General features: G+C 68.3%; 53 protein-coding genes and 1 pseudogene (2 of these 54 cut by a window edge). 11 read left to right on the plus strand and 43 right to left on the minus strand.

Features of this window, described 5'->3' with window-relative positions:
- Positions 1 to 159, plus strand: the final stretch of a protein-coding gene (locus IE302_RS41080) for a DUF5996 family protein (RefSeq protein ID WP_191259869.1). It extends 777 nt beyond the left edge of the window; only the last 159 of its 936 coding nucleotides appear in the window; its start codon lies beyond the left edge, outside the window; the stop codon is at positions 157 to 159.
- Positions 160 to 219: 60 nt separating this feature from the next.
- On the opposite strand, the gene ispG is transcribed toward IE302_RS41080, so the two are convergent.
- From ispG to IE302_RS41115, 7 genes are read right to left on the minus strand one after another with little or no spacing between them, the layout of a single operon-like run.
- Entirely contained in the window at positions 220 to 1,317 is a 1,098-nt protein-coding gene (ispG, locus tag IE302_RS41085; RefSeq protein WP_191259870.1) for a flavodoxin-dependent (E)-4-hydroxy-3-methylbut-2-enyl-diphosphate synthase, read from the minus strand.
- A complete protein-coding gene (locus IE302_RS41090) occupies positions 1,314 to 3,104 on the minus strand; it encodes a 1-deoxy-D-xylulose-5-phosphate synthase (protein WP_191259871.1) in 1,791 nt (596 codons plus the stop codon). Before IE302_RS41090 ends, ispG begins: the two co-directional genes overlap by 4 nt.
- Positions 3,101 to 4,351: a 4-hydroxy-3-methylbut-2-enyl diphosphate reductase gene (gene ispH, locus IE302_RS41095; protein ID WP_191259872.1), complete on the minus strand. Its 1,251-nt coding sequence runs from the start codon at positions 4,349 to 4,351 to the stop codon at positions 3,101 to 3,103. Before ispH ends, IE302_RS41090 begins: the two co-directional genes overlap by 4 nt.
- 16 nt (positions 4,352 to 4,367) lie before the next feature.
- Positions 4,368 to 5,426 (minus strand): polyprenyl synthetase family protein, encoded by a 1,059-nt coding sequence (locus tag IE302_RS41100; RefSeq protein WP_191259873.1) that lies wholly within the window; start codon positions 5,424 to 5,426, stop codon positions 4,368 to 4,370.
- 38 nt (positions 5,427 to 5,464) lie between these two features.
- Complete coding sequence (locus IE302_RS41105) at positions 5,465 to 6,709, minus strand: cytochrome P450 (RefSeq protein WP_191259874.1); 1,245 nt, start codon at positions 6,707 to 6,709, stop codon at positions 5,465 to 5,467.
- Positions 6,706 to 8,898: a terpene synthase family protein gene (locus IE302_RS41110; protein ID WP_191259875.1), complete on the minus strand. Its 2,193-nt coding sequence runs from the start codon at positions 8,896 to 8,898 to the stop codon at positions 6,706 to 6,708. The genes IE302_RS41105 and IE302_RS41110 overlap by 4 nt, the downstream gene beginning before the upstream one ends.
- A gap of 33 nt (positions 8,899 to 8,931) precedes the next feature.
- Complete coding sequence (locus IE302_RS41115; RefSeq protein ID WP_191259876.1) at positions 8,932 to 10,356, minus strand: family 2B encapsulin nanocompartment shell protein; 1,425 nt, start codon at positions 10,354 to 10,356, stop codon at positions 8,932 to 8,934.
- 562 nt (positions 10,357 to 10,918) lie between these two features.
- Between IE302_RS41115 and fxsT the strand changes: the two genes are divergently transcribed.
- Complete coding sequence (gene fxsT / locus IE302_RS41120; protein ID WP_229908302.1) at positions 10,919 to 13,450, plus strand: FxSxx-COOH system tetratricopeptide repeat protein; 2,532 nt, start codon at positions 10,919 to 10,921, stop codon at positions 13,448 to 13,450.
- Positions 13,451 to 13,876: 426 nt separating this feature from the next.
- On the opposite strand, the gene IE302_RS41125 is transcribed toward fxsT, so the two are convergent.
- Entirely contained in the window at positions 13,877 to 14,707 is an 831-nt protein-coding gene (locus tag IE302_RS41125; protein ID WP_229908304.1) for an ESX secretion-associated protein EspG, read from the minus strand.
- Between the two features lie 242 nt (positions 14,708 to 14,949).
- Here IE302_RS41125 and IE302_RS41130 point away from each other — a divergent pair, with 242 nt between their 5' ends.
- Positions 14,950 to 16,509 (plus strand): alpha/beta hydrolase, encoded by a 1,560-nt coding sequence (locus IE302_RS41130; RefSeq protein WP_191259877.1) that lies wholly within the window; start codon positions 14,950 to 14,952, stop codon positions 16,507 to 16,509.
- 59 nt (positions 16,510 to 16,568) lie between these two features.
- On the opposite strand, the gene IE302_RS41135 is transcribed toward IE302_RS41130, so the two are convergent.
- From IE302_RS41135 to IE302_RS41160, 6 genes are all read right to left on the minus strand, one after another.
- Positions 16,569 to 17,540 carry a quinone oxidoreductase family protein gene (locus IE302_RS41135; protein ID WP_191259878.1) on the minus strand — a complete coding sequence of 324 codons (972 nt, stop codon included), beginning with the start codon at positions 17,538 to 17,540 and terminating at the stop codon, positions 16,569 to 16,571.
- 252 nt (positions 17,541 to 17,792) lie between these two features.
- Entirely contained in the window at positions 17,793 to 19,589 is a 1,797-nt protein-coding gene (locus IE302_RS41140) for an APC family permease (protein WP_191259879.1), read from the minus strand.
- Between the two features lie 129 nt (positions 19,590 to 19,718).
- Positions 19,719 to 20,930 (minus strand): chromate efflux transporter, encoded by a 1,212-nt coding sequence (chrA, locus tag IE302_RS41145; RefSeq protein WP_229908306.1) that lies wholly within the window; start codon positions 20,928 to 20,930, stop codon positions 19,719 to 19,721.
- Complete coding sequence (locus IE302_RS41150) at positions 20,927 to 21,298, minus strand: VOC family protein (RefSeq protein ID WP_191259880.1); 372 nt, start codon at positions 21,296 to 21,298, stop codon at positions 20,927 to 20,929. The genes chrA and IE302_RS41150 overlap by 4 nt, the downstream gene beginning before the upstream one ends.
- A complete protein-coding gene (locus IE302_RS41155) occupies positions 21,295 to 22,065 on the minus strand; it encodes an arsenate reductase/protein-tyrosine-phosphatase family protein (RefSeq protein WP_191259881.1) in 771 nt (256 codons plus the stop codon). Before IE302_RS41155 ends, IE302_RS41150 begins: the two co-directional genes overlap by 4 nt.
- Positions 22,066 to 22,160: 95 nt before the next feature.
- Positions 22,161 to 23,081, minus strand: a complete 921-nt coding sequence (locus IE302_RS41160) for a LysR family transcriptional regulator (RefSeq protein WP_191259882.1) — start codon at positions 23,079 to 23,081, stop codon at positions 22,161 to 22,163.
- Between the two features lie 126 nt (positions 23,082 to 23,207).
- On the opposite strand from IE302_RS41160, the gene IE302_RS41165 reads away from it, so the two are divergent.
- Both IE302_RS41165 and IE302_RS41170 read left to right on the plus strand, forming a co-directional pair.
- Positions 23,208 to 24,017: an inositol monophosphatase family protein gene (locus IE302_RS41165; protein ID WP_191259883.1), complete on the plus strand. Its 810-nt coding sequence runs from the start codon at positions 23,208 to 23,210 to the stop codon at positions 24,015 to 24,017.
- A gap of 33 nt (positions 24,018 to 24,050) precedes the next feature.
- Complete coding sequence (locus tag IE302_RS41170) at positions 24,051 to 24,686, plus strand: NADPH-dependent F420 reductase (protein ID WP_191259884.1); 636 nt, start codon at positions 24,051 to 24,053, stop codon at positions 24,684 to 24,686.
- A 143-nt stretch (positions 24,687 to 24,829) separates the two neighbouring features.
- Here IE302_RS41170 and IE302_RS41175 read toward each other — a convergent pair whose 3' ends face one another.
- The 3 genes from IE302_RS41175 to IE302_RS41185 all read right to left on the minus strand — a co-directional run bounded on the left by IE302_RS41175 (position 24,830) and on the right by IE302_RS41185 (position 27,385).
- Positions 24,830 to 25,561, minus strand: coding sequence for a hypothetical protein (locus tag IE302_RS41175; RefSeq protein ID WP_191259885.1), 732 nt, complete (start codon positions 25,559 to 25,561; stop codon positions 24,830 to 24,832).
- Positions 25,562 to 25,593: 32 nt separating this feature from the next.
- Complete coding sequence (locus tag IE302_RS41180) at positions 25,594 to 25,731, minus strand: iron chelate uptake ABC transporter family permease subunit (RefSeq protein WP_229908333.1); 138 nt, start codon at positions 25,729 to 25,731, stop codon at positions 25,594 to 25,596.
- 163 nt (positions 25,732 to 25,894) lie between these two features.
- The gene (locus tag IE302_RS41185) at positions 25,895 to 27,385 is read right to left on the minus strand and encodes a carboxylesterase/lipase family protein (protein WP_191259886.1); all 1,491 of its coding nucleotides are present in this window, start codon (positions 27,383 to 27,385) and stop codon (positions 25,895 to 25,897) included.
- Between the two features lie 76 nt (positions 27,386 to 27,461).
- Between IE302_RS41185 and IE302_RS41190 the strand changes: the two genes are divergently transcribed.
- Entirely contained in the window at positions 27,462 to 28,079 is a 618-nt protein-coding gene (locus IE302_RS41190) for a TetR/AcrR family transcriptional regulator (protein ID WP_229908308.1), read from the plus strand.
- Positions 28,080 to 28,114: 35 nt separating this feature from the next.
- Here IE302_RS41190 and IE302_RS41195 read toward each other — a convergent pair whose 3' ends face one another.
- From IE302_RS41195 to ykgO, 3 genes are all read right to left on the minus strand, one after another.
- Complete coding sequence (locus IE302_RS41195) at positions 28,115 to 29,032, minus strand: hypothetical protein (RefSeq protein ID WP_191259887.1); 918 nt, start codon at positions 29,030 to 29,032, stop codon at positions 28,115 to 28,117.
- A gap of 386 nt (positions 29,033 to 29,418) precedes the next feature.
- A complete protein-coding gene (locus IE302_RS41200) occupies positions 29,419 to 30,273 on the minus strand; it encodes a class I SAM-dependent methyltransferase (RefSeq protein ID WP_191259888.1) in 855 nt (284 codons plus the stop codon).
- A 26-nt stretch (positions 30,274 to 30,299) separates the two neighbouring features.
- Positions 30,300 to 30,422 carry a type B 50S ribosomal protein L36 gene (gene ykgO / locus IE302_RS41205; protein ID WP_191259889.1) on the minus strand — a complete coding sequence of 41 codons (123 nt, stop codon included), beginning with the start codon at positions 30,420 to 30,422 and terminating at the stop codon, positions 30,300 to 30,302.
- Between the two features lie 175 nt (positions 30,423 to 30,597).
- Here ykgO and IE302_RS41210 point away from each other — a divergent pair, with 175 nt between their 5' ends.
- Positions 30,598 to 30,891 carry a hypothetical protein gene (locus IE302_RS41210; RefSeq protein ID WP_191259890.1) on the plus strand — a complete coding sequence of 98 codons (294 nt, stop codon included), beginning with the start codon at positions 30,598 to 30,600 and terminating at the stop codon, positions 30,889 to 30,891.
- Positions 30,892 to 30,968: 77 nt separating this feature from the next.
- Here the strand turns inward: IE302_RS41210 and IE302_RS41215 are convergent, their stop codons facing one another.
- From IE302_RS41215 to IE302_RS41245, 7 genes and pseudogenes are all read right to left on the minus strand, one after another.
- Positions 30,969 to 31,382 carry a Fur family transcriptional regulator gene (locus IE302_RS41215; protein ID WP_229908310.1) on the minus strand — a complete coding sequence of 138 codons (414 nt, stop codon included), beginning with the start codon at positions 31,380 to 31,382 and terminating at the stop codon, positions 30,969 to 30,971.
- Positions 31,383 to 31,447: 65 nt separating this feature from the next.
- The gene (locus IE302_RS41220; RefSeq protein WP_191259891.1) at positions 31,448 to 32,263 is read right to left on the minus strand and encodes an ABC transporter ATP-binding protein; all 816 of its coding nucleotides are present in this window, start codon (positions 32,261 to 32,263) and stop codon (positions 31,448 to 31,450) included.
- Entirely contained in the window at positions 32,263 to 33,357 is a 1,095-nt protein-coding gene (locus IE302_RS41225; protein WP_191259892.1) for a FecCD family ABC transporter permease, read from the minus strand. Before IE302_RS41225 ends, IE302_RS41220 begins: the two co-directional genes overlap by 1 nt.
- Before the next feature lie 13 nt (positions 33,358 to 33,370).
- Positions 33,371 to 34,366 (minus strand): ABC transporter substrate-binding protein, encoded by a 996-nt coding sequence (locus tag IE302_RS41230; RefSeq protein ID WP_229908312.1) that lies wholly within the window; start codon positions 34,364 to 34,366, stop codon positions 33,371 to 33,373.
- Positions 34,367 to 34,456: 90 nt separating this feature from the next.
- Positions 34,457 to 35,211, minus strand: a pseudogene (locus tag IE302_RS43295) (ABC transporter ATP-binding protein).
- Positions 35,208 to 36,236, minus strand: a complete 1,029-nt coding sequence (locus tag IE302_RS41240; protein ID WP_229908314.1) for a FecCD family ABC transporter permease — start codon at positions 36,234 to 36,236, stop codon at positions 35,208 to 35,210. The pseudogene IE302_RS43295 and the gene IE302_RS41240 overlap by 4 nt, the downstream one beginning before the upstream one ends.
- 35 nt (positions 36,237 to 36,271) lie before the next feature.
- Positions 36,272 to 37,225: an ABC transporter substrate-binding protein gene (locus tag IE302_RS41245; RefSeq protein ID WP_229908316.1), complete on the minus strand. Its 954-nt coding sequence runs from the start codon at positions 37,223 to 37,225 to the stop codon at positions 36,272 to 36,274.
- A gap of 170 nt (positions 37,226 to 37,395) precedes the next feature.
- On the opposite strand from IE302_RS41245, the gene IE302_RS41250 reads away from it, so the two are divergent.
- The 4 genes from IE302_RS41250 to IE302_RS41265 are packed head-to-tail and all read left to right on the plus strand — an operon-like array spanning position 37,396 to position 41,958.
- Positions 37,396 to 38,790 carry an alanine racemase gene (locus IE302_RS41250; protein ID WP_191259935.1) on the plus strand — a complete coding sequence of 465 codons (1,395 nt, stop codon included), beginning with the start codon at positions 37,396 to 37,398 and terminating at the stop codon, positions 38,788 to 38,790.
- Positions 38,791 to 38,819: 29 nt separating this feature from the next.
- Complete coding sequence (locus IE302_RS41255) at positions 38,820 to 39,797, plus strand: ornithine cyclodeaminase (RefSeq protein WP_191259895.1); 978 nt, start codon at positions 38,820 to 38,822, stop codon at positions 39,795 to 39,797.
- On the plus strand, positions 39,794 to 40,933 hold the full coding sequence (gene hisC, locus IE302_RS41260; protein WP_191259896.1) for a histidinol-phosphate transaminase: 1,140 nt from the start codon (positions 39,794 to 39,796) through the stop codon (positions 40,931 to 40,933). Before IE302_RS41255 ends, hisC begins: the two co-directional genes overlap by 4 nt.
- Entirely contained in the window at positions 40,930 to 41,958 is a 1,029-nt protein-coding gene (locus IE302_RS41265) for a PLP-dependent cysteine synthase family protein (protein WP_191259897.1), read from the plus strand. The genes hisC and IE302_RS41265 overlap by 4 nt, the downstream gene beginning before the upstream one ends.
- Positions 41,959 to 42,707: 749 nt before the next feature.
- Here the strand turns inward: IE302_RS41265 and IE302_RS41270 are convergent.
- The 16 genes from IE302_RS41270 to IE302_RS41345 form a co-directional block, all read right to left on the minus strand.
- A complete protein-coding gene (locus IE302_RS41270; protein ID WP_191259898.1) occupies positions 42,708 to 44,543 on the minus strand; it encodes an ABC transporter ATP-binding protein in 1,836 nt (611 codons plus the stop codon).
- The gene (locus IE302_RS41275; protein ID WP_191259899.1) at positions 44,540 to 46,276 is read right to left on the minus strand and encodes an ABC transporter ATP-binding protein; all 1,737 of its coding nucleotides are present in this window, start codon (positions 46,274 to 46,276) and stop codon (positions 44,540 to 44,542) included. The genes IE302_RS41270 and IE302_RS41275 overlap by 4 nt, the downstream gene beginning before the upstream one ends.
- A 77-nt stretch (positions 46,277 to 46,353) precedes the next feature.
- Positions 46,354 to 46,551: a hypothetical protein gene (locus IE302_RS41280; RefSeq protein ID WP_191259900.1), complete on the minus strand. Its 198-nt coding sequence runs from the start codon at positions 46,549 to 46,551 to the stop codon at positions 46,354 to 46,356.
- Between the two features lie 95 nt (positions 46,552 to 46,646).
- Positions 46,647 to 46,802 carry a hypothetical protein gene (locus IE302_RS41285; RefSeq protein WP_191259901.1) on the minus strand — a complete coding sequence of 52 codons (156 nt, stop codon included), beginning with the start codon at positions 46,800 to 46,802 and terminating at the stop codon, positions 46,647 to 46,649.
- Between the two features lie 99 nt (positions 46,803 to 46,901).
- Complete coding sequence (locus IE302_RS42985; RefSeq protein WP_229908323.1) at positions 46,902 to 47,399, minus strand: cytochrome P450; 498 nt, start codon at positions 47,397 to 47,399, stop codon at positions 46,902 to 46,904.
- Complete coding sequence (locus IE302_RS41295; protein ID WP_191259902.1) at positions 47,365 to 47,748, minus strand: VOC family protein; 384 nt, start codon at positions 47,746 to 47,748, stop codon at positions 47,365 to 47,367. Before IE302_RS41295 ends, IE302_RS42985 begins: the two co-directional genes overlap by 35 nt.
- A 67-nt stretch (positions 47,749 to 47,815) precedes the next feature.
- A complete protein-coding gene (locus tag IE302_RS41300; protein WP_229908325.1) occupies positions 47,816 to 48,610 on the minus strand; it encodes an ANTAR domain-containing protein in 795 nt (264 codons plus the stop codon).
- A gap of 166 nt (positions 48,611 to 48,776) precedes the next feature.
- Complete coding sequence (locus IE302_RS41305; protein WP_191259903.1) at positions 48,777 to 49,007, minus strand: STAS domain-containing protein; 231 nt, start codon at positions 49,005 to 49,007, stop codon at positions 48,777 to 48,779.
- A gap of 320 nt (positions 49,008 to 49,327) precedes the next feature.
- On the minus strand, positions 49,328 to 49,786 hold the full coding sequence (locus IE302_RS41310; protein WP_191259904.1) for a hypothetical protein: 459 nt from the start codon (positions 49,784 to 49,786) through the stop codon (positions 49,328 to 49,330).
- Between the two features lie 3 nt (positions 49,787 to 49,789).
- Positions 49,790 to 52,117: a molybdopterin oxidoreductase family protein gene (locus tag IE302_RS41315; protein ID WP_191259905.1), complete on the minus strand. Its 2,328-nt coding sequence runs from the start codon at positions 52,115 to 52,117 to the stop codon at positions 49,790 to 49,792.
- Positions 52,118 to 52,305: 188 nt separating this feature from the next.
- Positions 52,306 to 53,526: an Rv2629 family ribosome hibernation factor gene (locus IE302_RS41320; protein ID WP_191259906.1), complete on the minus strand. Its 1,221-nt coding sequence runs from the start codon at positions 53,524 to 53,526 to the stop codon at positions 52,306 to 52,308.
- 69 nt (positions 53,527 to 53,595) lie between these two features.
- Positions 53,596 to 54,033 carry an SRPBCC family protein gene (locus tag IE302_RS41325; protein WP_191259907.1) on the minus strand — a complete coding sequence of 146 codons (438 nt, stop codon included), beginning with the start codon at positions 54,031 to 54,033 and terminating at the stop codon, positions 53,596 to 53,598.
- 82 nt (positions 54,034 to 54,115) lie between these two features.
- The gene (locus IE302_RS41330) at positions 54,116 to 54,625 is read right to left on the minus strand and encodes a phosphatase PAP2 family protein (RefSeq protein ID WP_229908327.1); all 510 of its coding nucleotides are present in this window, start codon (positions 54,623 to 54,625) and stop codon (positions 54,116 to 54,118) included.
- A 55-nt stretch (positions 54,626 to 54,680) separates the two neighbouring features.
- The gene (locus tag IE302_RS41335) at positions 54,681 to 55,589 is read right to left on the minus strand and encodes an alpha/beta hydrolase fold domain-containing protein (protein WP_191259908.1); all 909 of its coding nucleotides are present in this window, start codon (positions 55,587 to 55,589) and stop codon (positions 54,681 to 54,683) included.
- A complete protein-coding gene (locus IE302_RS41340; RefSeq protein ID WP_191259909.1) occupies positions 55,576 to 57,600 on the minus strand; it encodes a CocE/NonD family hydrolase in 2,025 nt (674 codons plus the stop codon). The genes IE302_RS41335 and IE302_RS41340 overlap by 14 nt, the downstream gene beginning before the upstream one ends.
- A gap of 3 nt (positions 57,601 to 57,603) precedes the next feature.
- Positions 57,604 to 57,671: the final stretch of an ATP-grasp domain-containing protein gene (locus IE302_RS41345; RefSeq protein WP_191259910.1), read on the minus strand. Its footprint extends 1,228 nt past the window's final position; 68 of the gene's 1,296 nt are visible here — the last part of the coding sequence; the start codon falls outside the window, past its right edge — the gene reads right to left on this strand; it ends in the stop codon at positions 57,604 to 57,606.

A 57,671-nucleotide genomic window follows, 5' to 3' on the forward strand; every position in this document is an offset into this window, starting at 1 on the left:
CAGTTCCTCCTGCCCTACGAGGCCGCCCGCACCGCACCGGATCCCGACCGCGCCGTCGCCGAATTCCTCCACACCACCTACGAGGCCGCCGCGAACCTCGGGCGCTGGGACCGCTCCGCGCTGGAAGACGATCCCTTCCGGTGGCACGGAACCACGTAACGCGCGCTATGAAAGGTCCTTTCCTTGCAAATTTGGCAAGGAAAGGACCTTTCATAGCGTTCACGCGAGTGACGAACCCGGATCGCCGAGCCGGAGCCCCTCTTCGAGCAGCGCCTCGACGATCCCCGATTCCGGCACGGTCCGCACCACCTTGCCGCGGACGAAGATCTGCCCCTTGCCGTTGCCGGACGAGACGCCGAGATCGGCCTCCCGTGCCTCTCCGGGTCCGTTGACGACACAGCCCATGACGGCCACCCGCAGCGGATGGGGAAACCCTTCGAACGCGGCGGCGACTCGCTCCGTGAGCCGGTACACGTCCACCTGCGCCCGGCCGCACGACGGGCACGAGACGATCTCCAGCTGCCGGGGCCGGAGGCCGAGCGACGCCAGGATCTGATTGCCCACCTTCACTTCCTCGACCGGTGGCGCGGAGAGCGAAACCCTGATGGTGTCGCCGATCCCTTCGGCGAGCAGGATGGCGAACGCGGTCGCCGACTTGACCGTGCCCTGCAACGCCGGTCCCGCCTCGGTCACCCCGAGGTGCAGCGGGTAGTCGCATTGATCGGCGAGGAGACGGTAGGCGTCGACCGTGACGAGCGGGTCGTGGTGCTTGACCGAGATCTTGAGGTCGCGGAAGCCGTACTCCTCGAACAGCGAGCACTCCCACAGCGCCGACTCCACCAGCGCTTCCGGGGTCGCCTTGCCGTATTTCGCCAGGAGTCCCGGATGGAGTGAACCCGCGTTGACGCCGATACGGATCGGCACCCCGGCGGTACCGGCGGCGTCGGCGATCTCCCGTACCTTGTCGTCGAACCGTTTGATGTTGCCGGGATTCACCCGCACGGCACCGCAACCCGCGTCGATCGCGGCGAAGACGTAGCGGGGCTGGAAGTGGATGTCGGCGACGACCGGAATCGGCGACTTGGCCGCGATCACGGGCAGCGCGTCCGCGTCGTCCTGGCTGGGCACGGCGACCCGGACGATCTGACAGCCCGCCGCGGTCAGCTCCGCGATCTGCCGCAGCGTCGCCTCCGTGTCCGCGGTGGGTGTGGTCGTCATGGACTGCACGGAGACCGGCGCGTCTCCCCCGACGCGCACCGCCCTGGCGCCCCTGCCGATCGTGATCTGGCGGGCCGTCCGCCGGGGAACTCCGCTCACCGGGCCACCTCCTCGGACGCGAGGGCCCGCAGCACCGCGCCGGTGATGCCGTCCGCGTCGAGACCGTGTTCGCGCAGCAGGTCGGCGCGGGTCCCGTGGGCGAGAAACAGCGGTGGCATACCGAGACTTCGCACCGGCGGCGGCGCGGGGTAGACGTCCAGCGCCTGCCGCAGATGCGTGCCGACCCCGCCGGTCACCAGGTTGTCCTCGACGGTGACCACCAGCGGATGCCGTAAAGCGAGCTTCGTGAGCTCGGCGGGCACCGGCAACACCCAGCGGGGATCGACGACGGTGACCCCCACCCCTCGGCCGTCCAGCCGCTCGGCGGCTTCGAGACAAGGTGCCGCCAGCGGGCCGACGGCGACGACGAGCACATCGTCCGCCGAGCCGGACCGGAGCACGTCGATCGGTCCGATCCGTTGGCGCGCCTGGATGTCCTGGGACGCGGTCGTCTTGGGAAAGCGGACCGCGGTGGGACCGTCCGTCACCGAGACCGCGTCCCGTAGCAAGGCGCGCAAGGTGGCCGGATCCCTCGGTGCCGCCACCCGCAGGCCCGGCACCAGCCCCAGCACCGACAGATCCCAGACTCCGTGGTGGCTCGGACCGTCCGGGCCGGTGACGCCCGCCCTGTCGAGCACGAAGGTGACCGGAAGGCGATGCAGCGCGACGTCCATCAGCAACTGGTCGACAGCGCGATTGAGGAACGTCGAGTAGATGGCGACCACCGGATGCAGGCCACCCATGGCGAGGCCGGCGGCCCTGGTCACCGCGTGCTGCTCGGCGATGCCGACGTCGAACGCGCGGCCGGGGAACGCGCGCGCGAAGTCGGCCAGCCCGGTCGGCGTGATCATCGCGGCGCTGAGGCAGACGAGGTCCGGGCGCTCCGCGCCGAGCGTCCGGATCTCGTGCGCGAACACCGAGGTCCAGGTTCTGCCCTGGCCGGCGGCGGGCAGCCCGGTCCTCCGGTTCAGCGCCCCGACGGTGTGCATGTGGTCGACGTCGTCCGCCTCGGCGGGCGGATATCCCTTTCCCTTGACGGTCACCACATGCACCAGCGCCGGTCTGTCCATAGTGGACGCCTGCCGGAACGCGTGCTCGATCTCGGCGACATCGTGCCCGTCCACCGGCCCGAAATAGGCGAAACCCAGGTTCGTGAAGACGTTCGCGCCCGCCGCGTGTCCGCGCAGGTCCCGCAGGTGCGTGCTGATCGAGCCGACGGTCGGCGCGTAGGAACGGCCGTTGTCGTTCAGCACCACCACCATCGGGCGGGCCGCCGCGCCGATGGTGTTGATCGCCTCCCAGCTCATCCCGCCGGTGAGCGCCCCGTCGCCGATCACCACGACCACCCGCCGATCGGCCTGGCCGCGCAACGTGAACGCGGTGGTGAGGCCGTCCGCGTAGGACAACGCGGTGGACGCGTGCGAATTCTCCACGACGTCCGTCTCCGACTCGCCGCGTGCCGGATAGCCGGAGAGCCCGCCCGCCTTGCGGAGACGGCCGAAGCGCGACAGCCTGCCGGTGAGCAACTTGTGCGGGTAGCACTGATGGCCGACGTCGAACACGATCCGGTCCCGCCCGGGATCGAAGACCCGGTGCAGCGCGATGGTCAGCTCGACGACGCCGAGGTTGGACCCGAGGTGGCCGCCGGTCGCGCAGACCGTTTCCAGCAGTACTTCCCGGATTTCCCGGGCCAGCGCGTCGAGCTGCCCTTTGCCCATGCGGGCGAGCCCCTGCCGCCGGACGACCGAGTTCAGCAGCCGCGGCGTGCCGGACGCGGTGGCGGTCATGACTTGCTCTTCGGCAAGGCGAACCGGATGGTCTCCGTCGCGACGCGATGCTCGGTGACCGTCACGTGGCCGAGCCCGCGCAGCGCGTCGACGACCCCGTCGACGAGATGCGGCGGCGCCGAGGCGCCCGCCGTCAGCCCGACTCGGCCGGCGTCCGCGAGCCAGCCGAGTTCGAGGTCGGTCGCGTCGTCGATCAGGTGGGCCGGAGTGGCCGCGGCCTCGGCGAGTTCCACGAGCCGCAGCGAGTTCGACGAGTTCGGCGAGCCGACCACCAGCACCAGGTCGACGTCTCCGGCCAGACCACGCAACGCCTCCTGCCGGTTGGTCGACGCGTAGCAGATGTCGTCCGACGGCGGCGCCGCCAGCGCGGGAAAGCGTTGCCGCAGCGCGGTGACGACCCCGGCGGTCTCGTCGGAGGCGAGGGTGGTCTGCGTGAGATAAGAGACCCTGGCGGGGTCGGGGACGTCGAGTGTTTCTACCTCGGCGGCGTTCTCGACGAGCAGGATCTCACCGGGGGCCTCGCCGAGCGTGCCGTCGACCTCCTCGTGCCCGCCGTGGCCGATCAGCACCACCGTGTCGCCCCGCCGGACGAACCGCCGTGCCTCGGCGTGCACCTTGGCCACCAGCGGACAGGTCGCGTCGATCACGTCCAGTCCCCTCGCGGCGGCTTCGGCCCGCACCGCGGGGGAAACACCGTGCGCGGAGAACACCACGGTCGCCCCGTCCGGCACCTCGTCGAGTTCGTCGACGAAGACCGCGCCCAGCCGTTCCAGATCGGCGACCACGGTCGCGTTGTGCACGATCTGCTTGCGCACGTACAGCGGAGAGCCACGCTGTTCGAGGGCGCGTTCGACGATCTCGATCGCCCGTTCCACCCCGGCGCAGAACGACCGGGGCGCCGCGAGGCACACCACGCGTTCCCGCCTCGCACGGGCCAGCTCGATCGCCGTCCGGTCGCATATGTCGAGAGCGGCCCGGTCCCCGGGTGCCGCGGCCACCCCCGTCCAGCCGGTCCATCGGTTGGCCCGCAGCACGACGGGGACGCCGCCCGGATGCCTGCCCACCTTGACGGTCGCGCAGCGGACGGCGTTCCCCCGCCGTCGGAGCGTGCCCGCGATGACGGGTGCCGCGGCGCAATAAGTAGCCCTCCGCCCCGAGATGATCGCGTCGGGCACCACGATGTCCCCTGGCGCGAGCGAGTCCAGCAGCGCGGTGGCGTTCGGCGTGGGCCGGGATCGGTTGCTCACTGTGCCCTCCCGAGGTTCAGTGGTCGCGGACGGCGGCGAGCCGGGCCAGTGCCGCGAGGTTCGCCGCCGTGGCGGGTTCGAGGTGCGCCTCTTCGAGACAGGACAACGCGGACCCGACGTGCCGAGCGGCCTCGTCCCGCGCCCAGGCACGCCCGCCGGCCAGCTCGATCAGGGTGAGCGCCCGCAGCACCTCGGCCCCGCCCCAGCGCTCCGGTTTCCGGTACAGCTCGGCCAGTTCGGCCGCGGCCGCGGTACCGCTCGTCAGCGCGGCCACGACGGGCAGGCTCTTCTTCCGCGCCCACAGATCCGCCTGGTCCGGTTTGCCGGTCACGGTGGCTTCGCCCCAGATCCCCAGCAGGTCGTCGGCCAGCTGGAAGGCCAGGCCGAGATGGGTCCCGAAGATCCGCAGGCACCGCACCTGGTCCGGCTCGCCGTCGCCGAGCAGCGCGCCCAGCTCGCAAGCGCAGGCCGTCAGGGCGCCGGTCTTGCGGCTCGCCATCTCGACGCATTCGGCCAGCCCGACGTCGTCGCGGGTCTCGAAGGACAGGTCGGCGGCCTGCCCTTCGATGAGCTGCTGGACCGATTCGTGCAACACCGCGACCGCGCTCGTGGGGACGGGGAGCTCGGTCCGCGCGAGCACCTGTGCGGCGAGGGCGAGCAGCGCGTCCCCGGCGAGGATCGCGACGGGCACCCCGAAGACCTTCCAGACCGTCTTCCGGTGCCGTCGCAGGACATCCCGGTCGATCACGTCGTCGTGGATCAGCGAAAAGTTGTGCACCAGCTCCACCGCGACCGCCGCCCGCACGGTCGCCTGGTCGGCCATGACCACCGGTGTGGTCCCGTTGACCGCCGCCGACGCGAGGAACACCAGCGCCGGCCGCAGGGACTTGCCCATGGCCCGCGAGGTGGCCACGGGCCTGCCGTCCGGTTCACACCAGCCGAAGTGATATCCGCTGACCAGCCGCATCGCGCCGGGCAACGCGTCGACCGTGTCCCGCAGCGCGGGCCGGATGCGCTCGCTCGCGGCGTAGAGGACGGCCGTGGCCTCGCTTTCTCGCACCACCGAGGTGTTCATGAGGCTCCCATCGAGTGCTCAGGTGGCTTCGGGGCCGCTCAGGCCAGGACGGTGGGCAGCTTCGCCAGGCCGCGCAGGGAGAAGTTGCCGCGCCAGCGGGCCGGGCCCGCCGGTTCGAGTGAGCGGGTGCGGTCGATCAGCCGCCGGACCGCGACCGACATCTCCAGCCTGGCCAGTGCGGCGCCGAGGCAGAAATGGGTGCCCTGGCTGAAGCCGAGATGCCGGATCCCGCTCCGCGTCAGGTCGAACCGGTCGGGATCGGGGAAGACCGCCGGATCCCGGTTGGCTGCACCGAGCAGGGACATCAGCTTGGTGCCCGCCGGCACGGGCTCCTCACCGATCGTGGTGTCCGTCAACGCGGTGCGGACGACGGTCTGCCCCGGTGTGTCGTACCGCAGGAACTCTTCGACGGCGTTCGCCGTCAGCGACGGGTCCGAGTAGAGGAGGTCGAGCTGCCCGGGATGCGTCAGCAGCGCGTGGCTCCCGAGCGCGATGAGGCTCGCGGTCGATTCGTGCCCGGCGACCAGGAACATGATGCAGGTCGAGGACACCTCCGCCGACGAGAGCGCGCCGCCGTCGGCCTGGACGAGGACGGAGACGAGGTCCTCGCGCGGATGGCGCCGCCGTCGCTTCGCCAGCTCGTGGAAATAGGCCGCCGCGTCGAGCATCGCCCGCGCGCGGCGTGCGACCTCCTCCTGGGACAGCAGGAAGTCCGGGTCCATGCCGAGCGCGATCGCGTGCGACCACTCGGGGAACGGCGCGCGGTCCTCCGGCGGGACGCCGAGCAGCTCGCAGATGATCCGGAAAGGCAAGGGATAGGCGAAGGTCTCGACGAGATCCACCTCACCGGCGGCAACGATGTCATCGAGCAGGGCGTCGGCGTGCTCGACGACGCGACGCCGGAGCCGGGTCACCGCGCGGCCGGTGAAGGCCGGGGCGACGAGCCGCCGCAACCTCGTGTGCTGCGGCGGGTTCTGCGTCATGAAGGAACTGACCGACCGTCCGCTGGCACGGTCGGTCAGCAGGCCGTCGCGGTCCTGCTCGACGAGCAACGCGCGAGTGCGCAGCGCGCGTGGCTCGCGATACCCGAACCGCTGGTCGCACAGCACCGTGGAGATGTCCGCGTACCGGCTGAGAACCCAGGTCCCGTCCGGGCCGCGGAAGAACGGCGCCTCCTCGCGCAGCCGGTGGAACACGGGATACGGGTCGACGCGGGACGACGGATCGAACAGAGCGGCGCCGAGTTCGTCGGCAGGTGAGCGGGCCTCCTCGAGGCCGGTCATGTCCGATCACCTCCGGTGCCGGTCAGTGAACCGATGTGTGCCGCCGACGTGCCGAGACCGGTGGGCCAGGGCACCATCCGCCACGACACCGGCTCCGGTGCCGTCTCCGTGCCGCCGGTGGCGTACCTGCTCGGCACCACCAGGAGATGCGCCTCGAGTTCGGCGGCGATCACCGTCCGGAACGCGTCGACGACGCCTCGAACCTGCTGCCGGTCCTCGGGCAGGCCGTCGGCCACGGCGCGTTCGAAGTTCCCGAGCTGGGCGGTGGCCAGGCTGTTGGCGAGCTCGATGGCCTGGGCGACGTCGCCACCGAGGAACCGGCGCATGATCTGCACGCCGTTGTTGATGCCGCCGTCTTCCGTTTCCACCTCGCGGGAGAAGGAGACGATGTCGTTGAACAGCACGCGCCAATCCAGGATCGACTCGACCAGTGTCCGGATCAGTTCGCGGGCGGTCTTCCCGGCAGGCAGGGAAAGCCCTTGCGCGTAGAAGAGCAGGGCCATGACGATCTCGAGGCCGCACCCGCGGCGCATCTCGGTGTGGTCGACCGGATCGGGGAAACGCTTCTGAACGACGTTGAGGATCTTCCACAAGCTGCCGTCGCACGCTCTCGTGACGCTCGCGGAGAACCAGCGCCGCCAGTCCACCGTCATCGACGGCGCGATGCGTGGCCACAGGTCGGCGATGCCGCGCTCGAGCGGACTGGTCGGCGAGGGAAGGTCGCCCGGCCTGCCGACGGGCACGAACTTCGCCAGCCTGTCGGACATCGCCTTGGCCCCCGCGAGATCCCGGCGACGTTCGAAGACGTCCATCAGATCACCGAGGAAATAAACGGCCGTGATCCATTTCGCGGCCAGTTCGAACCGGTCTTCCGGTGCCTCCGGGAACATCAGCGCGGCGTACCGCACGGGATTGGCCGACTCGAAGCCCGCCTCGTCCCACTCCGGTACACCCGAGCCCAGCATCCCCATTTCGGCGGCCCAATCCCGCACGTGGGCGTACGCGGTGCCGAGGTGCGGGTTCCGGCCTCCGGTGTAGGGCATGAAGAAGTCGGGAAGCTCCACCTGCCCCGCCTCCGGATCCGGCAGTACCGTTCCCGGAGGCGGGGCGACCGCCGCCACCCTGCGGATGACCCCCAGCCGGGCCAGGGTGGCGGGGTCCCCAGTGGATGGCTCTGAGGCGTCGGCCGCGCCGGTTTCGTTGTAGCGGCCCGTGGTCTTCGCCCATTCGAAGTCACCCGCCATGCCCGCGGCCAGCCCCTGGAGATAGGCGAGGACGTCCAGGCACACGTCCGGTGTCAGGCCGAGGTCCGCGAACAGCAGCGGGAGCTCGACCAGGGCGGTGTTCTCGAACTGCTGCATCCGGGAGGTCGCCAGCTCGTTGACCAGGTCGGCCGCCCGCTGCGGGGTGCAGCCGAGGAACTCCTCGACGACCATGACCCCGTTCTTCTCTCCGGCGAGTTTTTCCTTCTCGTAGGAGAAGATGTCGTTCCGCAGGTGGATACCGTCGGCGAACGTGTCCTTCAGCACCCGCAGCGCACGGGAGCTTTCGACCGCGTGCGGCAGCTCGATACCCACCGCGTGTTCGGCCAGGATCGCGGTCCACAGCGCGCCACCGGTCTCGCGCCGGAGCTGGACGTAGCTGATCGGATCCGGCACGACGTCCACGCGCGCGTTGGCGACCTCGCGCAGCGGTTCTTCCAGCATGTTCCCGGTCAACCCGGCGAACCGGGCCGACCACTCCGGGGACATCGTCGAGATCGTCCGGGGCCAAAGGTCGGCGAGACCGGCCTCCACCGGGTTGCCGGGCGACGGTGGCGCCTCGCCCGGCGTGCTCGGCATGTAGCGCAGGAGCGCGTCGACGTGCTCCCGCGCGCCTGCCAGGTCGCCCGTGTGCTGGTAGGCCCGCAGGAACCGGTCGTCGTAGTAGAAGATCCAGGTGTGCCACTCGGTCAGCAGATCCAGCTCCGGCCCCGGGGCGTCGGGGTACTGCAACGCACCGAACAGGGCGAAGTCCATCTCGTCGAACTTCCGCTCGTCCCACACGTCCGCCGTGTCCGGCGCTTCCCGCGCGGGCAGGATCCCGACCTCGACCGCCCAGGCCTTCACGTTGGCCCGCGCGGAGTCCACGTGCGGATTGCACCGGGCCGGATAGGGCACGTACATTCCCGGCCGTTCGAAGGAAGCCATCGTCTGCCATCTCCCGGATCGCTGGAGGGGTTTTCAGCCGGCGGAAGGCGCCACACTCACGTTTTCCAGCATGCCGACCGCGTCGGGAACGAGAACGGCGACCGAGTAGTAGGCGGACACCAGGTACGAGATGATCGCCTGGTCGCTGATGCCCATGAACCGCACCGACACACTGGGCTGGTATTCGTCCGGGATTCCGGCTTGATGCAGTCCGACGACGCCCTGATTCTCCTCACCGGTGCGCAACGCGAGAATGTGTGAAGTCTCGTTCGCGCCGATTTTTATCTTGTTGCACGACAGGAGCGGAACGCCGCGCCAGGCGATCGTCCTGCCGTCGCCGACCTCGGCCGAGTCGGGATAGATGCCCACCCGGGTGCATTCGCGGCCGAACGCCGCGATGGTGCGCGGATGGGCGAGCAGGTATTGGGTGTTCCTTCGCCGGGAAAGCAACTCGTCGAGGTCGTCCGGAGTCGGCGGTCCGGTGCGTGCCTGAACACGTTGTTCGTAGGCGGTGTTGTGCAGCAGACCGAATTCCTTGTTGTTGATCATCTCGTTTTCCTGGCGCTCGCGGAGCGCCTCGACGGTCAACCGCAGTTGTTCCTCGGTCTGGTTCATCGGGTCGTTGAACAGGTCGGCCACCCTGGTGTGCACCCGGAGCACGGTCTGGGCGACGCTGAGCTGGTACTCGCGCGGGGCGAGTTCGTAGTCCACGAACGTCCCGGCCAGCTCGGGTTCGCCGTCATGCCCGGACGAGAGGGCGATGTCGGCCTCGCCACGCCTGTTCTGCGGCAGGGCGAGGTTGTCCCGGTACCGTTCGCTGTGCGCCCGCAGGGACTCGGACCGCTCGGCGACCTGCTCGAAATCCTGTCTGGTCGCGATGAGCGCCGTGGTCGCGGTGAGCGCCCGGACCGTGAACGGCCACTCGTCCTGGTCGGCGTCGAGCGTCTGATAGCTGATGTGGTCACCGTCGGCCAGGACGTCGAGCACGACGGGATCGCCGTATGGGCCGGTGGCGGTCTGCTGGAGTTTCCCGTGTGCGATCAGGATGATCCGGTCGGCCGGTTGCCCCTGCTCGAACAGGGTGTCGCCCGCGGCGAACTCCTGCTGACCGAACCGGCCCGCCAGCTCGTCGAGAGCCTCGGCGTCGTCGAAACCGCGCAGTGCGGCCATCTCCCCCAGTTCCGCGGGGACGACCCGGACGTCGGCGCCGGATTGGACGAAGGCGATCTTCCCGTCGCCCGCCGTATAGGTCAGCCGGCGGTTCACCCGGTACGTGCCGCCGCCGACCTGCACCCAGGGCAGGATCTTGAGCAGCCAGCGCGACGAAATCGCCTGCATCTGCGGCGGTGTCTTGGTGGTTGTGGCCAGGTTCCGCGCGGCAGCCGTGCTCAAGCTCAACTGCCCATTCGGGGACTGCCCGCTCTCCGCGGCACTCGGCTCGGCAATCTCAGTTGACATGAATAGCTTCTTTTCTGTCGCCGGTTCTGGAAAGGGGAACTGAAAGCACATTTCGACGGCGCGCAATTTTTTGGGCGCGCGATCACACAGGAGACCATGCGATTTGACGCACGACATCGACCATCTCGATGCGCGTCGATTTGTGACGTTTCAACACCGTAGTCGGACGCCTCGAACGCTGTCAACGACGGTCCCCACATTCTGCGATCACACAAATTGATCACTCTATCGGAGTAGGAGGATCACAATTCGTCCATTTGGCGGGAACAGGCGATAATTGGTTGAAACAAGTTTCGATCTAGAACTAATACGAATTCCGTTCCCGCGACCGGAACGCGGATTCGACCGGCCCCCGGCGAAATTGGTCAGGGAGATGACTTTGGACCCTATGCCGGAAGCGCGGCCGGTCCGCACTAGGAGTCCCTTGTGGACTCTTTTTCCCGGACCGCGCCGTAACGATCCCGGCTCGCCGCCCGACTCAACCAGGGATCGGTCCGGAACCCGATCGGCGAGGCGGACGACGAGTGGCTCGAATGGTTTTCCACCGTCCGGTGGGTGGACGGTGAGGGACGGCCCGCCGCCGGTGTGGAACGCGGTGCCGCCGAGGAATCCGCGGTTCGTCGGGCGTGACCCCGTGCTGGCGGGGATGCGAGACCACCTCTCCAAGGGACGGCCTGGACTCGCGCTGACCGGTATGGGCGGGATCGGGAAGACCCAGATCGCCCTCGAATACCTCTACCGCCACGTGGACGATTACGACGCCGTCTGGTGGATCTCGGCCGCCGACATCAAGTCGGTACGCGAGTCGTTCGCCGAACTCGGTCAACGGCTCGCGGTCGGCCATGACGCCCGCGCGGCGCTGCGGGCTCTTGCCGAAGGCGTGCCGTCCGGACGATGGCTCGTGGTCCTCGACGGGGCATCCGGGCCCGTCGAGATCGAGCCGTATCTGCCCGACGGCCCTCATGGGCATTTCATCGTCACGTCCCGGAATCCGGAGTGGCCCTTCCCCACGTTCGGCATCGAAGTCTTCAGCCGCCGGGAAAGTCTGCGGCTGCTGACCCTCCGGGACACCGGGATGACCGCCGAGGACGCGGACAGGATCGCCGAGGCGGTGGGCGACCTGCCCTTGGCGATCGAGCAAGCGTCGGCCTGGATCGCCGTCACCGGCGACACACCCGAGACCTACCTGCGCATGTTCGACAGCGCGCTGAAGGAACTGACGTCCTCCGGAGAGTCGCCCCAGGCCGATCTGTCCGCGATCTGGACGGTTTCCCTGCGGACGCTGTCCGAGAAACACCCCGGCGCGGAGGCACTTCTCGGCCTGCTGACCTTCTTCGAGGCCACCCGGATCAGCCGAGCAGACCTCAAGACGGTGCCGACCGTCGAGATACCGGCCGCGCTCGAACGAGTCCTCACCGACCCCGTCGAGCAGAGCAAAGCGCTCCGGGAGCTGAACCGCTACGCGATCGTCAAGATCGATCACCGCCAAGGAACCCTGCAGGTGCACCGGCTGGTCCGCGACGCCGTGCAGCGACGGCTCGACGAAGACACCGCCGACCAGCTGGGCAGGCTGGCGAACGTGCTCGAAGACCGGGTCGCCGTCGACGTCGAGTGGTCCACCGACACCCCCGCCGAAGTCGACCTGCTCAAACGCGACGCGCTGGCCGCGGTGCTGACCCGGCGGCTCACCGAGACACGGGAACGCGACCCGAGGTCGTCACTGCTCATCCATCTGGACGGGGCCTGGGGCTCCGGCAAGAGCACGCTGCTCAACTTCCTGGGAAGACGGCTCACCGGAAGCGGATATCTCGTGGTCCGCTACGACGCCTGGCAGCAGTCACGGCTGTCACCGCCGTGGTGGTCCTTGCTTTCGGCGTTGCGGCGGAAGGTCGTCACCGACCGGAAGCGGTGGGAGCGGGGCCGGCTTCGGCTGCGGGAGACCGCGGAACGCGCGCGCCGGTCGGGTGCGCAGTACCTGCTGGCGCTGGTCCTGCTTTCGGTGACCGCGGGCGGCCTGGCCCTCGCGGTCAGGGCCGCGATCGGCGGCGCGGGCCCGTTCGCGGAGGTCCTCAAAATCACCGCCCCGGCCGTGACCGCGCTCGGGATCCTGTGGACCGGATCCAGGGTCGCGGCCCGGATGCTGTTGTGGGGTTCGGCGCGCGGCGCGCGGCTGTTCGAGCAATCGGACACCAACCCGATGGGCAGGGTGGCCGAACACTTCGACTGGCTCCTGCGCCATTCGCGCAAACCCGTCGTCTTCCTGATCGACGACCTCGACCGCTGCAAGGACGTCCAAGTGGTCGAATCGATGGAAGCGATCCAGACACTGGTGCGGGACGCGCCACGACGGCACGATCCGGCCGCCCCGCTGCCTCCGGCCGCGTACTTCGTCGTCGCCGCCGACGGGGCCTGGCTGCGCAAGGCTTACGCCGCCGAGTACGGTGCGACGGATTCCCTCGGCTACCAGTTCCTGGACAAGCTCTTCCAGCTCACCGTGCCGATGCCCGCCCTGAGCGCCACGGCACAGCAACGATTCCTCGGCAGGCTCCTGCGGCCCGGTAGCGCCGAAACCGTTCCCTGGCAAGAAGTCGAGCAGGCCAAGGAACGCATCGGGGACGCGGACGGCAACGAACAGGCCGTCGTCGGCACCCTCGCGGCGATGAGCCCCGAACTGCGGGACGCGGTCGCCGTCGACGCCACCCATGCCCTGCTGGGGACTTCGGCGCGCACTCAGCGAGAGCACATCCTCCGCAAATTCGCGCCGCTTCTGCCGCCGAACCCACGAAGTATCAAGCTGTTCCTCAACAACTACACGATCCTGCGTGCCGTGCGGACCCTGGAAGGCGTCGCGGTCGACATCGACTCCCTCGCACTGTGGACGATCCTCCGGCATCGCTGGCCCGCCGTCGCCGACGCCCTGCAACGAGAACCCGACGCCGTCCGGGGAATCATCGAACCGCTGTGGTGCTCGGAAACCTTTCCCGACGAGCTACAGGCCATGGCGCGCTCGCCCGAACTCAGGGCGGTGGTCATGCACCGGCCCGGCGGCCCCCTGACCCCCGACGTCATCCGCCAGTGCTGCGGTACCGCCTGAACCGCCGGTCGGTGGCCGGTGACGGAAACCGTCGTCAACCCTGGTCGTCGAACCAGAGCTGGTCTTCGGCGTTGTCGAGGCAGTCGTACTGGAAAGCACGCGCGCCGTTGACGTTGTTGGCGCCCTGCACCGCCAATCCATACCCTGGCGTTTCCGGCAGCTTCCGCCCGGCCGAGTGCCGGCTGGGTGACGTTGTGAAGGCCACTTTCGCAACCTTGAAGGTTGTGAAAGTGGCCTTCACAACACCCGAAGGCGGTGCGTCAGGCCAGTGGCGTCCACGAATTCCTCGTGGACGCCGATCTACCCAAAGAAGCCCCGATGCATCGTCTTCGTCCTGTCCTGGACGCGGGACCTCGACTGCATCGCGATCGACCCGGGCCGCATCCTCTCCGTCACCTGGCGCTGCGAGACTCCAGCGCCGCCGCGTCACCAGAGGTGACTGAGCGCACCTTTATCGCGTGCGGGCCGGCTCTCGATGAAGTCGTCGTCCGCGAGCCCTTTGATCAGAGCCGCCAGCGTAGCGCCGTCGGCGGGCATGAGCGTGACCGATCCGTAGCTCCGCACGACGACGTACCGGCCATCATTACTATCCACAAAGGACAGTGAGCGGCTGGTCGTCAGTTCTTTCCCGGAGACTCCCGACCGCGCCGCACTCGCCTGTCCGGTCGCCTTCGCCCTCGACAGGACACGCAGGAACCACTCGGCGCCACCAGGGTCCACCCCGTGCTCGATCAACGAGCGCTTCCCGGCGCCGAGCAGTCCCGATCGCCGCCACGCCCGGCCCGACCGGATGAGTGCGAGTTCGTTCACCCGGAGAGGCCGTCCGGTGCCCGGCGGGGGGTCGGGCAGCACCTCCAGCATGCCTTCCGCCATCCTCGTCGCGTTCATCCATCCCAGTTGCACGGTCTCGTCCCGCATCATCACGCGCAGCGCCCGGCCGGTGGGCTGAGGAAAACAGCCGATCGCCGTCCGTCCGGTGGAGTCGTTGTAGCGCAGGGAAAGCGCGAGGTCGCGGTCGTCCATCGCCCGGAAGGCCTGCACCAGATCGCCGTCGAGGTTGCCCGCGTCTCCGAGGCTGTTGGACGTCAGCCATCGATGTGCGCGAGCCTGACACTCTCGTCGCTCCGCGTCATCGCGGCCGTGGCGGCGCACCGCGAGAGGGGACGGCATGGGCCCGAGACCGAGCCTTTCCCACACCACTTCGTAGACCAGCACGGGAAGGGCAGGCAGCGCCATCGTCACCGAACTGCGGATCACCTCGACACTCCCGCCTGCCTGCTCGCCGGAGCGGGTCCAGCCCGGTTCGCAGCACGTTTTCCGGCCACGGTCACCGGCGACCGCCAGGACCCGCCGGCCGGTTCGGCCGACACCTTGATCGTATACGTTGCGAGGGTGTCAGCGGAACTTTCGCCGAAGTCCTTGAGTGTGCCCTGAGGGCATGGTTTCCACTGGTCCCTTCGACCTCAGCCAATCAGGCTGTTCGATCAAAGGGGCGGAACATGCACAGGAGATTGCGGCTCGCCGTGGTGATCCCCGCGGTCGCGGGTGGCCTGCTCGCGGGAATGACCCCCGCGGTGGCGGACCCCGGCACGCTGAACACCACCGGTATCCCGGCGCGCTACGCCGAACAGGCCCTGACCTGGCGCCAGTGCACCGCCGAGGACGTGCCGGATCAACCCGAGGCGGCGAAGATCCTGGAATGCGCGACGTTCGCCTCCCCGCGCGACTGGGAGCGCCCGGGCGACCGGCAGGACGTGACGATCGCGATCAGCAGGCTGAAATCCACCGGCGCGACGACGGCGTCCGTACTCACCAACCCCGGTGGCCCGGGAGCGCCGGGCCGCTCGTTTCCCGCCTCGCTGAGCAAGCAGGCCAAGCTGCGTGAGCACCAGGAGATCATCGGCATCGACACCCGCGGCACCGGCAGGAGCACGAACATCTCGTGCGGCGGGGCGGGCGCCGCCAATGAGACCCACGACCCGCGCGACCGCGACCCGCGCAATCTGAACCTGCTCCTGGACGCGCTGGAATACACCACGAAATCCTGCGAGCGGACGTCCGGCGAACTCGTCAGGTTCGTCGACACTTTCCACAACACCAAGGACCTGGACCTGCTGAGGGTCCTGCTCGGCCGGAAGAAGATCAACTGGATCGGTTACTCGGCGGGCACCTGGCTCGGCGCGCACTACGCCCAGCGGTTCCCCGACCGCGTCGGCCGGTTCGTGCTGGACTCGTCGGTCGACTTCACCTCGACCTGGTCGACGTCGTTCGACCTGCAGCCCATGGGTTACGAACGCCGCTGGCGGCAGGACTTCCTGCCGTGGGCCGCGGCCCACGACGACCGCTACGGACTCGGTACCTCCGGCGAGCAGGTCCGACAGACCTTCGAGAAGATCCGGTACGCGCTGACCCGTGCTCCGGTGGAGGTCGGCGGCACGAAGATCGGCCCGGTCGACCTGGACGGCCGTTTCGTCGGCCTGCTCAAGACCAAGCACGCCTTTCCCGGCCTGGCCGGTTTCCTGTCCCAGCTCAAGACGCTGACCGGGAACGACGAGCCGGAGCAGGTCAAGGCGCGGGCCAGGGCCGCGATCGCCGCCGCACCGGCCGAGCCGGACCCCACCGACACCATGCTCGCCGTCCTGACCGCCGTCCGATGCAACGACAACCCCGAGCCCGGCGATCGGCGGTCGGTGATCCGCAGGTCGCAGAAGTTCCTCGACCAAGGCGAACTGCTCGCCGGCGGGTACTGGATGTTCATCCAGAACTGCATCTTCTGGGAAGGCACGCCCCGTCCGCAGCCCACGATGAACGGCAAGGGTGTCCCACCGGTGGTGATCGTCCACTCGGTGAACGACCCGGCCACGCCCATCGAGGGCGCCAGGAAGGCACACACCGCGTTCGAGAACTCCCGGCTGCTGACCGTCACCGGCGAGGGTGACCACGGCATCTACGGATTCGGCAACCTGGCCGTGGACAAGGTCGTCGACGCCTACCTGGTCGACGGCGTGGTCCCGAAGGACCAGAGCGTGCCGGGCACTCCGCTGCCCGCCCCCTCCTGAGGCGGCCGGTTCTCCCGCCCAGGGACGATCTCCGGCCTGACAGCTGATCGACAGGTCGGTCAGTTCCGCGGGTCCAGCAGCAGCTTCCCGGAAGTACGGCGCGACTCGATGTCCACGTGCGCTCGTTCGGCCTCGTCCAGCGAATAACGCCTGGTGACCTCGATCGTCAGCTTTCCCTCGCCGATCTTGTCGAACAGGTCGCGGGCGTGTTCTCGCAGCAGTTCCGGGGTGTGGACGTGGTCCGCGAAAACGGCGTAAGAGACCTTGATGCTCTTGGGCAGGTCCGTCAGCCGCACCTGGGGGATGTCGCCGATCAGCGGGCCGTAGTAGACGAGCGTGCCCGCACGTCGCAGCACCTCGATCGAGAACTCGAAGGTGGAGGCCCCGCCGCCGTCGAAAACCGCGTGTACTCCCTCACCGCCGGTGAGTTCCTTGACCCGTTCGACGAAGGCGCCGCCGGTCGAGACGAGCACGTCGTCCGCGCCCGCCGCTCGCGCGACCGGCACCTTCTCTTCCCTGGACACCAGCCCGATCACGTGCGTTCCGCGTAGTTTCAGCAGCTGGGTGACCATCCGGCCGACCCCGCCGGCGGCGGAATGGACCAGCGCCACCTGCCCCTTCCCGAGCGGGGCGATCTCCGTCACGAAATGATGCGCGGTCAGCCCCTGCATCATCGTCGCGGCGGCGATGTCACTGGGCACGTTGCCCGGAACCGGGACGACCTGATCCGCCGGGATCACCACCCGCTCCGCGTAGCTGCCATAGGCATAGACCCAGGCGACGCGATCGCCGACGGCGAAATCGGTGACGCCTGCTCCCACTGCCGCGACCCTTCCCGCCCCTTCCACCCCGGGGACGAACGGAAGCCCTTGGGGCAGCCCGTATCCGACCCGGGATCCGGTATCCATGAAGTTGACGCCCGCGAACTCGATGTCCACGAGCAGCTGACCGGGACCTGGCACCGGATCCGGCCGGTCGCGCACCTTCAGCACCTCGGGACCACCGAACTCTTCCACCACTACAGCACGCATCGAAATTCCTCGTATCCCTTTCACATCAAGAACAACGGCGGAGATTCCGGTTGATCACCGCGCGCTGGACCGAGCTTAAGAGCGATTTTTTGTACCGGCAAGTACAGAAATGGGGATCGCGCCGCCGATTCCTTGTGGGGCTCCGGCAGAATGCCTGCTGATTCGGGCAGGACAGATCAAATATGGGTGATCTACCGAATGATCTGATGAAACGGGCCGACGACAACGCACGAGCCGAGCTTGGCCGAATCCTCAACCCCGGCCGAGCCGGAACCTCATCCGGCAGATCACGGCGTCCGAGCGCCGCCGCAACGCCCTGGCGAGCACGGCGCCACGCTGGTTCTGCAGGATCCGCTGCCACCAGTGCTCCGGTTCGACTTCGGCGATCAGCACGAACACATGCTGATCCCGTACCGAGGCGAGGTGCTCGACCAAAGGCACGCCGAGGCGGCGGCGTTCGTCGTGGAGCTGGACCAGCTGGACCTCGGGATGCCACTCTTCCCATGCCGCGACGAACTCCTGGGCCGAACGCTCCTCGTCTGGATGGGTGACGTGCACGGCTTCGACCCGGTCGCCGAGGGACAGCGCCGCGGCCAGCGCGTCCCGGGTCAGGCGCGACACCGTGTGGACCGGCACCACGACGAGCGATCGCGACGGCCGGGGCGGCGCGGGGGTCTTGCCGAGTCCGAGCCGGCGGCCGATGCGGTCGTAGCTGCGGTTCACCCATTCCATGATCAGCACCAGAAGCGGGAGCGTGACGACGATCAGCCAGCCGCCTTCGCCGAATTTCGTCACCGTGACCACGATCGCGGCGCTTGCGGTGAGGAGCGCGCCGAAGCCGTTGAGCGTGGCTTTTCCCGCCCAGCCGTCGGGACGATGCGTGCGCCAGTGCCGGATCATGCCGAACTGCGACAAGGTGAACCCGACGAACACACCGATCGCGAACAACGGCACCAGGGTGTTCATGTCGCCGTCGGAGACGATCAGCAAGATCGCGGAGGTGATCGTGAGGAAGCCGACGCCGTAACGGAACACCTGGCGTTCGGCGCGCAGCGCGAACACGTGCGGGAGGTTGTTGTGCTTGGCCAGCAGTTGCGCGAGCACCGGCAGCCCGCCGAACGAGGTGTTGGCGGCCAAGGCGAGCAGCACGACCGTGGAGAACTGGACGACGTAGAACCCGAAACCGTCGCCCAAGGCCGCGGTGGTGACCTGCGAAAGCACGGTCACGCCGTCGACCGGGTGGATCGAGAACTTTTCGATCAGGGCCGCGATCCCCAGCAGCATCACCGCGAGCAGCGCGCCGAGCGCGATCTCGGCCCGCTGCGCGCGCCGCACCCTCGGTTTGCGGAACGACGGCACGGCGTTGGCGATGGCCTCCACCCCGGTCAGTGCGGCACACCCATTGGCGAAAGCCTTGAGCAGCAGCAGTACTCCGACGGTCTGCAGGCTCTGCGCCTGTTCCGGAGCGGCGATCGCGGCCGCGGGTTCGTCCCGGATCAGCCCGGCCACCACGACGAGCAGGATCGCGCCGACGTAGACGATGGTCGGCGCGATGAACACGCGGGCGCTTTCCGCGATACCGCGCAGGTTCACGGCGGTGACCAACGCCAGGACGGCGAGACAGAGCCAGAGCGTGTACGGCAGCAGCCCGGGGAACGCCGACGTCAGCGCGGCCACCCCGGCGGCCACCGAGACGGCGACGTTGAGCACGTAGTCGACGATCAACGACGCCGCGGCGACCAGGGAAGCCCGCCTGCCGAGGTAGGCACGGCTGACCCCGTACGCACCGCCACCGTCCGGGAACGCCGCGATCACCTGCCGGTAGGACAGGGTCAGCACGCCGAGCAGCAACGCGATGGCGAGGGTGACCGGCATGGTCAGGCCGAGGCCGGCGCCGCCCGCGACGGCCAGCACGATCACGATGGCTTCCGGGCCGTAGGCCACCGACGCCATCGCGTCGAGGGACAAGGCGGCCAGACCACCGACCACCGAAAGCCGATGCCGCTCCGTCCGGTCGACGGGCTTGCTGCGCGAAAGAGTGATACTCACGCCGCTCAGGCTGCGGTTCCCGTCGCGAGAACTTGAGGGCGTTGACGCGATCTTCACGCGAGGCCCGGCGTTTCAGACAGGCGCCTGACACCGCGATGAAGCCGGCCAGGTCGCGGCGGGAAACCCGCGTCAGCTCGGCAGGAGCGCCCCGGTGAGCGCGATCACGGTTCCGGCACCGGCCGCGGCGAGGATCGTGGTCACGACGCCGCGCCGGAACACGAGCAGCAGGATCGCGGCACCGGCGAGGACGGCGTATTGCCATGCCTGGGTCAGGCTGAGCGCGAGCGGGATCGCGGAGCCGAGGATCGCGCCGACCGCGGCCGGACCGGCGCCGTCGAGGAAGGCCCGCACGTTCGGGTTTCCGCGGAACCGGTCGAAGTGCTTGGCGCCGAAGAGGATGAACAGGAACGACGGCGTGAAGGCGACCAGGGAGGCCAGGATCCCGCCGGTGAGACCGGCCGCGGCATAACCGACGACCGCGACGGTCTGCACCACCGGACCCGGGGTGACCTGCCCGAGCGCGACCGCGTTGAGGAATTGCCCGGCGGTCATCCAGTGGTAGGTGTTCACCGCGTCGTCCTGCATCAACGGGATGATCACGAAGCCGCCGCCGTAGGACAGCATCCCGACTTTGAGCGCCACCCACGCCACCGAAGCGAACACCCCGGCGCCCGCGGCCGCGGCGGCCAAGGACTGTGCGGGAACGGCCAGCAGGGCGGTGCCCGGCTCGCCGCGGCGTGCGCGGTTCACGGTCAGTTCGATCATGCCGCAGCCCAGCAGAACGAGCACCAGCCACGGGCCGAGCAGAGCGGCCGACGCGACACCCGCGAGGACGTACAGGACCCAGCGTACGCGGCCGGTGGTGGCGGCACGCCGCCATCCTGCCGGGACGAGGCCTGCTCCCGCGTGCACCGCCACGGCCGCGACAGCCGCGCCCGCACCCGCTCCCGCGCCGCGAACCCAGGCGGGCGGGGACCCGGCGAGGAACAGCGCGGCCAGCGCCAGGATCACGACGAGACCGGGCAGGATGAACGCCGCACCTCCGGCCAGGGCTCCGGCGCGGCCACGCACCCGCCACGCGGTGAAGATCGCCAGCTGGGTCGACGCGGGGCCGGGCAGCAGGTTGCAGGCGGCGATCGCGTCCTCGAACTCCTGGTCCGACAGCCAGCCCCGGCGCTGCACGCACAGCTTGCGGAGCAGGGCGATGTGGGTGGGCGGGCCACCGAAGCCGATGCAGCCGATCCGGCCCCATTCCCGCAGCACGGTCCCCAGGCTCGCCGCGTATTCGTCCTTTGTGGACTTTCCTGGCGTCGTGTCCTCCCGATCGGGCTGTGCCGTCATCGGGCGGCGGGCTGGAACAGCTCGACCGGATTGCCGGCGGGATCGTCGAAAACGATCTGGCGGCCGCCGGGGCCGGTGACGACGTCGCTGCGGAACTCGACGCCCGCGGCGCGCAGTCCGGAGACTTCGGCGTCGATGTCGTCGACGATGAGGTGGATGCGGTTCCAGCCGCCCGGTCCCGGTTTCGTCCCGTCCGGCATCGGACGGCCCGCCGAGCTGGCCGGGCCGCTGAGGAGCAGCCGGAGATTCCCGCGTACCACATCGGCGAACGCCGGCAGCGCGCTGGTGCGCACGGCGAAGTCCAGGTTCCGGGTGTAGAACTCGACGTCGTCGACCAGGTAACGCACACTCACCAATTCCTGGGTCATCGGGTTTTCACCTCATCGATCCGGGCGGTCAGGAACCCGATCCGGCGGTCCAATTCGCCGGCGAGGCGACGGAACGCCGGATAGGCTCCACCCGCGTCATCGGTTTCCTTGGCCGGGTCGGGCAGGCTCCAATGGACGAGGCGCGGGTGCCCGGGAAACTCCGGGCAGACCTCGCGGACGCGGTCGCACAAGCTGATCACCCAATGGAATCGCCGACGCCGAAGACCGTCCACATGGGACGGTTCGTGCTCCAGTGCGATACCGCGCTCGGCGAGGGCGCGCACCGCGCCGGGATGCAACGGCTTCGGATGACTGCCCGCGCTGGACACCTCGACCGTCGAACCTGCTCGGTGCCGCAGCAGCGCCTCGGCCATCGGCGACCGGCCACTGTTTCCGGTGCACACGAACAGCACCTTGATCCGGGACGCGGCTCTCGTCGCGTTCGCGGCGTCCGGTGCGAGAGCGGGATGCAGCGAACTCCCCGCCTCGGCGAGCGCGACGGCGCACCGCCCCAGATCGAGGTGGTAGTAGGTGTCACGACCGTCGAAACTGCTCCGCCGCGCCGTGACCAGCTCCGCCGCCCGCAGCTTGCGCAAGTGATAGGACACCAGGTTCTGCGGCTGCCCGACCGCTTCCACCAGCTCCCGCACCCGGCGGTCGCCGTGCGACAACTCGCGCAGCAGCCGCCAGCGCAGAGGATCACTCGCCAGCCGTACGAACGGCGGCGGTTCGTGCATCTCGACGGTCACCACGCGCCGAAGATACATCAACCCAGGTTGATATATCCAGACCCCGGCGTCAGGTGAGCACGACGGACCCTCGGCTGTCCCCTGTGGACACCGGAAACACGTCCGCCATTCGGCTACTGGTCGGAGGCGGGAGACGGAGCGAAGAGGGTTCGCAGGGTTTCAGTGGCTGTGTCGCGTAGCCAGCGGTGGGCGGGGTCGTCGTGGTGCCGCTGGTGCCAGAGCAGGTGCAGGGGTACGTCGGGAAGTTCGAGTGGCAGCGGCAGGGTGACCAGGCCGAGGTGGTGGCGGGCGGCACGGGTGGCCGCCTCGGGCAGGGTGACCACGAGGTCGGTGTCCCGGGCGAGCTGCAGGGCGGTGGCCGTGGTGGGGGCGGAGGCGATGACGTGTCGCTCGTGCCCGAGCGCGGCGAGAGCGTCGTCGATCCGGTCGCGCAGGCGTCCGCGCCGGGAGACGGTGAGGTGTTCGGCCGCCGCGTACCGCTCGGCGGTCGCGGGCAGCTCGGTGAGCGGGTGGCCAGGGCGGACGGCGACGGCGAGCCGGTCATGACCGACGAGGTGGTGCCGGAGGTCGGGCAGGGACGGCGGGCCGGCACTGGAAGCGAGGTCGACCTCGCCTCGACGCAGCTCGGGGGTGTCGTCGCCGGGTTCGGCGGTGAGACGCAGCCGCACGCCAGGAGCCTGGCGGTGCACCGCGGCGATCAGGGCGGTTCCGCAGGCGGTGGTGAGAGCGTCGTGCCAGCGGACGGTGAACACCCGATCCAACGTCGCCAGGTCGAGTTCCGCCTGAGCCGACAGCAAGTGGTGTGCCTGCCGCACCAGGGCGTGGACTTCGGTGCGCATGGCCACCGCACGGGTCGTGGGTGTCATGTGGCGTCCGGTGCGGACGAGGATCTCGTCGCCGGTGGCTTTGCGGATGCGGCCCAGTGAACGGCTCATCGCCGGTGCGGTGACATGCAGGCGAGCCGCGGCCCCGGCCACGCTGCCCTCTTCCAGCAAGGCGTCGAGAGCGGTGAGCAGGTTCAAATCCAGTTGCATGTCGGTAATTGTATAAGTGCGATACATGCACTTGTTGTTAATGGCCGAGGTCTCTAAGTTCGAAGTGCGGGGCCGAGGAAAGCACTCACTGCCGCCCCGTTTCCCCTGAAACCAAGGAGTACGGCCATGAGCACAGCCATGCCTTTCGACCTCGACGCGACGCTGTTGCCCGCGGTGACCGCCGTGGTGAAGGACGCCGGAGTCACCCTGCGGGAGCGCTACACGACCCATGCCCGAGGCGTGAGCCTGAAGGAGGTCGTCGGCGAGATCTACGCGAATGACGAGGCGGTCCTCGCCGTCATGCGGGAACCGCTGCTCCAGGCGAGGCCGGGCTCGCAGTGGGCCGAGGACGAACTGGCGGGAGGGGCACTCCCGCCGGGCGAGTGGTGGATCGTCGACCCGGCCGAGGGCAACGTCAATCACGTCCACGGCATGCCGGACTGGGCCGTCACCGCCACTTTGGTGCGCGACGACCAGCCCATCCTCACGGTCGTTCACCTCCCGCTGACCGGCGAAACGTACACCGCCACCGCCGGTGGTGGCGCCCACCTCGACGGCCGTGCCCTGAGCGTCTCGGCCAAGAGCGACCTGGGTGCCGCGCTGATCGGCACCGGCCAGGCCAGGCCGGGCGAGAGCACCGAGACCTTCCGCCGGATCGGCGAATCGGTCACCGCCATGCTCACCGCCGGCCTCGTCGTGCGCGTGTCCGTCCCGGCCACGCTGCAGCTCATCCAGGTCGCCGCCGGACGCATGGACGCCTTCTGGCAGTTCTCCGACGTCCGCTCCGGCCTCGTCGCCGGCGCCCTGCTGGTCACCGAGGCCGGCGGCACCGTCACCGACCTGGACGGCAAGCCCTGGAACGCGGCAGGCCGCGACTTCCTCGCCGCCGGCCCCGGCGTGCACGCCGCCGCGCTCGATGTCCTTTCCGCGATCTGACCAGTTCGTCCCAGTCACAAAGGAGAACCCACCATGACCGACATCGGCGTCCTCGGCTCAGGTCGCGTCGGCACGAACCTCGCCCGCGCCCTGGCCGCGGCGGGCCACCACGTCACCCTCGGCCGCCGCGAGGCCGGCGACGAGACAGCCGCGGCACCCGCAGGGATCCGCCACGCCGATCACGCGACCACCGCCCGCACCGCGGACATCGTGATCAACGCGACCCCCGGCGACAGCACGCTGGAGCGGCTCACCGCACTGCGCGCCGAACTCGCGGGCAAGATCCTCATCGACGTCTCCAACGCGACCCACGACGCGGCCGACGGTCTGCCCGGCGCTCTGTGTTATCCCGGCGGCAGTCTCGCCGAACAGCTCCAAACCGCCCTGCCCGGCACCCAGGTCGTCAAAACCCTCAACACCATGCTGTTCATGGTCATGACCGCACCGGACGCGCTGACCTCCCCGCCCACCGCCTATCTCTCCGGAAACGACGAAAAGGCCAAGAAAACCGTCGCCGGGCTGCTCGCGGAGCTGGGCTGGGATCCCGCCTGGATCGAGGACCTCGGCGACATCACCACCGCCCGCGCCACCGAAGCCATGATCCTCGTCGTCCCGCACATCTTGCGCCGCAACGGCTTCACCCCCTTCGCCGTCTCCCTCGCCCGCTGAATCCAAGGGCAGGAACGCGATGGCGCGATCGGCAGAAGAGCGGTCCATCGGAACGTCGAAGGTGCCGTGCAGAACCCGTGATGCCGCGGGGTGGGAGGGGCCGGTGTCATCCCCTCCCACGCCGGAACTCGGCCGGTCTCACCTCACCCGATGAAGTAGCACTGGAAGACCAGGTCGTCGAGGCGGATGGTGCCGCCCTGCCCGGTGGTGCCGTAGTCGACGATCCGGACGAACACGGAGGTCCGGCTTCCCAGCGTCCAGCGGTCGGTGTAGATCTGCTGGTAGTTCTCACTGCCGGCGTGCTCGGAGAGCCTGCGGTAGAGCTGGTTGCCGTTGCGGTCCCAGATTTCGATGGCCACTTCCTGCCGTATCACCATGGGCTTGATCCAGATCGCGGCGGCGCATTCGGTGTCCGGGCGGCCCGAAACCGATCCGGTGGGTATCTCGATCTGCTGGTAGGCCCACCCTCCCGGCTGCACGCCGAGCCAGCCAGAGTTGTTGCCGGTGCGAGCGCTGCTGGGAATGTTGATATTGAACCCGCCGCCGGAGGAGTGACTGCCGGCGATGGACCATTTCGCCGAGGGATTGAATTCGTAACCGTCCTGGTAGGACATGAGGCCGGCCTGTGCCGTCCCGATACCCAGCGGCGCCAGCAGTGCCAGGATCGCAGCGGTGGCGAGCAGTCTCCCGCGGGTGCGGGTGGACTTTCGGATTTTCCCCATTTTCCCCGGTCTTTCTCGTGTGGAATGACGGTGGTGCGCCACAAAGGTAGCGAGCTCGCGGCGTTCGCCGACCGGTCCGAACGGCGGGTTAGAGGGCAGGAGTCGATGCCCGATCGGGCTATTAAGCGTTGAACAGAACAGCTTCGACGCCAAGTTAAGTCCACAGTGGACATAAACTCTTCGCGTCACGGTGGCGGGTTTCGCGTCAGCGCGCCCGCCAGGCCGAGCGCCACCCCGACACACACTCCCAGCATCGTGCGCGGCATCCGCAGGTCGTGCACAATCACCACGACGAACGCCAGCGCCAGATCCGAACGGATCATCGGACCACTTCCCTTCGGTGCGCTTGGCCACACGCCACTCCAGCTCGATGCGCTGGAGGACGACACAGGGCGGAAGAACTGCCGTCCGGCGCGGATCCGCGATCGGCGGAGACTCGCTCGACAGGCAACCGGCGTCCGCGCAAGGTCGACCGGCCCCGGACGATTACGAGAGATCGAAGGGAGCGGGGAAGTGGCCTTCCCAGATCTGGCGGGATGCCTGTTCGGGGTAGGGCAGAGTCTTCGACTCGGTGTCCAGGACGCGAGTGAGGTGCCCGCCGGGCCGGTGAGCGGACCAGCCCGCGTCGCCGGTGGTGACGAAGCGGACCCACGCCTCCTGGAGTTCGCGGGAGAGCGCGACGGCCTCAGGGGTGGGCTCCTCGCCGATGAGCTGGGTGCCGACGGGGCTGTCCAGCGTGCCGAACGCCAGGGGCACGTCGAGGCTGTGACAGGCACCCAGGATGCCGCCGAGGGCGGGGGCGACCCAGCACAGTTCGAACAGGTACGAGGTGCCGCCGGCTGCGGCGTTCGCCTCGGCCAGCTTCTGTGACGGCATGCGGAAAAGAGCGTCGGAGTACACCGTTTCCACCAGTTCCTCCGGACCCGCCTGCGGGAACGCGGCACGGTAGGCGCGCGCGCCGTCCGGCTGCGGGGCTTGCAGTTCCAGGGCCGCGTGGGCGTCCTCCTCGGTGAAGGTGCCATACCGTCCGCTGACGACGCTGAAGTACCGGAATTCGTCCCGGGCATGACCGACGAGCAGTTCGGTCCCGCTCGCTCGCGCGCCGGTCAGCGCGGGCCAAGGCGTTTCCGGGAGGACCTCCCCGTCGACGACGGGACACAGCGCGGTGCCGGCCTCCGTCAGGCGTCCCCAGTTCTCCCGGTGCGCGTGGAGGCCGGCGTTGAAGGAGGTGAGCTCGGCGGCCAGGCGCCACGGGTCGATGTCGCGCAGGACCTCGGCGGTGGGGGCCGCCGAGCCGAGCCGGTCCGCGAACGCGGCGGTGACCTGCCGTCCCAGCGCGGGGGTGCTGTGCAGTCCCGGCACCGAATGGGCGATGGCCCGCCGGAACAGGCCGCGCGCGGACTTCATCGTCAGCAGGGCGGCGACCGAGCCCGCCCCGGCGGACACCCCGCCCACGGTGACCCGGCCGGGGTCGCCCCCGAAGCCCGCGATGTTGCGCTGCACCCACTCCAGCGCCGCGATCTGGTCGAGGAATCCGCGGTTGGGCGGCACGTCGTCGAGGAACGCGAATCCCTCCGCGCCCACGCGACAGTTGATGGTCACGACGACGACTCCCGCTTCGGCCAGCGCCGCCGGGTCGTACATCGGGTCGCTCGACGCCGCCGAGAGGTAGCCGCCCACGGGGATCCACACCAGCACCGGCAGTCCCGCCGCGCCGGGATCCGGAGTGCCGACGTTGAGCGTCAGCCAGTCGGTGCCCTGCGGGGGCACGTCGATCGGCAGGGACAGCGGCACCACGGGGCCGAACTCGACCGCCTGCCTCGTCCCCTCCCAGCGGTGCGGCGGCGCGGGCGCGGCGAAGCGGAGCGCTCCCACCGGGGGCTGGGCGTAGGGGATACCGCGGAACACCGCGTGCCCCTGTCGTCGGCGCCCCTGCACAACGCCTTCCGTGGTCCGCACCTTCGGCTGTTCGGACATGACGATTCCTTCCCTCGGGCGGCCCAGGATTATGGGTCAGGTGTATTATGTCAACTGTATTGGAACAGTCCCGGGCATGAGGAAAGGGCCGGCGATGCCGAAACAGGTGGATCACCGCGGACGCCGCGAAGCGATCGCCCGCGCGCTTTGGCGGGTGGTGGAGCAGCGCGGCGTAACACACCTGACGATGCGCGTGGTGGCGCAGGAGGCGGGCATGTCACTCGGGCAGCTGCAGCACTACTTCGCCTCCCGGACCGCCATGCTCTCCTTCGCCATGGATTTCGCGTCCGAGCAGACCTCGGCGCGCGTACACCAGGGGCTCGAAAAACTCGGCGACCGTCCGCACCCCCGTGACGTGCTGCGGCTGACGCTCGCGGAAATGCTCCCCCTGCATGCCGACGCCCGCGCGACCAGCCGGATGAGCGCCGCCTACGTCCTGGAGGCGCTGCACGACGAGGCCGTGCACGAGCAGGCGCGCCGCGGCCTCGTCCGAGGGCGGGCCCTCGTCGAGCAGTCGGTCCGCCAGGCGATCGCCGACGGGCACATCGACTCCGGCCGCGACCCGGCGACCGAAGCCAACCTGCTCCTCGCCCTCACCGGCTTCACCTCCCTGATCGAACTCGACGTGATCGAGCCTCAGGACGCGCTCGCCGCGATCGACGTGCATCTGGACCGGCTGTTCAGGAACACGTGACCCGCCCCAGACAGGGGCCAACCGAACAGGATCGGCTACGCCGACTCCAGCCACCATGCTTTGAGCTCCGCATAGGGGGATCGAATCCGGGCCAGAGTATCCATTTCCTTTTTGGCGACACGACAGGCTTCCAATCGAATACTCGCGCTTGTCGCCCGATCGACATTCAGCTGTGGCGGCGGCATGAAATGCCGACCCTTCGCCAGCAGCAAAGTTGCAACCGAGATCCCCACCTTGCCCATATCGGCGATAACTTTTCCCGGTGTCATCCTGGTCGCTTCGAATTCTCGCTCCGCGGCCGGAAGTGAATCACGGTCCTTCCCGTACAGATGCGCGGTGAAGTCGCCGAAAGCCGCAAGGTGCCTATCTGCGTTATCAGCCCATCTCACCACATTGCGAGACCCTTGCTCCCTGAGAATCGAGGCAGTGGTCGCCGCGGCGGCCATGGCGTTGACATACAGTGCACGGAGCGCATCAGCTCTCTTGCCCGGACTGGAAGGCGTCTTCTTACCAACGTTCTTCTCTATGTCACGGACAAGCATCGCATACGCGCCGGTAAGATGGCCTTCGGCCACCAGCAGGCGGTCGTGACGCTGCTGTTCACCGGTTTCATTTTGCGCATCGGAAAGCGCTTGTTTCGCCGCGTCGATTTGCCCGTCCGCGAACAGGGAAAGCGTGTTCGAAATCCCGGCTTCAAAGACGGCGCCTCGGGCGATCCTCTTGGCCACCACGCCGATACCGATGAAAAGCACACTTCCCCCGCCGGTAGCGGCGGCCGCACTGAAGGCTTTCGATGCCTTTGCAAGTTCGAGGCAAGCATCGACGGTAAATGATGCCATGTCCCCCGGCCTGCCGTCTGGCGGCCTGGGCATCGTGAACTCGAGAAGATCCGCGGATAAACCGATCTTCCCGCGGTCACGTTCGGGATTGCTGACTGCGTCATCGGCTCCCATCGAAACAGGCTACCACCCTGACAACGACGTGAGCAGGCGTTGAATTGACAACTGTGTGACCCGACTTATGGCAGGTAAACTAATTCTGATCTTGAAGCCTTGCTCGACTCGACCGTGACCACCGGAGCACGCCGCACACAACAGGACATGGTTGCCTGAAAGACACCTACAGGTGGTGAATGTCGTCATCAATGTGCATGCCTACCCGCCACTCGGATGTCGGACCGACGCCCGGCGGGGACGAGCGAGGTGAAGGGGACTCGTCCGCCGACAGGCACATCCTTTGAGACGTCGGTGTGGGTGGTCGTGAGTGTTTCGGGTCGTTCTAACGACACTTGCCACTCACGACCCCCTGTACCGAACACGCCACGGTTGCCTTGACCGTCCTAAATCCGGCTGCCCAGATGCCAGGTGGTGGCCTGGAGCACGAAGAGGTCGGGCCGGTTGACGAGGGCGACCGGGTCGGCGGGGTCGAGCAGCCGTGCCAACGCCGCACTGTCCTCTTCGGACAGTGCGGGGCCGACGAGCCGCTGGATCCGGGTGAACCGATCGACCACGTGACCGCGAACTTCGGGACTGGCGGGGGCGGGCAGGTCGAGAAGGAAGGTCCGTGTCACACGATGGCGGAGACCGGCGTCCGCGAGCAGCAGTGGCCAGTCCCGGCCGCCACCCACTGCGGCACCGGTGAGCGACCACGAACCGACGAAGTGGTCGCTCAGCGCCGCCTCCAGCCTGCTCACGAAGCCGGGATTCCCGACGCCGTAACCGCCGGGCAGGAACCGCGCGGACAACCCGCCTTCCGCCACGGCCAGCACACCCGACCCCGGCACGAGCAGTGACGACAGTTCGCGCAGCGCCGCGACCGGATCGGGAAGGTGATGCACGACGTGCGCGCACCACACCAGATCGGCCGGGCCCAGCGCGGACAGCGAAGAAGTGCCGATCTCGCCATATCCGGCCCGCACCCGCCGCCCCAGCCCGTGTTCGGCGAACCGCGCGGTCGCCCGGGCGGTGAACCCCACGGTGGGGTCGACCGCGATCACCTCACTGTCCGGGAACTCCTCGGCCAGGATCACCGTGGCACTTCCCGGGCCGGAACCCACGTCCAGCACCAGGGAGCCGTCTCCCAGCGGATGCGTTCGCGCCAGCCAGCGGACCGCCTGGCGCACCATCGGCTCACTCACCGCCGCGTCACGTTCGACCGTGGCCAGTTCGTCTTCCCAGGTCGCGGCTTCGGTCATCGAGCACCCTCCCACCGATCCGGAATTCAGCCCTGACGAGCCTTGTACTTCGGATTCTTCTTGTTGATCACATACGTCTTCCCGTGGCGTCGCACCACCTGCGATCCCGGCTTGTTCTTGAGTGAACGCAACGACTTCCGCACCTTCATCCGAGCTCCCTCCGCGATCTCCCGGTTTCTCGACACACCGGGCCGACACCCCCACCCTAACACATAACGATTATCATTTTCACTAAAGCACTGGTGGGTTACACCGGGTTGCCGAGGACATATCGCCATGTTCCTATGAATTGGCTCGCGAACCGACCACAAAGGAGACGGCGGGATGACCGTCCACACCGAACACCAGGCACACACCCATACCCACGGTGACAGCTGCGGCCACGTCGCGGTTCCACACGGAGACCACGTCGACTACGTCCACGATGGACACCTGCACCGTGAGCACGACGGCCACTGGGACGAATGCGACCCCACCGACCACGTACCGCACGAACACGCCGAGCACACCCACGGCGACGGCTGCGGCCACGTCGCGGTCCCGCACGGAGACCACGTCGACTACATCCACGACGGGCACCGCCACGCCGCCCACAACGGCCACTACGACGAACACTGACCCGCACCGGAGAAACCGGGCTTCGCCGCGCGGGATACACGCCGCGTCCTGCGAATTCAGCGGAGAAAAGGACGCTTTCAGCCCGCGCAAGCGGCACAACGGCCGATGATCTCCAGCGAGTGGCTGACGTCGACGAAGCCGTGCTCGGCGGCGATCCTGCTCGCCCACCGCTCCACCGCGGGGCCGGTGACCTCGACGGTGCGGCCGCAGTCGCGGCACACGAGATGGTGGTGATGACCGCGCGAACAGCGGCGGTAGTAGGCCTCGCCGCTTTCGAAACGCAGCGTGTCGATCTCGCCGGCGTCGGCGAGCGACTGCAGTGTCCGGTAGACCGTGGTCAGGCCGACCTCCTCGCCCCGGTCACGCAGGTGCTCGAACAGGTCCTGAGCGGAGCGGAACTCGTCGATCTCGTCGAGCAAGGCCGCGACCGCGGCCCGCTGCCGGGTCGATCGCCTGCCGGGAACGACCGGGACGGAACGATTGGTGCTCACGGGGACTCCATGGATCAGCCAGGTGGTTCCGGCCAAGAGTAGAGCGTCCGGTCCGGGACCAGCCGTCAGCTCGCGGGAAGACGGGGCCGGTACCGATCGGCGGTTGTTCCATTCCCTGCGGCCAGGTAGGTGATCCGAAGCGTGCCGGTGACGGGTTCATGGTCGATGAGCACGTCGACGCCGTAGACGGATTCGATCAGCTCGGCGGTCAGTACGGCCTCGGGTGCACCGGCGGCGACCACCCGTCCGTGTTCCAGGATGACGACGTGGTCGCAGTAGCGGGCGGCGAGGTTGAGGTCGTGCAGGGCGACGACGCAGGTGGCGTCCAGGGTGCCCAACAGGCCGAGAAGTTCGAGCTGGTGGCGGATGTCGAGGTGATTGGTCGGCTCGTCGAGCAGGATCTCTTTCGGCTCCTGGGCGAGCGCGCGGGCCAGCTGGACGCGTTGTTTCTCCCCGCCGGACAAGGTGTGCCAGCTCCGGTGCTGCTTGTCGGCGATGTCGACACGCGCGAGCGCCGCGTCGATGATCCGCAGATCGTCTTCGGTCAAGGCGTCGAAGCGGCCGCGAAAAGGGGTGCGGCCGAGCTCCACCACCTGACGGACGCTGACGTGGTTGTGCGCGGTCACGTCCTGCTCGACGACGGCGAGCCGCCGGGCGAGCACCCGGCGGCCGAGGTCGCTCAGGCCGGTGTCGTCGTAGCGCACCGACCCGCTGTCGGGGCGGCGCAGCCCGGCGAGCAACCGCAGCAGGGTGGACTTCCCCGACCCGTTGGGACCGAGCAACCCGACGATCTTCCCGTCGGGCGCCGCCAGGTCGATGCCGTCCAGCAGCCGGTGGCCCTTGACCGACCAGGAGAGTTCGGTGGCGGTGATGCGGCCCATCAGGTCTCCAGACGCTTCAGGATCAGCGCGAACACGGGCGCGCCGAGCAGCGCGGTGACGACGCCGGCGGGCAGTTCCTGCGGTGAGAACGCGGTCCGCGCGAACGTGTCCACCCAGATGAGGAAGATCGCGCCGACGATCGCGGACAGCGGGAGCAGGCAGCGGTGCATCGGGCCCGCCAGGATGCGGACGGCGTGCGGGATGAGCAGCCCGATGAAGCCGATCGCACCGGAGGCCGACACGGCGGCCGCCGTGATGATCGAAGTCAGCACCATCAGCCAGACGCGGACCGCGGTGACGTTGACGCCCAGCGCGGCGGCGGAATCCCAGCCGAAGGTGAAGGCGTCCAGGGCCGGCGCGAAGAACAGGATGGCCAGCACCCCGATCAGGATGATCACGACGGTGACGGTCACCCCCTCCCACCGGGCACCCGCGAGAGTGCCGAGCAGCCAGTAGGTGAAGCCCCGGGTCGAGTTCGCGTCCCCGCTGACCATGAGGACGAGCGAGGTGACGGCGGAGAAGAACCAGTACACGAGCATGCCGGTGAGCACCACGCGGGAGGGACTGGAGACCCGTCCCCCGCCGAGCAGGAGCAGCAGCAGGCCGAAGGCGGCCATTCCGCCGACGAACGCCCCTGTCGACAGGGAGACACCGCTGACGATGCCCAGCAAGAGAACGACCACCGCGCCGGTCGAGGCACCGGAGGAGACCCCCAGCAGGTAGGGGTCGGCCAGCGGGTTCCGGGTGATCGCTTGCAGGACCGCGCCCGAGACGGCCAGGGCCGCGCCGACGCCGGCGGCGAGCAGTACCCGCGGGAACCGTGACTCCCAGATCAGGGCGTCCAGCAGTTTCGGCAGTGGCGGCGCCGGAGCGATCCCGCCGAGGCCGACGTGCCGCATGATCGTGGAGACGACATCGAGCGGGCCGACGTTCGCGCTCCCGAACAGGGACGTCACGATGATCGACACGAACAGCCCGGCGGCTGCCACGAAGAAGACGACCGCCATCGAGGTGCGCCGCGGGCGCGCCGGAACGGTCTTCCGGTTCGTGATCGGATTCCCGGCGCTCCCGGCGGTGCTGGGTGAGCTCGTCATAGCGGCCGTCCGCTCACTGGACTTTGTTCAGGCCGTCGACGAGCGACGGAACCATCCGCACACTGCCGTAGCTCGGATCCATGTACGAGCCGGGGATGGTGATGAACCGGTTGCCCGCCACGGCGCCGAGCTTGCTCGTGAGCGGGTCCTTCTTGAGCAGGTCGATCTTCTCCTGCGCGGTGTCGTTGGGCTCGCCCCGGCTCAGGTCGGCCAGGATGATCACGTCGGGATTCCGGGCCGCGACCTCGTCCCAGCTCACCTCGGCCCATTTGGTCGGCGCGTCGTCGAAGATGTTCTTGACCCCGGCGAGTTCGGAGACGCGCTGAGGCAGCCCACCGGGACCGGCCGCCCACGGCGTTCCCGCGTAGGTGGAGTAGAACCACATCACCTTGAGCGGGGTGTCCCGCTTCTTGACCTCGCCCAGCGCCTTGTCCACCACGGCCTGCTGTTCGGTCGCCAGCTTCTCCCCCGCCGCGGGGACGCCGAAGATCTTGGCCAGCCGGCGGTATTCCTCGAACAGCATCGGGAAATCCGCGTTCGCCACGCTGGCGTGATAGGTGCAGTCGAACTCGGTCACGTAGGTCGGCACGCCCAGCTTGTGCAGCTGGTCCCGTTCACCGCCCTGCGCCGCCGTGAGGAAACTCGAGAAGGAGCTGTAGACGAAGTCCGGCTGCGCCTCCAGCAGTTTCTCGTGCTTGATCGTCTCCTTCTTCGCCGACAGGATCGGGATCTTCTCGTACTGCTCGGCGATGTCGTCCGGCGCCTTCGAGACCTCGTAGCCCGATCCGACGACGCGGTCCCCCACGCCCAGGTGGATGAGGATCTCTGCCGCGGTCTGGTTCATCGTGACCGCCCGCTTCGGCGCCGCCTCGTAGGTCACGTCGACGCCGCAGTTCTTGATGCTGAACGGATAAGCCGTCGCACCCTGTCCCGCCGCCGCTTCTTGTCCGCTCGCGTCGGTGGAGCCGCCTCCGCAGCCTGCGAGCGCGACCAGCAGAGCAGCGCTCATGACACTGATACCCGATTTCATTTTCATTAAGCGCACGATAGCAGGCCTCCCGCGGTCAGCGAAGAGCCTTGGGGCGGAACAGAACGGTGGTCACCGATAGTAGATACGTGCGTCACCGAAACGATCGGATTCGACTTCCGCCTTGACGTCGAACACCTCCGCGATGCGGGCAGGCGTCAGGACGTCGAGCGCGGGCCCCGAGGTCACCACCCTGCCCTCGCTCATCAGCGCGAGCCGGTCGCAGAACCGCGCCGCCAGCGACAGGTCGTGCAGGACGACGACCGCGGTCCGCCCGGCGCCGGCGAGCAGGCGCATGAGGTCGAGCTGGTGGGCGATGTCGAGGTGGTTCGTGGGTTCGTCGAGCAGGATGGCCGAAGGCTCCTGCGCGAGGGCGCGCGCGATGTGCGTGCGCTGACGTTCCCCGCCGGAGAGGTTTTCCACGGCCTGGCGCGCAATTCGGCCAAGCCCATCCGCCGCAGCGCGGCGTTCACGACGGCGTCGTCACGATGGTCGTGCCCCCGCCAGTTCGAGTGGAACGGGGTCCGGCCGAGCGCGACGACGTCGGCGACGAGGAGGTCGCTCTCGGTGTCGGTGTACTGATCGACGAAGGCCACGCGGCGAGCGATCCGTTTGCTGTCCCAGTCCGCTATGTCCGAGCCGCCGTAGCGGACGGTCCCGCTTTGGGGTTTGCGCAGGCCCGCCAGGCAGCGCAGCAGTGACGACTTGCCGGAACCGTTCGGCCCCACCAGGCCCAGCACTTCGCCGGTATCGACGCTCAACGCGACATCGTCGACGATGACCCTCGCGGGCACACCCCAGCGCAGGGATTCCGCGTCGATTCTCACAGCTCTCCCCGTTTGCGCAGGATGAACAGGAACAGCGGAACCCCGATCAGGGCGGTGACGACGCCGACCGGGACCTCCCTGGGGGCCAGCGCGACCCGGGCGAGCGCGTCGGCCCACACCAGGAACACCGCCCCCGTGAGGGCGGCGAACGGCATGAGGACCCGGTGCCGGGGGCCGACGATGAACCGGGCGGCGTGCGGGACGATGAGGCCGACGAAGCCGACCGCCCCGACCGAGGCCACCGCGACCGAGGTCAGCAGCGCGGTCAGGACGAGCGTGGTGATCCTGGTCGTGCGCACGCTGATCCCGAGTGACTCGGCGGTGTCCTCCCCGAAGGAGAAGGCGTCCAGCGCCTGGGACCGGGTCCAGCAGCCCACGAGTCCGGCCGCACAGGCGATCGCGCAGAGCACGACGGAGTCCCAGCGTGCCGAGGTCATCGAACCCAGCAGCCAATAAGTGATCGCGCGGGTGGTCTCCGCGTCCGCGGACGCCATGATCAGCAACGAGGTCAGCGCGGCGAAGAGCTGACCTACGACGACGCCGGTCAGCACGATCCGGACCGTCCGCATCCCGCCGCGCAACAACAGCATCATCAACCCGAAGGACAGCAACGCGCCCAGCAGCGCCCCGCCGGACAACCCGAGCGCGCCGGCACCGAGCCCGAACAGGGTCACCGCGACGGCTCCGACCGAAGCGCCGTTGGAGACACCGAGCAGGTAGGGATCGGCCAACGCGTTGCCGGTCAGGCCCTGCAACACGGTCCCGGACACGGCCAGCATCGCGCCGACGAGGGCAGCCAGCAGCACCCTGGGCACCCTGAGCTGCCAGATCAGCGAATCGAGCAAGCGGGACAACGGCTCCACGGGCAAGCCGAGCCTGCTCCCGACCGCCCTGGCGATCTCCGGCAGGCCTACGTCGTTGGCGCCGACGCAGGCGGCGAGCCCGACCGAAAGCACCAGCGCCACCAGACCGATGGTGAACAGCACCCAGGTGGGCATCGCGGTGCGCCGGGTCCCGGCCGTCACCGCCGGAGTGTCCAGGACCTGTTTCCCTGACGCGGTCACCCCAGCTTCGCCAGACCGTCGCTGATCAGTTTGAGGGCGTGCACACTGCGGACCGTGGCGTCTAGTTCGAGACCGGGAACGACGATGAACCGGCCTGCCCGGACGGCATCCAGCTGCGACAGCACCGGATGCGCCCGCATAATCCGGATCTTCTCCTCGGCGGCATCGCCCTCTTCACCGCGGTCCGGCAGATCACCGAGCACGATGACGGACGGGTTCCGCGCGGCGATCTGTTCCCAGCCGACCTCGGGCCAGTCACTGTCGACGTCGGCGAAAACGTTGGTGGCGCCCAGCATGCGGCTCAAGTCGGCGGGAAGCCCACTGCCTCCCGCCACGTATGGCGCACCGTTGTACACGGAGTAGAGGTAGGCCACGGTCGGCTTGACCGCCCGGGCCGCACCCGCCTTCTCCGCCTCGGCGACGACCTCGCGCTGCTTGGCGATCAAGGCGGCGGCACGGTCGGGAACCCCGAAGATCTTGCCGAAGTTCTCATAGTCGGTGAACAGCCGCTCGAACGGGGTCTTGCCGGGCAGGAACTTCGGACAGTCCACGGAACTCACGTAGGTCGGCACCCCGAGTGTGGCGAACTCCTCACGTGGACCGACGCGCTCGCGGGTGAAGTCGCTGACGAACGCGGTCACCGCGAAGTCCGGGTCGGCCGCCCGGAGTTGCTCTCCCGTCAGTTCTTTCGGGTTGAGCATCGGGATCGCCGCGTAGTCGGCGCGGTATTCCTCCGCGACCGGCCCGGATCGCAGAGCGGTACCGGCGATGCGATCGCGAAGGCCGAGTGCCAGCAACGTCTCGGTGACTTCCTGATCCAGCGCGACGGCCCGCTGCGGAGGCTTGTCCACGCGCACCTGGACGCCGCAGTTCTCGATGGTGACCCCGCCTGCCGCGACGTCCGGCTCCGTGGCACCACAGCCCGCGATGACCGCCAGAAGACCGGCCACGGCACTGAGCCGAAGAAGATGCGACATCGACACCCCAGCAGATGACAACGATAATCACATCTAACAGCATGCGCGGACCGAACGGAACCGGCACTCGCGAAGCCAGGCGTGACACCGCCTTTCGCCTATTGCAAATGATAACCGATTGCAGTAGAAAACTTGGCGTGCCCATGCCTAGACAAGGACAGGGGTCCCTGCTGACCGCAGTCCGCCCCTTCCCGCTCACCGCTCTCCGACATCCCGTCGTCTCCGCGCTTCTCGACGATCACCGGGCCCTGTTGTCCGACCTCTTGGACGGCCTGGGGTCGCCTCTGCACATCGTGCTGCCGGAGGTCTTCGAGGAGAACATCGCCGGCCTCCGGCAGGCGTTCACCGAGACCGGCGCCGACGTCGACATCTTCTTCGCCAAGAAGGCGAACAAGGCAGGCTGCTTCGTCTCCTCGGCCGCCGCGCTCGACGCCGGGATCGACGCCGCCAGCGCCCCCGAACTGGTCAAAGCACTGGCAGGCGGAGTTCCCGGGCACCGGATCGGTGTCTCCGGCCCGGAAAAGGACGACGCCCTGCACTCGCTCGCCGTCCGGCACAACTGCCTGGTCGCGGTCGACTCGATCAGCGAACTCCGCAGGCTGGCGGCGACAGCGCGGCTCGCGGACCGCCGGGTCAGGGTGGTGCTGCGATCCCGCACCTCCGGCCAGCCGGGCAGCCGCTTCGGGATGGCCGCCGCCGAACGCGACGCGGCGGTCGGCCTGTGCCTGGACCTCTCGGACCACGTGCGCTTCCAGGGATTCTCCTTTCATCTGAACGGTTATTCCCCTGAGGAACGGGCGACCGCGGCCAACGAGATGATCGAGCACTGCCTCGACGCCAGGCGTCGCGGCGCGCTCTCCGCCGAAGTCGTCGACATCGGCGGCGGCCTACCGATGCGCTATGTCGAACCGCGGCTCTGGGACGAGTTCCTCCAGCAGAACGAACTCGCCCACTATCACGGAACCAAGGCCGCCAAGGGTTTCTCCTTCTACCCCTACGGCGGGCAGCCGACCGCCGAGGCCGCGCGCACGCTCATGAACCATCCCGTCGAAGGGAACGAGAGCCTGTCGGCGAAGGCGGCCCGGAACGGCATCCGTTTCATCGTCGAGCCCGGCCGGTCCATGCTGGACCAGGCCGGCTTCACCGTGTACCGCGCACAGCAGGTCGACGACCGGCGGGACACCGACGGGTACGCGATCGTCACCGTCGCGGGCAACAGCCTCAGTCTCAGCGAACCGTGGTTCAACACCGACTATCTCCCGGACCCCGCGCTGCTCTCGGCCGAGCCGGGCGCCGACGAGGTCTTCCCGGCCTGTGTCGCGGGTTCGACCTGCCTGGAAAACGACATGGTGACCTGGCGGAAGATCGGGTTCCCCCGGCCCGTGCGGCCCGGTGATCTCCTGGTCTACCTCAACACGGCGGGCTACCACATGGACTTTCTCGAATCGCAGTTCCACGACGCCCCTCTGCCGCGAAAGGCCGTTCTCCGGCTCGGCGACGGCGACGCGCCACCGCGCTGGCGACTGGACGGAATCTGAGCAGCCTCGAAACGAAGGAGATCTCTCGCATGTCACAGAGCTACGCCGAGCCCGGACAGCTGTGGCTGTTGCCGCAGTCCCACCAAGAAGGCTTGGACTTCGACTACGGGCAGGTGCTCGAAGTCGTCAGCGGGGCCTACCGCGCGGTCCGTGAACGCGGATCGGACAGCCCGGTCAAGACGATCATCGAAGACCAGGACGACCATTCGCTGAGCTACTCGATGGTCGCCAGGGACGCTTCCAGCGACACCGTGTGTTTCAAGGCGGTCTACGAGTTCGACCCGAGCCGCCGCCGGGACGAATACCGGTTCCACTCCTTCATCTTCATCGCCGACGACACCACCGGGGCACCGATCGCGCTGATGGACGTCGTGAAACTCGGGCCGTTGCGATCCTCGGCCACCAGCGCGCTGTTCGCCCGCGCGGCCTGTCCCGACGCCCGCAGCGCCCTGGTCGTCGGCACCGGCGTCCAGGGACAGATCGCCCTGCCGATGCTGCTCGCGGCGCTGCCGGATCTTGAGCGCCTGCAGGTGTTCGGCACCTACCCCGAGGGGTTGCGTGCCGTGCAGGACAGTGTCGAGGGCCGCGAGGTCGAGATCGTGGACGACCTCCAGAAGGCCGCGGGCGACGCCGATATCCTGATCGGTACCTCCGGCCTGTCCGTGACGCAGACGGTCCAGCGGGACTGGGTGAAGCCGGGGTCGATCTCCGTGCTGCTCGGCTACGGCGTGCACGACGTGTTCCACGGAGCGGACTACCGGATCGCCACCAACACCACGCAGATGCACGTCACCTGCGGCAAGCTGCGCGCCCCGGACGGCAGCCTGCCCCCGGTGGACGCCGAACTGCCGGACATCCTGCTCGGCGACACCCCCGCCCGTCGTGATCCCGACGACGTGGTCTTCGCCTACAACAGCGGGATGGCGGTCACCGACGCGGCGCTGGGCCGCTACATCGCCGATCTCGCGCTGGCGGCGGGGCGCGGGGAAAGGGTCGGCTTCTGGTGAGCATCGGCACGTTCACGACCCGGCTCTCCTTGGTGCGCAAGGAGGTCGCGCACCTTCCCGCCTACGACCCCGGCGCCGACCCGGACGAGGTGGCCCGCGTCAGCGGCACTCCCCGCGTGATCAAGCTGTCCAACAACGAGAGTCCGTTCGGGGTCTCCCCCGCAGTCGCCGCAGCGATGCGCCTGCGCCTGGACGAGGGTTTCTCCCGCTATCCCGATCCCACCGGCAAACGGCTGGCCGAGGCCATCGGGCGGAACCTGGCCGTGCCGGTCGACCGCGTCGTGCTCGGCAACGGTTCCGAGAACATCCTGGAACTGCTGTGCCAGGCCGTGCTCGATCCGGGCGACCTGGTCACCACCCAGGCACCGGGCTTCAGCCTGCACGAGATCTTCCCGCACATGATGGGAGCCCGGGTCCGGAAGGTCCCGGTCACCGCCGAGTTCGGGTTCGACGCTCCCGCTTGGCGCGAGGCGCTGGCCGAGGAGCCGAAACTGGTCTTCCTCGCCAATCCGTGCAATCCGACCGGCGCGATGCTCAGCGCCGCCGAACTGGAAAACGTCGTAGCGGGCACGCCGAAGTCGGCCTTGCTGGTACTCGACGAGGCCTACTGCGAATTCGCCCGGCCCGATCCCGCGTACCCCGACGGGCTGGCGGTGCTGCGCGGGCAGGACCGCCCGTGGATCGTGTTGCGCACTTTTTCCAAGGCCTACGGTCTGGCGGGCATCCGGGTGGGCTACGGCGTCGCCTCGGACGCCGATCTGGTTCAGGCCTTGAACCGGGTTCGCACTCCCTACAACGTCAATCAGCTCGCACAGGAGGCCGCTGTCGCGGCGCTGGACGATCACGCGCATTTGGCGGACACGGTCCGCCGGACCCGTCTCGAAATCGGCAGGGTCGCGGATCGGTTGCGCGAAGCGGGTTTCCGCGTCGCGCCTTCGTCGGCCAACTTCCTGTTCATCGACACGAACCGCGACTCGGACCGGGTGACCCGGGAACTGCACCGCGCCGGAATCATCGTCAAGGCGTGGCGCGAACCGGGATACGAGAACTTCATCCGGGCCTCACTGTCGACCCCTGAAGAGAACGACGTCTTCGTCAGGTGCCTGACGGAGATCTGCGCGAAGGGCAATCCATGATCAAGGACAGGGTGTCCGAACTGGTCGGGCGAACGCCGCTGATCAGATTGGCAGTGGCGGACGGGGCCGGAACCGTCCTGCTGAAGATGGAGCAGTACAACCCCACCGGCACCGCGAAGATCCGGATGGCCAGGAACATGGTCGACGAAGCCGAGGAACAGGGCCTGCTCGCCCCCGGCGGGTGGCTGGTCGAGGCCACCTCCGGCAACACCGGGATCGGCCTGGCACTCATCGCCGCGGAACGTGGGTACAAGTTCACCGCCGTGGTGGACAACCACGCCAGTGTCGACAAGTTGCGCGGCATGCTCGCCTACGGCGCCGAACTGCTCAACGTCTCCGGTGACGAGGAAGGGCTCGCGACCGCCGCCCGGTACGCCACGGCGCGCCGGCTGGCAGCCGAGCACGGCGCCTTCCTGACGGGCCAGGACAGCAATCCGGGGAATCCCAACGGTTACCGGCCACTCGCCCGCGAGCTACGCGACGACCTGGGCAAGGAGATCCACTATCTCTATGGTGCGGTCGGCACGGGCGGGTCGCTCTGCGGCACGGGCCGCGTCCTGCGGGAGCTCATCCCGGACCTGAAGATCATCGGTGTCGAGCCGGTCGGGTCGATCGCCTTCGGCGGTGAAGAGGCGCCCTACCACCAATCCGGCACCGGAACCCCGGAAGTCTCGGAGATCTGCGATGTCCTCGACTACGACCTGATCGACGAAGGGATCAAGGTCGGGGATTCGGAAGCCTTCGAGACTTGTCGTTACCTGGCAAGGAACTTCGGCATCCTGATCGGTGGTTCGGCGGGCGGCGTGGTCTACAAGGCCCTGGAGCGGGCGCGGACCGTGGGACCCGAGACCACCATCGTCGTGCTGGTGTGCGACGGCGGCGAGCGGTACCTCGACACCGTGTTCAACGACGCCTGGATGGCGGCGAACGGCTTGTTCGACGCGCGGGTCACCGACCGGCTCTCCTCGATGCTGCCGCACGCCCGGGCCGGCGTGCCCGAGAAGGCGCCCGCCGAAGTCCACTGATCCACCGACAAGCGAGATCGCCCGTTCACCGACGTGAACGGGCGATCTCGGTTTTGAGCGGTTCGCCGCCGGTGATCTGGTACGGCTCACGGGGCCGTGGTGCATCTCCGCCGAAGCAGGGTTCCCGGACCGGTTTGCGGCTCACCTCCGGCGCACAGTGTCCACAAGGGACAGAACGGTCCGATCACGCGCCCGATTTTTTTATACGTCGTTATGGCCGCTTCTCGCGGGGTCGTGAGTGGTAAGTGACGTTAGAACGGCTCAGCATCTACCGACCTATGCCTGACCTGCGCGAGGGTGGCGGTTCAGCGGCTGCCAGGCTCGACGGTGAAGGAATCGGGACGTTGACTGTCCCGATTCCTTCACCGTCGAGTGGGGCGCCCGGTCTCGGACCTTGATCAACGGAGGATCGGGGACACTCAACGTCCCCGATCCTCCGTTGATCAAGGTCGTACCGGTCACGACCGGCCGCAGACGAGATGACAGGGGAAGATTCCGGACGCTCACCGGCCGGAATCCTCCCCCGTCGACCACACCACCATCCAGCACAAGCCCCCACCCGACACCGAGACAAAGCAGAGCCCCGCCGATGACGGATCTGGGCCCGTTCATGCCCCCGAATCCCTCATCACCAAGGCCGAGCCAGCCACACCAGTGGGTAGGCAAATACAAGTCCGTGAGAACGACACTTACCACTCACGACCACCTGCACCGAGCTGCTCAGCGGCCCCCTTACCGGAAACCGCCTGTCAGGAAGCGTCGTCCTCGATGAACCCTTCGAGCTGCGAAGCGAGCAGCTCGACATAGGCGCCGTTGAGCGCGAGGAGTTCTTCGTGGGTCCCGGTTTCGGCGACCCGTCCCTCGGAGATCACGACGATCCGGTCCGCGGTGCGGATGGTGGAGAGCCGGTGGGCGATGACCAGGGTGGTGCGGCCGTGCCGGGCCTCGTCCATCGCCTCGGTCACCGCTTGTTCGCTGGCTGCGTCGAGGTTCGACACGGCTTCGTCCATCACCAGGATGGGAGCGTCCTTCAGCAGGGCGCGGGCGATCGCGATCCGTTGCCGTTGCCCGCCGGACATGAGCGCGCCGAGTTCGCCGGCGACGGTGTCGTAGCCGTTCGGCAGGGTGGTGATGAATTCGTGCGCCTGCGCGGCCCGGGCGGCGGTTTCGACCTCCTCGTCGGAGGCGTCGGCGCGGCCGAGGCGGATGTTGTCCCGCAGACTGGTGTTGAACAGGAAGGTGTCCTGCGGTACCAGGGTCATGAGGCCGCGCAGGTCCTCCTGCGGGAAGTCGCGGACATCGTGCCCGCCGACGGAAACCGACCCGTCGGTGACGTCCCAGAACCGCAGCAACAGGTTGGCACAGGTCGACTTCCCCGCGCCGGAACGTCCGACCAGTGCGACGGTTTCCCCGGGACGGATCTCGAAGTCGATCTCCCGCACGGCGGGACTCAGGTCACTCCGGTACGCGAAAGTCACGTCCGTGAAGCGGACATGCGGCACGATCGGCCCGTCCGGCGGCCTGCTGACCAGGTCGGTGACCGGGGCCGGCGCGTCGAGCAGCGTGTTGATGCGGTCCGCCGACGACGCGACCATGGACAGCTCTCGCGCGACCTCGGTCACTTTCAGCACCGGCAGCATCGCCATCCCGGCGAGCACGACGGCGACCGGGAAGAGCGAGCGGTCGAGCTCGCCCTCGATGACGAGCCACGCGCCCAGTACGAGTACCACGAGTATGCCCAGAAGGGCGATGGTGTCCGTGGCGGCGTACTCGATGCCGCTGCGGCGCCCGTGCGCGGCCTTCGCCTTCGCCAGCCGGGCGCTCTGTGTGCGCAGCAGCCCGAGCCGCTGGGCGTGCGCGCCGAAGTTCACGAGTTCGCGCAGTCCCTGGAAGGTGTCGGTGCTGTCGGCGCTCATCCGGCCGAGGGAGTCACGCAACTCGTTTCCGTGCAGTTCGGCCTGACGCCGCAACCATGCCGGGACCGACGCGAGCAGGATCAGGATCGGCACCAGAACACAGGCCAGCGACCAGTGGAACCACCCCAGCGCGACGGTGGTGGCCACCGGAACGGTCGACGCGACGGCCAGCGGGCTGAGGGTGTGCGCGAAGAACAGCTCGATCTGCTCGACGTCCGAGACCGCGGCCGAGCCGAGGTCACCGGAGCGCCGTTCGAGCATGTACCCGGGCGAGAGCCGTTCGAAAGCGGCGAACACCTTGGCCCGGGTGTCAGCCAAGGCGCGGAAGGCGGCGACGTGGGCGTAGGTGCTGTCGGCGATGCTCAGGACGACCAGCGGCAGGATGAGGCAACCGAGCGTGATCAGCCAGCCGGTGAGCTGATCCAGCGAGGCGCCCGAGGCGGCCCGCGCCACGACGTAAGCGCCGATTCCGGACGAGGCGAGCAAGAGCAGCTGGTGCAGCACCCCCGCCAGATAGGCCACCGTGATGAGCCTGCGGTGCTCGCCCAAGAGCGGCATCAGGCTTCGCAGCCTGGCGACCAGCGACAGGCCGGACGCTGGCGCGCTCGCGGCGCCGTGCCCGTGGGAGTGGCCGTGGCCGTGCTCGTGGACGTGGACGGTCGAGGTCATGCCGGCACTCCAGTCTGGGTCGCGACGAGTTCCGCGTAAAGGCCCTTGCGTGCCAACAGATCCGGGTGACTGCCGAACTCGGCCACCCGGCCGGAGTCCATCACCACGATCCGGTCGGCGTCGCGCACCGTGGACAGCCGGTGGGCGATGATGATCGTCGTACGGCCGCGGGTCAGGTCGCCGAGGGCTTGGGTGATCTCCGCTTCGTTGGCGGCGTCGATACTCGACGTCGGCTCGTCGAGGATGAGCACGGGAGCGTCCTTGAGCAGGGCACGCGCGATCGCGATGCGCTGCCGCTCGCCACCGGACAGTTTCAGGCCGCGTTCGCCGACGATCGTGTCGAACCCCTGGGGCAGACGGGAGATGAAGTCCACCGCCTGAGCCGCCGTCACCGCGCGACGGATCTCCTCGTCGGTGGCATCCGGTTTCGCCAGCAGCAGATTCTCCCGAACCGTGCCGTGGAACAGATAGGTGTCCTGCGCCACGACCCCGATCAACGATCGCAGGTTCGCCAGCGGGAACTCCGAGATCTCACGACCGTCGACGCGGATAGAGCCCGCGTCCACGTCGAAATAGCGCATCATCAGACCCAGCACGGTGCTCTTTCCCGCGCCGGAACGACCGACGATGGCCACCCGCTCCCCTGGCGCGACGTTCAGGTCGAACCCGTCCAGCGCCGGGACTTTCCGGGTCGGGTAGCAGAACCGGAGAGCGCGGAACTCCAAGCCGGGCGGATTCTGCCGCAGCTCCGGGATCGTCTCCGCCGTGTCCCGCGCGTCCGGCTCCAGGCGCAGCACGTCGGCGACCGCGCGTCCGGCCGGGATGGCGTAGTACGCCGAGTGGTAGGCCGCTTCGAGCTCGGTCATGGGCCGGAAAGTCTCGCGGGTCAGCATCAGGATCGTGAACAGTCCCGCGACGCTCACCGCGCCGGTCGCCGCGTGCCAGGCCCCCAGGCCCACGGCGGCGGCCGTGCCGATCGGCACCATCAGCGCGCCGATACTCGACGTGCCACACCAGGCGATCATCAGCCGGATGGAATCCCGGCAGAACGCCTCACCCCGTTCGACCATCTCCCGGCCGCGCCTGCCACTGGCGTTGAACGCCTTGAGCGTCCCCATCCCCTGCACCGCGTCCAGGCTTTCGGAATACATGCCGCGGTAGGACACCATCCAGCGCCCGCCACGTTCCCTGATCGCCTGTTCCCCGAACAACTTCGACAGCGGTGCCAGCAAAGCGCATACGAGCACGACGAGCCCCACCACCGGATCGACCGCGATCACGTACACCGAAGCCAGCCAGGACCCCAGCACGGACGCCACCACGGCGGGCACGAACCGGCCGACCAGCGGGTCGAGCAGCTCCACCGAGTCCACCAGAGTCGACTGAAGATCGCCGGTGCGCATCCGCTGTGCCTGGCCGGGCCCGATCTCCATCAGTTTGAGCGTCAGGCCTTCACGCACCGCCTCCTTCACCCGCGCCGACACCTTGGGCGCCCACCAGTCCCGCAGGACGATCAGGCCGATGCGGGCCAGCTGCAGCACGCCGATCACGGCCAACGACGCCAGCAGCCCGCCGATGTCACCCGAGGAGAACGCCTTCGACAGCAGGTCCGCGATCAGCAGGCCTTGACCGACATACGTGGCCGTGATCAGCAACATCAACCCGACGAGCCCGGCTATCTCCACCCAGGCTCGCGGACGCAAGCCCAGGAACAACTTGATCGTCGACCACACGGCCGCACCTCCACAAAGTCTCGTTCACGCTCGCCGGACTCACCCCGCAAAGCCTACAATGAAAACCGTTATCGATATCAGTCGGCACCACGCCTCGCGCGCGGATCCACGCCGCGGCATGCGTCAACCTTATTGATAACGATATTCATGTCAAGGTGCAGCCGGGTTTCGGGTTGCGCGGTGGCGAGCGCCGAGTCGAACACGTGGTCGCAGATCGTCCTGGATGCGGCGACGAAGTCGACCGCGAGCACGGCGTCCCGCGCGCTCAGCCCCACTTCGCGATCTCGCTCTGCGCCAACATCGGCTCCACAAGCCGAGCGTCGACGAGGCGCGGCTTCCGCATCGTGAAGTGGGACAACGGAATCCGCCGTCAGGCCGTCACGGGACGGGCGCGGCGGAGCCGGACGCTCTTGGTGGACAGGTAGCGGCGGCGGTCGATGATGAGGATGGAGACGAGGGCGCCGACGAGAAGCCATGTGGCGAGCTGGGCGATGCCGGTGGCCAGTCCGGTGCCGTCGGTAACCACGGCGCGGAGCAAATGATCTTCCAGGTCGGTTCGCGGGCGGTGAGGACCGCGTCGGGAACGGCTCGGGTCGCCGACCAGGTCCGGCCGTGAACTCCGGGGTCACGACGCACGGCGATGGAGCAGGAAGCGTAGGCCGAAGTTGTCCAGAGTCAGCGGCAGCTCATCTGGCGTCAGTGCGCTTCCGAGCAGCTGGATGTCGTGATCACGGACGAGGTTGGCCAGCAGCATCGAGGTCGTGAACAGCACGACGTTCCGCCCGGGGCACGCTCCAGGGCCGCCGCTGAACGGGACCAGGGCCGGATTGTCGGCCGCACGGCCGTCGAGCCAGATGTCCGGTTCGAAGCGGTCCGCATACGGCAACCGTTCAGCGTCTCGATGGAAGTACGGCGTGAACACCATGACCGTGGTGCGGTCCGGTCCCCACACCGTTTCGCCGCGGGTCTCCCGCAGCAGCGCGGGTTCCACCCCGACCTGCCGACCTGGGCGATGGACGGCGACGCGGACCTCCGGGCAGACCAGTCTCGCGATGACCTCGCCCGAGCGAGCGAAGATGACGGCGTAGTCAGCCTCCGGAGGGTGCGTTGCTGAGGTCGACAACGCAGAAGCGGTTGCCGTCCGGGTCCGCGAGAACGACGAAGTCCGGATTGGGCGGGTAGCGGTCCCACTCGACGTCGCTGGCCCCAAGGCTCTTCAGACGGGCGACCTCCGCTTCCTGCTCCGTCGCGGTGTCGACGAAGAGGTCGAGGTGAATTCGCGGATACGGCTCGATCGGCGATGCACTCGACATCAACCCCAAAACGCGACCGGACCCATCGGCGCGAACCAAGGTCCGCCAACCGTCACTCGCCCACTCGTCACTGGCCACGAGGTCCAACGCCGCGGTCCAGAACGCCACCGCCCGCGACAGATCCGATACGCCGATCACCGGCAACCCGAGCCTGAGCATGCCGACAGGCTAGCCAAGTTCCCGGGACGCTTTTGCTTGCCCGCGCTCCGGGCTGAACGGTGGGCGGCTATTCGGGGCCGGGTGTGGTGAAGGCGGTCCAGAGGCGTTCGGCGGCGTGGCGTGCTTCCGGTGTCGGGACGATGACCGGGATTCCCTCGGGCGTGGACTGGGGTGTGTGACCGAGGTGCTCGACAAGGGCGACGGCGAGGTCCCGGATCTTGACGTTGAATTCCTGGCTGGCCCGGCGCAGCGTGGCCCAGGCCTCCTCAGGGCCGCAGCGCCGGATACCGATGATCACGCCTTTGGCCTGTTCGATCGCGGCGCGGGAACGCAGCACCGCCATCATCTGCTCCGAACCGGCGGCGCCGTGCGCTTCGGCGACGACAAGCGTCGCGGTCACGACGGCCTCGTAACGGGTCAGCACCCGCAAAGCCTCGCTGGTGCCGGAATGATCCAGCGTGACGGACAGGACCAGGGCACTGTCTTCGTCGTAATAGCTCGGCAGTGCGGCGACACCGCGTACGTGGCGCCACGTCGAGGTCAGTTGCGGGAACTGCTCGGTGATCGAGTCGAGAGTCAGCTTCGGCCAGCGGGAGTCGGTGAACACGTTGTCGGTGACCGTGGGATCACTGGTGGCCGCGGCGTCGGGAATCGGGCCGCCGAACAGCTGGGTCTGGGCTGGAGCGAGATGGTCACCGATCCCGGTGGCGACCAGAACGGTGAGCGGTTCCCCGTGATGGGCGACGCTGAGCGCGGCACCGAGCGTGCCGGGGATGTCACCACTGACGCGATCGAGCAGGGTGCGCAACAGGACGGCGACGGGGATGTCATCCGCCGCCGAGCGCGGCATGGACACGGCCACCCCCTCACCTCCCGGACCGAACTCAGTCTGCCGTTTCGATCTTGCCAAAGACAGCGGGTGCTCGCCTCAGGTGGCGGTGACCTTCCGCCGCGGCGACGACGTCATCCTGCGTTCGAGGTTGAAGCAGCGAGCTGCAAGATGTAGCGCCGTTCTCCCCCGGGTGTGGTCAGTGCCTGCTGATGGCCAGCGCGCGTACTGCACAGAAGGTTACGTCGGCGGCGTCCACGATGAGGGCCGGCGGGCCGAGAGCGAGCTCGGAACCGAGGCAGTCGGCAAGCCGATCGGTGACGTTGAGATCGAGTTCTCCGGCGACGTCGAGCACGGTCGCGTCGCTGGTCGCGTTCACCTGGAAGCTCGGCGTCGGCCGGGAGAGATCAGGTGCGGCGAGTGCGGTCATGCGTGGCCTCCACGCTGCACGTGAGGCCAACTCCGGAGGGTGCACCGCTGGTCCCACGTCAGCTCGATATGCGGGCTGAAAGTGGTCAAGGTGCGCCAGCTACGGACTGAACCGCCCTCCTCAACCGTAAATCGGGCTTTGGCGACCCGCAGCCTGAGCAGTCGACAGCGGACCCTCACGATGAGGATCCCCAGCAGACCTCGGACATCGCAGCGGGCACGGTGATCGTCCCCGCGACCGGCGAACATACGAGGCCGGCCGCGTCAACGCTGTGGCTGATTGCGGTTCGAAGCCGGTCCTCGAACGATGAAGACGCCGGGCTAACGCGCTGCGATGAGTGCCTGCGGCGCGCTCTGCTTCATCCGGGTCCGAAGCCAGGTCAGCTGGCGGGCGGTGTCCTGTTCGCAGCTCTGGACGAGGTCCAGCAACTCCCGGTCGCGCAGCCCTTGCGCCGCCTGGCCGACCATGGTCCAGGTGACGTCGGTGAACGAAGCCAGCGCATAGAGGTCCTGCAGGTCGCGTAACAGCCCGACACCGCCGCTCCGAGTGGTCTCCAGGCCCGCGGCATGGAGGCGGTCGGGTTCCTGTTCACGCTGCTCGCCGTACCGCTCGACGATGGGGGTGAGGGCTTCGACCTGCCCGTCGAGTCGTCCGGCGAGCGTCGAGCACATGTGCTCGACGTCGGGTTCGTCGCCGTGGCCACGGCCGACCTCCCGGAACGCGTCGGCCAGGGTATTGAGCGAAGTGTGCAGAAGGCCGAGGTAGGTCGCGAGATGCATGGCTCAATCCCCCACCTTGGTGACCCGGACAGCGCTGAGCTTGAACAACGGCTGCTTGGACACCGGGTCCCATTCGGTCAGTGTCACTTCGTTCGCGGCACGCGTATGGCCACCTTCGCCGACGTCCCAGTAGCCGTAGTGAAAAGGCAGGAACACCACGCCGGGACGAACACGGCCGATCCTCGCCGTCACCTCGACCGCGCCGCGGACGGACTCGACGCGCACGAGAGCGCCGTCCGTCACCCCGAGGTCGGCGGCATCGGCGGCCGACAGTTCCGCCCACGGTTCCGGTGCCGCGCGACGCAGCTTCGGCGCGCGGCCCGTCTTCGTGCGGGTGTGGAAGTGATAGACGGTCCGCCCGGTCGTGCAGACGAACGGATAGCGCTCGTCCGGCTCTTCCGGTGGCGAGGTGTACTCCGCCGCCTTGAGGAACGCCCGGCCTTCCGGACGCTGGGCACGGTACCTCTCGGGTGAGACGGTGCCGCCGGTGAGCAGGTCGTGGCCGAAGTCCTCGCAAACGTCCGGATCCGTGGAGAACACGCCGTCGGTGTAGAGCCGCTCGGTGCCGTCCGGATGGTCTTTGTCGCAAGGCCATTGGATTCCGCTGCCACCACGAAGTTTTTCGTAGGACAGCCCGCTGTAGTCGCACAGCCTGCCCCGGCTGCACTCCTGCCAGGCCCGGAAAGCCTCCTCCGGGGTACGCCACGGAATCAGCGGATCACCGTCTCGGTCACGGAAGTCCATTCGCCGCGCGTAGTCGAGGAAGATGTCCAGGTCCGCGCGTGCCTCTCCGGGTGGTTCGACGGCTTTGTCCGAGAGATGCACCGTGCGGTTGACGTTGGTGAACGTCCCCTGCTTCTCGCCCCAGAACGCGGCGGGCAGGACGACGTCGGCGAACTCGGCCGTCTCCGTGCGGAAACCGTCCTGCACCACGACGAACAGGTCCTCTTTGCCCAGGATCTCCCGGATACGCGGCAGTTCGGGCATCGAGACCGCCGGATTGGTGGCCGATATCCACAGGAACCGGATCGAGCCTTGTTCGGCGTAGCGCCAGATCTGCATCGCGTGAGTGGGCGGCGACCAATGCGGGATGGTCATCGGGTCGACGTTCCACAGTTCGGCCAGCTGCCGGATGTGCTCGGGGTTCTCCCAGTTCCGGAACCCCGGCAAGTCACCGTCGGCGCCGCACTCGCGGGTGTTCTGGGCGGTGGGTTGGCCGTTCATCTGAAGGACCCCGCAACCGGGCCGCCCGATCATTCCCCGCAGCAGATGCAGGTTGTTGACCTGGCAGGACGCCGCCGTCGCCTGGTGCGACTGGTAGAACCCTTGCAAGACGGTCGAAAGCACGTGCCGTGTGGTGCCGAAGATCTCCGCGGCCCGTACCAGCGCGGCGGGTTCGATCCCGCATACCTCGGCCACATGCCGGGGCGTGTACGGCTCGACCGTCGCTTCGAGATCGTCGAAGCCGATGGTGTGCGCGGCGACGTAGTCCTCGTCGATCCGCTTGTTGACGATCAGCTCGCGGAGCAGGCCGTTCATCAGCGCCTGGTTCGTGCCGGGCAGCGGGGCCAGGTGCACGCCGCCGGACCCCGTCGCCGCCATGGCGACCTTCGTTTCGCGAGGGTCGACGGCGACGACGACCGGCGGCTCAGGCCCGGCCAGCCGGTCCAGCACGCGCGACCACAGCACGGTCTGTGTCTCGGCCATGTTGTGCCCGAAAAGGAAAAGAGCTTCACAGTGGTCGATGTCGGCATACGTGCCGGGCTGACCGTCGGAGCCGAAACTCTCCTTCATCGCGGCCGCCGCTGTCGCCGTGCACAGCCTGGTGTTGCCGTCCATATGCGGCGTGCCGAGACCGGCCTTCCCGATGACCCCGAGGGTGTAGTACTCCTCCAGGAACAGCTGCCCGCTGGTGTAGAAGCCGTGCGACAGCGGCCCCGTATCCGCCAGCAGCTTCTTCGAACGCCGCACGATCAGGTCCATCGCGGTGTCCCAATCGGACTCCACCAGCTCGCCGTCGCGCCGGATCAACGGCCGGGTCAAGCGGTCCTCGCCGTTCCACTGCCACGATCCGTACAGGCCTTTGGGGCCCATCCTCCCGTGGTTGACCAGATCGTCCGCACGGCCGCGCACACCGACCATGCGCCCGTCCTTGACGGCGATGTCGCAGGCGCACCCGTTGCTGCACAGCACACAGGCCGACTGGACCCAGGAATCCACATCGGACTCTTCCAGCCCTCGCGCGAGCTGGAGATCCACCCGTCGGGGCCACACCGTGTCGCGCGAGTACGGAGTCCGTGTCCCCCAAACCTGTTCGATTCGATCGGCCATATTCGCGCGATACCCAGCCCGACAGGCCGCCAAACCGACCTCTCGCTCCGGCGCGCCGCCCTTTGTGACCCTCATTCGGTTCCGCTGCTCCCCTGCGCGATGGCAATTCGCCCCAGTTATCCCCTCAGGCCACTGGAGCGGTCCCACAACGCTTCGACTACCACCCTGGTGATCGTGGGCCGGACTGCTCAAGGCGTGAACCGAAGAATCGCGCCTACTCCTTCCGCCAGTCCTTCGCCACTGACGGGGACGACATCCGCGCCTTCGACCAGCGCTGCCGCCGGAAGAGCCTCGTCCGCGCGGTGATCCGTCGGGGACTCCGCCTCCGAAAACCGGAGGTCTTCCTTCGCGATCGCGACCTGGGTCGGGTCGTCCGCCGTCCAGACGATGCGATCGAGCAGCGAATCGCCGTCGATCAGCAGGGTTTCGACGGCACCCGATCGCAGTGCCGCCGCGGTCCGCGCGAGCCCATCCGCGGCCAAGCCGTTGTCACGGCCCTGTTCGGTGCGGAACCGATCGATCACGTCCTGCCGACGGCTTTCCGCGTGCTCGGCCAGCACCCGGCGCACCTCGGATTCCAGCGCGTCCGGGTCACTGCCGGAGGCCCGGCTTCCTTCTTCGAGCTCGACGACTTTCTCTTTGCCCCTGGGCGGAAGTTCGTCGCGTACGAGCGCTCGCGCCTGTACCTCGCCCGCCAGGATCAGTACCTCGGCCCTGGTGGAGTCGGCCAGCTCCACCGCCGCCCGGGCCACCTCTGCGGCATTGCGTTCGACGACCGCCTCCACCCGGCGTTGAATGCTCCAATAGGCCGAGCCGCCGCCCCGCACCTTGTGCACCGGGTGGTCCTCACCCTCGACGGTCCGGCGTTCGGCACCTTCCTGGTCGAACCCGAAGAGATCCGCTCCTGTCTTGTCCGCCACGACGACCACATGCGGCACGACAGCCGGGGTGAGGCGGAGGAGCGGAAGCAAGTACGGCTGCCGCGCGACCCGGGCGACTTCGCGGAAGGGCGGCGCCGTCAATTGCTCGTCGAGCAGGACTTCGTCGCCGGTCGCGATCAAGGCTCGTCCGGCCTTGCCCTGAGCGGGTGGAGCGTCGGCCACCGCGGCGTCAAGTGCGGCGAGCGTTCGCTTCTCCGCACCCTCCTCCACCAGCCGCTCACGAATCGAACGCCAACGAAGGTCCAGCTGTCCGACGGCGTCCTCGGTGTCGTGCGAGTTGTCGAAATACACCGACGCGAAGGGACCTTCACGTCCGACTACCTCTCGGAGCGTTGCACTGTGCACGTCGTCTCCTGCCTCCTCGGGTCCGCTGTCGATCTTCGGGTACCCGAGAAGAGCCCGCCGAATCATCGCCGACGTGACGATCGCGATCAGCAGGCTGAAGCCCACCGGCACCTCGCTGAGCAAGCAGGCCAAACTGCGTGAGCACCAGGAGATCAGTGGCTCCGCCGCTCCCGATCCGGGACCATCGCCTGGTCAGTGGCCTGCCCAGCCGCCTTGGTGCTCGGCGGTGTCCACATCGGACTCCGAGGTCGCCTTGTGCGCCAGTGCAGCCACGGTCTCCTCCAGCCCGCGCTGGACTTCCTCATCGTCGGCGTCACGGACGCTGTGCAGAGTGACCGTGAGGCGGCACGCCGCCGGACCGGCGTCGTCGATCGACAACTCCCCCTGATAGTCATGCGGCCCTTGAGCACCCCAGCGCAGTGTACGGTCGCCCTCGTCCACCTTCAGCCACGCTTCGCCCTCCACACGCTCACCGTGGACATCGGCCTCGACGTGGACCACATCGCCGCCCTCGAGTTCGGCCTGACTCATCTGCGGGAAGTACCGAGGCAGATTCCGCGGCTCGCGCAGGTACGCGAACAGGTCGGCGGCGGGCATCTCGATGGTGGCGGTGTGGCGGTAGTCGCTCATACCCCCGGATACCCGTCATTCCGGCCGTGAATCCCATGGACGCGGCGCGCCCTGATGAATCGGAGCGGACGTAACGGAACCGTCAGCGCCGGCGCAGGAGGTAGGCGATCGCGAAACCGAGCGCGGCACCGCCGAGAACGTCGGTGGTCCAATGAATGTAGGTCCTCATCCGGCCGTAGCAGACCAGCACGCCCACCGGAACGACGAACACTCCCGCTCTCGGTGATCGCAGGGTCACGGCGACCGTGAAGGCCGCCGCCGTCGCCGCATGCTTCGACGGGAACGACGACGAACTCGGCTGTTCGGGCAACGACTCCCGGGCAGGCAGGTCGCGGGCAGGCGGACGCGGTCGCCGGACGAGGGCGCTGAGCAGGTGACCGCACGCCATACCGGCTCCCGCTGCGACGAGGCCGCGTCCGGCCGCACGTCGGGCGCCGCCACCACGAGCGGCGAGCAAGGCCGCTATGACGAGCCACAGGAACCCGCCACGCGCGGCCGTCGTCGTCGCGACCAGGACGGGATGTGCACGAGAGGTCGGCACCACGCCCGCATCCAGGTCGCGCAGCACCCGCTCGACTTTCGCCCAAGCCAACTTCTGTACCTCCTCCTGCCGGGTCTGGTTACCCCGTTCGCAGGAAGGTCACACCTCACGCACGATCGACGAGGTGGGCGATCTCCTCGATCGCGAGCCGGGCCTCCGGGATAGAGGCGAGCATCCACGCGTGGATCATGCCCTCGTACTCGTGGTAGCCGAGCCGGACGCCTTGTTCGGTGCAGAGAGTTCGCAGCCTGCGGGCGTCGGAGAGCAGGACGTCTTTGGTACCGATATAGACGGTCATCCTGCCGAGCCCGCCGAGGTCACCGCCGGTCGGGCTCAGCCGGGAGTCCGCCCGGGGCAGCGATCCACTGTAGAGCTTTGCCGCCTCGTCGAGCCCGGTGAGCGCGAGGTACGGGTCGCGCCGGTCCAGCGCGGGCTGGGCCGGGTGGCTCATTGTGAGGTCCAGCCACGGTGAGAGCAGCACGATCTCCTTCGGGACCGGCCGCCCGTCGTCCCGCAAGGACTTCGCGAGCGCGAGCGCGATCCCGGCGCCGGCGGAGTCTCCCATGACGACTTGATCCTCCGGTTCGATCCCCGCGGCGAACTTGTCGTACGCGCGGCGGGCGAACTCGGTGGTTTCGGGGACCTGATGGTTCGGCGCGAGCGGGTAGATCGGCACGGTCACCGTGCATCCGGTCCGATCGATCAGTCTGCCGAAGAAGCGCCAGTGATCGTGCTGAATCTGATGAACATAGGCGCCACCGTGAAAGTACAGCACCTGCTTGCCGACCCCGGGGTCCCGGCGCCGGATCGTGTAACAGGGCCGTCCGTCCACTTCGGACCTCCGGACGTCGAACCGGCGCCGGATCGACCGGATCGGGCCGAGGTCACCCTTTCGCTGGCTGCGCGCGATGCTCCGACGGAACCGGTCGAGTTCGGCATAGGTGCGCTTCCGGTTCGTGAGGCGCAACCAGGCGAGGAGCGCCTTCGCCGCGAGGCTGGTCCTAGACCTGGTCACGGGACACCGTCCGATGCCAGTTGCGGGAAAACGTCCTTCGCTCTCCCTCATAGCCATCGAGCCGGGCATCGATCACGAACTCGTCGGGAGTGCAGGAAACGCGCGTCCGGGTTTCAGACCTGGCTTCCCAGTCACCGCGAGCGAAGGTCATCGACCACGCGGTCTCCGCGACCGGGGAGCAGAAGTCGTCGGCCATCGACGAGTACGTCTCGACCACGTTCCTGGTGACGTCGAGATCGATGTCGTCGAACCGGACCTTGCCCTCGTTCTTCACGATTTCGAGCGTCGACCGGTAGTCGATCAGGTCGCGTGACACGGTCCAGCGCTGCTCCCCCGGCTCGATCTGCGTCGCGGGCAGCGGCTCCGCGCCCTCCGGCTCATCGAACGGCCGTGCCGGGACTTCGTCCGCTTCGGCCATCGGCCGGACCGGCAGGGTGAGCGCGCTCCGTCCGGTGTGGACGGTAACCATCGCCGGTTCCGGCGGCGGCCACGCCAGTGGCCAGTATGACGACGAGATCGACAGCCGGATCCGGTGCCCGGCCGGGAACGCCTGCGCGACGGCGTTGAGCTCGACCCGTACCCGATAACGTTTGCCCGGCTCCAAGGGCTCCGGTTCGTCGTGCCCGTCGCGGTGGGTCAGGTTCAGCAGGCCGTAGGTCACGCGGGTGGCCCGGCCGTCCGGCGCGACGTCGGACAGCCGGACGGCGACCTGGGCCACCGGTTTGTCCGCGGAGACCTCCAGATCCACCACCGGTGAACCGAGGATCTCGCACGGCTCGGTCAGCTCGTCGGTGTCGAACACGAGCGAACCGCCGTCCTCTTCACGCTGGTCGTAAGGGAGATCGGGTGGCGCACTGTAGGACGCCCACTTTCCGGCGAACTGACCGACGGACAGCGGGGACGCCACCGACAGGCTTTCCTCCGAAACCTCCTCGCCGGGACGGGCGATCCGGTGCGGGGCGAGGGGATGTTCGGACGGGTGCACATGCGGTGACGGCCAGGCCGGCTCGCCGACCCAGCGACCGGGCCGGTCCTCGTAGGCCGTCGAAGGCGGCACGCTGTCCTGCATCCAGGTCTGGAGCATCGGCCCGTCCATCGCACCGTTCTCGACGTCTTTCAGCCAGTGGTCCCACCAACGCACAAGTTCCTGCAGATAGCCGATCGCGGGTCCCGGCTGCCCCAGGTGCGGGTACTTGTGCGACCACGGCCCGATGAGCCCGCGGCGCGGCACGTCCAAGTTGGCCAGCAGGCGGGAAACGGCGTTCGAGTAGCCGTCCGCCCAGCCGCTGGAGGCGAGCACCGGCACCTGGACGTCGCTGTAGTTCTCGCAGACCGACGCGTGCCGCCAGTAGTCATCGCGGCGCTGGTGACTCAGCCATTCTTCTACCCAGAGCGTGCAGTTCTCCAGCCGTTCGTGCCACAGCTCCCGCCACCGGTCACCCGCGAGCGCCGGATCGGGCGGCAACGTGGCGTAGGCGAACATCGTGGACGCCTCGGCGACGTTGTCCGACAGCAGGCAGCCGCCCATGTAGTGCATGTCGTCGGCGTACCTGTCGTCGGTGAAGGACGAGATCGCGATCGCGGCCAGACTGGGCGGTTTGCGCGCGGCGACCTGCAGGGCGGCGAAACCGCCCCAGGAGATCCCCATCATCCCGGTCCGGCCGGTGCACCATGGTTGCGCGGCGATCCACTCCAGGACTTCTTCCGCGTCCTGCTGTTCCCGTTCCAGGTACTCGTCGGCGAGTACGCCCTCGGACTCTCCCGAACCTCGGATGTCCACCCGGACACAGGCGTACCCGTGTCCCGCTAGATAAGGATGGTGGATCGAGTCCCGCACCGAGGTCAGGTCACGATGCCGGTACGGGATGTACTCCAGGATCGCCGGAACCGGTTCGGTGTCCGAAGCGGCCGGACGCCAGATCCTCGCCGAAAGCCGGACGCCGTCGGACATCGGGATCCACACGTGGTCGTCCCCGGTGATCTCGTACGGCAGCGAAGCCACCGTCCGCATGCGCTATCCCTCCTCGAATTCGAACCGCAGCGCTTCCACGCAACGCCGGTATTTCGCCTTCATCTCCCGTT

The sequence above is a fragment of the Amycolatopsis oliviviridis genome, from assembly GCF_014654365.1.
Taxonomy (GTDB): Bacteria; Actinomycetota; Actinomycetes; order Mycobacteriales; family Pseudonocardiaceae; genus Amycolatopsis; species Amycolatopsis oliviviridis.

Bases quoted from the DNA above. Each gene is read 5' to 3' on its own strand.
- IE302_RS41305 (WP_191259903.1), bottom strand. From the start codon at position 49,007: ATGACCGCACTCGCCGCACCTGATCTCTCCCGGCCGACGCCGAGCTTC.
- chrA (WP_229908306.1), bottom strand. From the start codon at position 20,930: ATGACGGCACAGCCCGATCGGGAGGACACGACGCCAGGAAAGTCCACA.
- IE302_RS41230 (WP_229908312.1), bottom strand. From the start codon at position 34,366: ATGAGCGCTGCTCTGCTGGTCGCGCTCGCAGGCTGCGGAGGCGGCTCC.
- IE302_RS41155 (WP_191259881.1), bottom strand. From the start codon at position 22,065: ATGTATCTTCGGCGCGTGGTGACCGTCGAGATGCACGAACCGCCGCCG.
- IE302_RS41165 (WP_191259883.1), top strand. From the start codon at position 23,208: ATGAGCACAGCCATGCCTTTCGACCTCGACGCGACGCTGTTGCCCGCG.
- IE302_RS41325 (WP_191259907.1), bottom strand. From the start codon at position 54,033: ATGAGCGACTACCGCCACACCGCCACCATCGAGATGCCCGCCGCCGAC.
- IE302_RS41270 (WP_191259898.1), bottom strand. From the start codon at position 44,543: ATGACCTCGACCGTCCACGTCCACGAGCACGGCCACGGCCACTCCCAC.
- IE302_RS41255 (WP_191259895.1), top strand. From the start codon at position 38,820: ATGTCACAGAGCTACGCCGAGCCCGGACAGCTGTGGCTGTTGCCGCAG.
- IE302_RS41135 (WP_191259878.1), bottom strand. From the start codon at position 17,540: ATGCGTGCTGTAGTGGTGGAAGAGTTCGGTGGTCCCGAGGTGCTGAAG.
- IE302_RS41200 (WP_191259888.1), bottom strand. From the start codon at position 30,273: ATGACCGAAGCCGCGACCTGGGAAGACGAACTGGCCACGGTCGAACGT.
- IE302_RS41210 (WP_191259890.1), top strand. From the start codon at position 30,598: ATGACCGTCCACACCGAACACCAGGCACACACCCATACCCACGGTGAC.
- IE302_RS41195 (WP_191259887.1), bottom strand. From the start codon at position 29,032: ATGGGAGCCGATGACGCAGTCAGCAATCCCGAACGTGACCGCGGGAAG.
- IE302_RS41090 (WP_191259871.1), bottom strand. From the start codon at position 3,104: ATGACCGCCACCGCGTCCGGCACGCCGCGGCTGCTGAACTCGGTCGTC.
- IE302_RS41190 (WP_229908308.1), top strand. From the start codon at position 27,462: ATGAGGAAAGGGCCGGCGATGCCGAAACAGGTGGATCACCGCGGACGC.
- IE302_RS41295 (WP_191259902.1), bottom strand. From the start codon at position 47,748: ATGCTCAGGCTCGGGTTGCCGGTGATCGGCGTATCGGATCTGTCGCGG.
- IE302_RS41185 (WP_191259886.1), bottom strand. From the start codon at position 27,385: ATGTCCGAACAGCCGAAGGTGCGGACCACGGAAGGCGTTGTGCAGGGG.
- IE302_RS41310 (WP_191259904.1), bottom strand. From the start codon at position 49,786: ATGCATCTCGCGACCTACCTCGGCCTTCTGCACACTTCGCTCAATACC.
- ykgO (WP_191259889.1), bottom strand. From the start codon at position 30,422: ATGAAGGTGCGGAAGTCGTTGCGTTCACTCAAGAACAAGCCGGGATCG.
- IE302_RS41250 (WP_191259935.1), top strand. From the start codon at position 37,396: ATGCCTAGACAAGGACAGGGGTCCCTGCTGACCGCAGTCCGCCCCTTC.
- IE302_RS41265 (WP_191259897.1), top strand. From the start codon at position 40,930: ATGATCAAGGACAGGGTGTCCGAACTGGTCGGGCGAACGCCGCTGATC.
- IE302_RS41170 (WP_191259884.1), top strand. From the start codon at position 24,051: ATGACCGACATCGGCGTCCTCGGCTCAGGTCGCGTCGGCACGAACCTC.
- IE302_RS41115 (WP_191259876.1), bottom strand. From the start codon at position 10,356: ATGTCAACTGAGATTGCCGAGCCGAGTGCCGCGGAGAGCGGGCAGTCC.
- IE302_RS41130 (WP_191259877.1), top strand. From the start codon at position 14,950: ATGCACAGGAGATTGCGGCTCGCCGTGGTGATCCCCGCGGTCGCGGGT.
- IE302_RS41315 (WP_191259905.1), bottom strand. From the start codon at position 52,117: ATGGCCGATCGAATCGAACAGGTTTGGGGGACACGGACTCCGTACTCG.
- IE302_RS41220 (WP_191259891.1), bottom strand. From the start codon at position 32,263: ATGGGCCGCATCACCGCCACCGAACTCTCCTGGTCGGTCAAGGGCCAC.
- IE302_RS41105 (WP_191259874.1), bottom strand. From the start codon at position 6,709: ATGACCGGCCTCGAGGAGGCCCGCTCACCTGCCGACGAACTCGGCGCC.
- IE302_RS41100 (WP_191259873.1), bottom strand. From the start codon at position 5,426: ATGAACACCTCGGTGGTGCGAGAAAGCGAGGCCACGGCCGTCCTCTAC.
- IE302_RS41340 (WP_191259909.1), bottom strand. From the start codon at position 57,600: ATGCGGACGGTGGCTTCGCTGCCGTACGAGATCACCGGGGACGACCAC.
- IE302_RS41110 (WP_191259875.1), bottom strand. From the start codon at position 8,898: ATGGCTTCCTTCGAACGGCCGGGAATGTACGTGCCCTATCCGGCCCGG.
- IE302_RS41180 (WP_229908333.1), bottom strand. From the start codon at position 25,731: ATGATCCGTTCGGATCTGGCGCTGGCGTTCGTCGTGGTGATTGTGCAC.
- IE302_RS41160 (WP_191259882.1), bottom strand. From the start codon at position 23,081: ATGCAACTGGATTTGAACCTGCTCACCGCTCTCGACGCCTTGCTGGAA.
- IE302_RS41150 (WP_191259880.1), bottom strand. From the start codon at position 21,298: ATGACCCAGGAATTGGTGAGTGTGCGTTACCTGGTCGACGACGTCGAG.
- IE302_RS41225 (WP_191259892.1), bottom strand. From the start codon at position 33,357: ATGACGAGCTCACCCAGCACCGCCGGGAGCGCCGGGAATCCGATCACG.